At 67.6% G+C, this 56784-nt stretch carries 55 protein-coding genes and 1 tRNA gene (1 of these 56 only partly in view); 34 read left to right on the top strand and 22 right to left on the bottom strand.

Annotation, left to right across the window (positions count from 1 at the left end; translation table 11 throughout):
* Positions 1–93, top strand: the final stretch of a protein-coding gene (locus tag NMP03_RS12640; protein ID WP_256505793.1) for a ribose-phosphate pyrophosphokinase. The gene continues 843 nt to the left of window position 1, outside the view; only the last 93 of its 936 coding nucleotides appear in the window; its start codon lies off the left edge, out of view; the stop codon is at positions 91–93.
* Between the two features lie 51 nt (positions 94–144).
* Here the strand turns inward: NMP03_RS12640 and NMP03_RS12635 are convergent, their stop codons facing one another.
* Complete coding sequence (locus NMP03_RS12635) at positions 145–894, bottom strand: sulfite exporter TauE/SafE family protein (RefSeq protein WP_256505792.1); 750 nt, start codon at positions 892–894, stop codon at positions 145–147.
* Positions 891–1250 (bottom strand): hypothetical protein, encoded by a 360-nt coding sequence (locus NMP03_RS12630; protein WP_256505791.1) that lies wholly within the window; start codon positions 1248–1250, stop codon positions 891–893. Before NMP03_RS12630 ends, NMP03_RS12635 begins: the two co-directional genes overlap by 4 nt.
* Positions 1251–1598: 348 nt before the next feature.
* On the opposite strand from NMP03_RS12630, the gene sucC reads away from it, so the two are divergent.
* From sucC to NMP03_RS12615, 3 genes are all read left to right on the top strand, one after another.
* Positions 1599–2798: an ADP-forming succinate--CoA ligase subunit beta gene (gene sucC, locus NMP03_RS12625; RefSeq protein ID WP_256505790.1), complete on the top strand. Its 1200-nt coding sequence runs from the start codon at positions 1599–1601 to the stop codon at positions 2796–2798.
* A 177-nt stretch (positions 2799–2975) separates the two neighbouring features.
* Positions 2976–3725 (top strand): electron transfer flavoprotein subunit beta/FixA family protein, encoded by a 750-nt coding sequence (locus NMP03_RS12620; protein WP_256505789.1) that lies wholly within the window; start codon positions 2976–2978, stop codon positions 3723–3725.
* Between the two features lie 158 nt (positions 3726–3883).
* Positions 3884–4813, top strand: a complete 930-nt coding sequence (locus NMP03_RS12615) for an electron transfer flavoprotein subunit alpha/FixB family protein (protein WP_256505788.1) — start codon at positions 3884–3886, stop codon at positions 4811–4813.
* Between the two features lie 50 nt (positions 4814–4863).
* On the opposite strand, the gene NMP03_RS12610 is transcribed toward NMP03_RS12615, so the two are convergent.
* Positions 4864–5091 carry a hypothetical protein gene (locus NMP03_RS12610; protein ID WP_256505787.1) on the bottom strand — a complete coding sequence of 76 codons (228 nt, stop codon included), beginning with the start codon at positions 5089–5091 and terminating at the stop codon, positions 4864–4866.
* Positions 5092–5206: 115 nt separating this feature from the next.
* Between NMP03_RS12610 and NMP03_RS12605 the strand changes: the two genes are divergently transcribed.
* The 4 genes from NMP03_RS12605 to NMP03_RS12590 all read left to right on the top strand — a co-directional run bounded on the left by NMP03_RS12605 (position 5207) and on the right by NMP03_RS12590 (position 10440).
* Positions 5207–7024, top strand: a complete 1818-nt coding sequence (locus NMP03_RS12605; RefSeq protein ID WP_256505786.1) for an ABCB family ABC transporter ATP-binding protein/permease — start codon at positions 5207–5209, stop codon at positions 7022–7024.
* Positions 7025–7035: 11 nt separating this feature from the next.
* Positions 7036–7989 carry an alpha/beta fold hydrolase gene (locus tag NMP03_RS12600; protein ID WP_256505785.1) on the top strand — a complete coding sequence of 318 codons (954 nt, stop codon included), beginning with the start codon at positions 7036–7038 and terminating at the stop codon, positions 7987–7989.
* Between the two features lie 76 nt (positions 7990–8065).
* Positions 8066–9838, top strand: coding sequence for a DNA helicase RecQ (recQ, locus tag NMP03_RS12595; RefSeq protein WP_256505784.1), 1773 nt, complete (start codon positions 8066–8068; stop codon positions 9836–9838).
* Positions 9839–10008: 170 nt separating this feature from the next.
* Positions 10009–10440: a TIGR01244 family sulfur transferase gene (locus NMP03_RS12590; protein WP_256505783.1), complete on the top strand. Its 432-nt coding sequence runs from the start codon at positions 10009–10011 to the stop codon at positions 10438–10440.
* A 124-nt stretch (positions 10441–10564) separates the two neighbouring features.
* Here the strand turns inward: NMP03_RS12590 and NMP03_RS12585 are convergent, their stop codons facing one another.
* The 4 genes from NMP03_RS12585 to NMP03_RS12570 form a co-directional block, all read right to left on the bottom strand.
* A complete protein-coding gene (locus NMP03_RS12585; RefSeq protein ID WP_256505782.1) occupies positions 10565–11989 on the bottom strand; it encodes an ammonium transporter in 1425 nt (474 codons plus the stop codon).
* A 23-nt stretch (positions 11990–12012) separates the two neighbouring features.
* The gene (locus NMP03_RS12580) at positions 12013–12351 is read right to left on the bottom strand and encodes a P-II family nitrogen regulator (protein WP_256505780.1); all 339 of its coding nucleotides are present in this window, start codon (positions 12349–12351) and stop codon (positions 12013–12015) included.
* Between the two features lie 149 nt (positions 12352–12500).
* On the bottom strand, positions 12501–12692 hold the full coding sequence (locus tag NMP03_RS12575; RefSeq protein WP_256505779.1) for a hypothetical protein: 192 nt from the start codon (positions 12690–12692) through the stop codon (positions 12501–12503).
* Positions 12693–12778: 86 nt separating this feature from the next.
* Positions 12779–12994 carry a putative signal transducing protein gene (locus NMP03_RS12570; protein WP_256505778.1) on the bottom strand — a complete coding sequence of 72 codons (216 nt, stop codon included), beginning with the start codon at positions 12992–12994 and terminating at the stop codon, positions 12779–12781.
* 51 nt (positions 12995–13045) lie between these two features.
* On the opposite strand from NMP03_RS12570, the gene NMP03_RS12565 reads away from it, so the two are divergent.
* The gene (locus tag NMP03_RS12565; RefSeq protein ID WP_256505777.1) at positions 13046–13291 is read left to right on the top strand and encodes a type II toxin-antitoxin system CcdA family antitoxin; all 246 of its coding nucleotides are present in this window, start codon (positions 13046–13048) and stop codon (positions 13289–13291) included.
* Positions 13291–13587 (top strand): CcdB family protein, encoded by a 297-nt coding sequence (locus tag NMP03_RS12560; RefSeq protein WP_256505776.1) that lies wholly within the window; start codon positions 13291–13293, stop codon positions 13585–13587. The genes NMP03_RS12565 and NMP03_RS12560 overlap by 1 nt, the downstream gene beginning before the upstream one ends.
* A gap of 3 nt (positions 13588–13590) precedes the next feature.
* Here NMP03_RS12560 and tldD read toward each other — a convergent pair whose 3' ends face one another.
* Together tldD and NMP03_RS12550 are read right to left on the bottom strand one after the other, a co-directional pair.
* On the bottom strand, positions 13591–15018 hold the full coding sequence (tldD, locus tag NMP03_RS12555) for a metalloprotease TldD (protein WP_256505775.1): 1428 nt from the start codon (positions 15016–15018) through the stop codon (positions 13591–13593).
* A gap of 18 nt (positions 15019–15036) precedes the next feature.
* Positions 15037–15264: a zinc-finger domain-containing protein gene (locus NMP03_RS12550; RefSeq protein ID WP_256505774.1), complete on the bottom strand. Its 228-nt coding sequence runs from the start codon at positions 15262–15264 to the stop codon at positions 15037–15039.
* A gap of 204 nt (positions 15265–15468) precedes the next feature.
* On the opposite strand from NMP03_RS12550, the gene NMP03_RS12545 reads away from it, so the two are divergent.
* The 7 genes from NMP03_RS12545 to NMP03_RS12515 all read left to right on the top strand — a co-directional run bounded on the left by NMP03_RS12545 (position 15469) and on the right by NMP03_RS12515 (position 25659).
* The gene (locus tag NMP03_RS12545) at positions 15469–16392 is read left to right on the top strand and encodes an ABC transporter ATP-binding protein (protein ID WP_256505773.1); all 924 of its coding nucleotides are present in this window, start codon (positions 15469–15471) and stop codon (positions 16390–16392) included.
* Positions 16274–16912, top strand: a complete 639-nt coding sequence (locus tag NMP03_RS12540; protein WP_319937595.1) for an endonuclease domain-containing protein — start codon at positions 16274–16276, stop codon at positions 16910–16912. The genes NMP03_RS12545 and NMP03_RS12540 overlap by 119 nt, the downstream gene beginning before the upstream one ends.
* Complete coding sequence (gene nadB / locus NMP03_RS12535; protein WP_256505771.1) at positions 16912–18498, top strand: L-aspartate oxidase; 1587 nt, start codon at positions 16912–16914, stop codon at positions 18496–18498. The genes NMP03_RS12540 and nadB overlap by 1 nt, the downstream gene beginning before the upstream one ends.
* A gap of 172 nt (positions 18499–18670) precedes the next feature.
* A complete protein-coding gene (locus NMP03_RS12530) occupies positions 18671–19774 on the top strand; it encodes a serine hydrolase (protein ID WP_256505770.1) in 1104 nt (367 codons plus the stop codon).
* Between the two features lie 58 nt (positions 19775–19832).
* A complete protein-coding gene (polA, locus tag NMP03_RS12525; protein ID WP_256505769.1) occupies positions 19833–22589 on the top strand; it encodes a DNA polymerase I in 2757 nt (918 codons plus the stop codon).
* Between the two features lie 294 nt (positions 22590–22883).
* The gene (locus NMP03_RS12520) at positions 22884–24149 is read left to right on the top strand and encodes a cation:proton antiporter (protein ID WP_256505768.1); all 1266 of its coding nucleotides are present in this window, start codon (positions 22884–22886) and stop codon (positions 24147–24149) included.
* Positions 24150–24156: 7 nt separating this feature from the next.
* The gene (locus NMP03_RS12515) at positions 24157–25659 is read left to right on the top strand and encodes a lipopolysaccharide biosynthesis protein (protein WP_256505767.1); all 1503 of its coding nucleotides are present in this window, start codon (positions 24157–24159) and stop codon (positions 25657–25659) included.
* A gap of 165 nt (positions 25660–25824) precedes the next feature.
* On the opposite strand, the gene purH is transcribed toward NMP03_RS12515, so the two are convergent.
* The 5 genes from purH to htpX form a co-directional block, all read right to left on the bottom strand.
* On the bottom strand, positions 25825–27390 hold the full coding sequence (gene purH / locus NMP03_RS12510; RefSeq protein ID WP_256505765.1) for a bifunctional phosphoribosylaminoimidazolecarboxamide formyltransferase/IMP cyclohydrolase: 1566 nt from the start codon (positions 27388–27390) through the stop codon (positions 25825–25827).
* A 70-nt stretch (positions 27391–27460) separates the two neighbouring features.
* Positions 27461–29197, bottom strand: coding sequence for a heparinase II/III family protein (locus NMP03_RS12505; protein ID WP_256505763.1), 1737 nt, complete (start codon positions 29195–29197; stop codon positions 27461–27463).
* Positions 29194–29856, bottom strand: coding sequence for a ribulose-phosphate 3-epimerase (rpe, locus tag NMP03_RS12500; RefSeq protein WP_256505761.1), 663 nt, complete (start codon positions 29854–29856; stop codon positions 29194–29196). Before rpe ends, NMP03_RS12505 begins: the two co-directional genes overlap by 4 nt.
* A gap of 46 nt (positions 29857–29902) precedes the next feature.
* Entirely contained in the window at positions 29903–31189 is a 1287-nt protein-coding gene (locus NMP03_RS12495; protein WP_256505759.1) for an RsmB/NOP family class I SAM-dependent RNA methyltransferase, read from the bottom strand.
* 81 nt (positions 31190–31270) lie between these two features.
* Complete coding sequence (htpX, locus tag NMP03_RS12490; protein ID WP_256505756.1) at positions 31271–32197, bottom strand: zinc metalloprotease HtpX; 927 nt, start codon at positions 32195–32197, stop codon at positions 31271–31273.
* Between the two features lie 68 nt (positions 32198–32265).
* Between htpX and NMP03_RS12485 the strand changes: the two genes are divergently transcribed.
* Positions 32266–32427, top strand: a complete 162-nt coding sequence (locus tag NMP03_RS12485; RefSeq protein WP_256505755.1) for a DUF1674 domain-containing protein — start codon at positions 32266–32268, stop codon at positions 32425–32427.
* A gap of 179 nt (positions 32428–32606) precedes the next feature.
* Here NMP03_RS12485 and NMP03_RS12480 read toward each other — a convergent pair whose 3' ends face one another.
* Positions 32607–33581, bottom strand: coding sequence for an NAD(P)H-dependent glycerol-3-phosphate dehydrogenase (locus NMP03_RS12480; protein WP_256505752.1), 975 nt, complete (start codon positions 33579–33581; stop codon positions 32607–32609).
* Entirely contained in the window at positions 33578–34612 is a 1035-nt protein-coding gene (tsaD, locus tag NMP03_RS12475) for a tRNA (adenosine(37)-N6)-threonylcarbamoyltransferase complex transferase subunit TsaD (RefSeq protein WP_256505751.1), read from the bottom strand. Before tsaD ends, NMP03_RS12480 begins: the two co-directional genes overlap by 4 nt.
* Before the next feature lie 40 nt (positions 34613–34652).
* On the opposite strand from tsaD, the gene hemC reads away from it, so the two are divergent.
* The 7 genes from hemC (at position 34653) to NMP03_RS12440 (ending at position 41165) form a co-directional block, all read left to right on the top strand.
* Complete coding sequence (gene hemC, locus NMP03_RS12470; protein WP_256505750.1) at positions 34653–35564, top strand: hydroxymethylbilane synthase; 912 nt, start codon at positions 34653–34655, stop codon at positions 35562–35564.
* 13 nt (positions 35565–35577) lie between these two features.
* A complete protein-coding gene (locus tag NMP03_RS12465) occupies positions 35578–36222 on the top strand; it encodes a uroporphyrinogen-III synthase (protein ID WP_256505749.1) in 645 nt (214 codons plus the stop codon).
* Between the two features lie 32 nt (positions 36223–36254).
* Positions 36255–37163, top strand: a complete 909-nt coding sequence (locus NMP03_RS12460) for a hypothetical protein (protein ID WP_256505748.1) — start codon at positions 36255–36257, stop codon at positions 37161–37163.
* 13 nt (positions 37164–37176) lie between these two features.
* Positions 37177–38364: an acyl-CoA dehydrogenase gene (locus NMP03_RS12455; protein ID WP_256505746.1), complete on the top strand. Its 1188-nt coding sequence runs from the start codon at positions 37177–37179 to the stop codon at positions 38362–38364.
* 121 nt (positions 38365–38485) lie between these two features.
* Entirely contained in the window at positions 38486–38995 is a 510-nt protein-coding gene (locus NMP03_RS12450; RefSeq protein ID WP_256505745.1) for a GNAT family N-acetyltransferase, read from the top strand.
* Complete coding sequence (locus NMP03_RS12445) at positions 38992–40110, top strand: CaiB/BaiF CoA transferase family protein (RefSeq protein ID WP_256505744.1); 1119 nt, start codon at positions 38992–38994, stop codon at positions 40108–40110. Before NMP03_RS12450 ends, NMP03_RS12445 begins: the two co-directional genes overlap by 4 nt.
* A gap of 128 nt (positions 40111–40238) precedes the next feature.
* Entirely contained in the window at positions 40239–41165 is a 927-nt protein-coding gene (locus NMP03_RS12440) for a hypothetical protein (protein ID WP_256505743.1), read from the top strand.
* A gap of 58 nt (positions 41166–41223) precedes the next feature.
* Here NMP03_RS12440 and glsA read toward each other — a convergent pair whose 3' ends face one another.
* From glsA to NMP03_RS12420, 4 genes are all read right to left on the bottom strand, one after another.
* Positions 41224–42165 carry a glutaminase A gene (glsA, locus tag NMP03_RS12435; protein WP_256505741.1) on the bottom strand — a complete coding sequence of 314 codons (942 nt, stop codon included), beginning with the start codon at positions 42163–42165 and terminating at the stop codon, positions 41224–41226.
* A 55-nt stretch (positions 42166–42220) separates the two neighbouring features.
* Positions 42221–43024: a DUF72 domain-containing protein gene (locus NMP03_RS12430; RefSeq protein ID WP_256505740.1), complete on the bottom strand. Its 804-nt coding sequence runs from the start codon at positions 43022–43024 to the stop codon at positions 42221–42223.
* A 55-nt stretch (positions 43025–43079) separates the two neighbouring features.
* Entirely contained in the window at positions 43080–44312 is a 1233-nt protein-coding gene (locus tag NMP03_RS12425; protein ID WP_256505739.1) for an NAD(P)/FAD-dependent oxidoreductase, read from the bottom strand.
* 303 nt (positions 44313–44615) lie between these two features.
* Positions 44616–44690, bottom strand: a tRNA-Gly gene (locus NMP03_RS12420).
* Positions 44691–44880: 190 nt separating this feature from the next.
* Here NMP03_RS12420 and NMP03_RS12415 point away from each other — a divergent pair.
* The 9 genes from NMP03_RS12415 to NMP03_RS12375 all read left to right on the top strand — a co-directional run bounded on the left by NMP03_RS12415 (position 44881) and on the right by NMP03_RS12375 (position 54357).
* Complete coding sequence (locus NMP03_RS12415) at positions 44881–45777, top strand: tetratricopeptide repeat protein (RefSeq protein ID WP_256508122.1); 897 nt, start codon at positions 44881–44883, stop codon at positions 45775–45777.
* Positions 45774–46382 carry an LON peptidase substrate-binding domain-containing protein gene (locus NMP03_RS12410; protein WP_256505737.1) on the top strand — a complete coding sequence of 203 codons (609 nt, stop codon included), beginning with the start codon at positions 45774–45776 and terminating at the stop codon, positions 46380–46382. Before NMP03_RS12415 ends, NMP03_RS12410 begins: the two co-directional genes overlap by 4 nt.
* A gap of 10 nt (positions 46383–46392) precedes the next feature.
* Positions 46393–46566 (top strand): Trm112 family protein, encoded by a 174-nt coding sequence (locus NMP03_RS12405; protein ID WP_256505736.1) that lies wholly within the window; start codon positions 46393–46395, stop codon positions 46564–46566.
* A 165-nt stretch (positions 46567–46731) separates the two neighbouring features.
* Positions 46732–47904 (top strand): BaiN/RdsA family NAD(P)/FAD-dependent oxidoreductase, encoded by a 1173-nt coding sequence (locus tag NMP03_RS12400; protein WP_406697742.1) that lies wholly within the window; start codon positions 46732–46734, stop codon positions 47902–47904.
* A gap of 55 nt (positions 47905–47959) precedes the next feature.
* On the top strand, positions 47960–49693 hold the full coding sequence (locus NMP03_RS12395) for a DEAD/DEAH box helicase (RefSeq protein ID WP_256505734.1): 1734 nt from the start codon (positions 47960–47962) through the stop codon (positions 49691–49693).
* A gap of 234 nt (positions 49694–49927) precedes the next feature.
* Positions 49928–51088, top strand: a complete 1161-nt coding sequence (gene crtY, locus NMP03_RS12390) for a lycopene beta-cyclase CrtY (RefSeq protein ID WP_256505733.1) — start codon at positions 49928–49930, stop codon at positions 51086–51088.
* Positions 51088–52566, top strand: a complete 1479-nt coding sequence (locus tag NMP03_RS12385) for a phytoene desaturase (protein WP_256505732.1) — start codon at positions 51088–51090, stop codon at positions 52564–52566. Before crtY ends, NMP03_RS12385 begins: the two co-directional genes overlap by 1 nt.
* Before the next feature lie 142 nt (positions 52567–52708).
* Complete coding sequence (locus NMP03_RS12380) at positions 52709–53290, top strand: LOG family protein (RefSeq protein ID WP_256505731.1); 582 nt, start codon at positions 52709–52711, stop codon at positions 53288–53290.
* 122 nt (positions 53291–53412) lie between these two features.
* Complete coding sequence (locus NMP03_RS12375) at positions 53413–54357, top strand: phytoene/squalene synthase family protein (RefSeq protein WP_256505730.1); 945 nt, start codon at positions 53413–53415, stop codon at positions 54355–54357.
* 97 nt (positions 54358–54454) lie between these two features.
* On the opposite strand, the gene NMP03_RS12370 is transcribed toward NMP03_RS12375, so the two are convergent.
* Both NMP03_RS12370 and NMP03_RS12365 read right to left on the bottom strand, forming a co-directional pair.
* Entirely contained in the window at positions 54455–55945 is a 1491-nt protein-coding gene (locus NMP03_RS12370; protein WP_256505729.1) for a PH domain-containing protein, read from the bottom strand.
* A gap of 5 nt (positions 55946–55950) precedes the next feature.
* Positions 55951–56433, bottom strand: coding sequence for a PH domain-containing protein (locus NMP03_RS12365; RefSeq protein ID WP_256505728.1), 483 nt, complete (start codon positions 56431–56433; stop codon positions 55951–55953).
* Positions 56434–56784: the final 351 nt, after the last annotated feature.

Below are 56784 nucleotides of genomic sequence, written 5' to 3'. Positions count from 1 at the left end.
CGCCGCATCCGCCACCTGACGATCGCACCTTTGCTCGCCGAAGCGGTGAAACGGATCGCCGAGGAAGCCTCGGTTTCGAGCCTGTTCGACTGAGGCTGAGACTTCCTCCCCTCCCTGGAAGGGAGGGGAGTCAGACGTGCGCGATCACGCCACCCCGTCCCACAGCAATTTCGCGCCCACCAGCATCATCAGCACATAGATCGCGGTGTAGAATCGCTCGGCCGCCACGCGGCGGACCAGCCAGACGCCGGCCAGCGTCGATGCGATCGCCACCGGCAGCAGCACGCCGGCGGTCGCCATGTTCTCCGCCGTGAACTGCCCCAGCGCCCAGTATGCCGGCACCTTCGCCCAATTGACCACCGCGAAGAAGATCGCGGTCGTGCCCACCAGCACGTCGCGGTCGAGCCGGCGCGGCAGCACCCACAGCTGGAACGGCGGCTGGCCGGCATGCGCGACCTGGCTGGTGAAGCCCGACGCCACCCCCGCCACCAGCCCCATATATCCCGGCGACCGGCTCGCCACCGGGATCGCGCCGCGCCGCTCGATCCACAGCCGGTACGCGCCGAACCCGAGCGAAATCGCCCCCACCGCACCGAGCACAGCGCTCGGTGCGACGCTCGCCGCGAACCCCCAGCCGAGCAATATCCCCAGCCCCGCCCCCGGCAGCGTCCAGGCGAGGACATAGCGATCCCAGGTCCGGCGAAACGCCCAGACCCCGACGACATCCTGCACGATCAGGATCGGCAACAGGATCGCCGCGGCCTGCACCGGCGACACGACGAACGCCATCGCGGGCAGCGACAGCGCACCCACCCCCGAAAACCCGCCCTTGGCGAGCCCGACCATCACCACTGCGGGCACCGCAACCGCGTAGAAAATCGGATCGGTGATCAACGATCGGCGATCCGCGAAAGCGTCGCGGTCAGCCGCAACAGCACCACGACCCCCGCCGCAACAAACAACGCCAGCGCGGTGACGGCATAGGTCAACGCCTCGGCCCAGCGCAGCAGCTCGCGCTGGTCCTGCGGAGTTGGTATCGGCAATGGAGTTGGCGTGGCTCGTGGCGGCACCGATCGCGGCGGCGCGGCGTCGACCGGCCTGGCCTGCGGCGAGGACATCACCCGCTCGCCCGGCGGCGGCCCCGGCGTGCCGGTGTTCGACACCTGCACCATCGCCCCGATCAGGAACAACGTCGCAAAGCTGCTGAGGCCCAGCAGCAGCAGCCGCCCGAACCAGTCGATCGTTTTCATGGGGGCAAGCTATAGGCGAGCAAGCCCCGGCGCGGAACCGCCCCCGCCGCCAGCCATTAAGACAGGAACGAGTCCCCACCTCCGTTCGCACTGAGCTTGTCGAAGTGCCGGTCTTCTTCACGCCGGGCGGAGGGGAAAAAGAACGGTGCTTCGACAAGCTCAGCACGAACGGGATTTGGGATATCCGTTATCGTTCCCGCAAAACGACGCATCTTGCAATTCAGACGCAACAACAATTGGCCGGCGGTTAGTTCGCCATGCCCCTGCCGCCAGGGGTGGATTCACCCGCCCGCCTGTGCTTAAGCCGTCTGCAAAATCCCGAGCCCTCGATCAAAGGACGGCGCACCAATGAACATCCATGAATATCAGGCCAAGGAGCTTCTCGCGAAGTTCGGCGTCCCCGTTCCCGCCGGCTTTGCCGCGCTGACCGTCGAGGAAGCCGTCGAGGCGAGCAAGAAGCTCCCCGGACCGCTCTACGTCGTAAAGGCGCAGATCCATGCCGGCGGCCGTGGCAAGGGCAAGTTCGTCGAGCTCGGCCCCGATGCCAAGGGCGGCGTCCGCCTCGCCAAGACCGAGGACGAGGTTCGCGCCGCGGCGACCGACATGCTCGGCAACACGCTGGTGACGATCCAGACCGGCGACGCCGGCAAGCAGGTCAACCGCCTGTACGTCACCGACGGCGTCGACATCGCCAAGGAATTCTACCTCGCTTTGCTCGTCAACCGCGCCACCGGCCGCGTGTCGATGGTGGCGTCGACCGAGGGCGGGATGGACATCGAAACCGTCGCGCACGACACGCCCGAGAAGATTCATTCGATCGACATCGACCAGGCGACCGGCTTCATGGCGCATCATGGCCGTGCGATCGCCTCGGCGCTCGAGCTCAAGGGCGATCTCGCCAAGCAGGCCGCCAACACCGCGTCGAAGCTGTACGACGCCTTCATCGGCACCGATGCTGAGCAGATCGAGATCAACCCGCTCGCGGTGACCGAAGACGGCAAGCTGATGGTGCTCGACGCCAAGGTCGCCTTCGACGGCAACGCGCTGTTCCGTCACAAGGACCTGCTCGAGCTGCGCGACGAGACCGAAGAGGACGCGATGGAGCTCGAGGCGTCGAAATACGACCTCGCTTACATCAAGCTCGACGGCGACATCGGCTGCATGGTCAATGGCGCAGGGCTCGCGATGGCGACGATGGACATCATCAAGCTCAACGGCATGTTCCCCGCAAACTTCCTCGACGTCGGCGGCGGCGCGAACAAGGAGAAGGTGACCGCGGCGTTCAAGATCATCCTGAGCGACCCCGCGGTCAAGGGCATACTGGTCAACATCTTCGGCGGCATTATGAAGTGCGACATCATCGCCGAGGGCATCGTTGCCGCGGCCAAGGAAGTGAACCTTTCGGTACCGCTGGTCGTTCGGCTCGAGGGTACCAATGTCGACAAGGGCAAGGAAATCCTCGCCAATTCGGGGCTCGCGATCGTACCGGCCAACGACCTGGGCGACGCGGCCCGCAAGATCGTGGCAGAGGTGCAAAAGGCCGCCTGATCGGGCGCTCGGTCGATTCGACAGGGGCTCGGGCGGCAACGTCCGGGCCCCTTTGCGTTTCGCCGTTACGGAACGCGGGCAAAACCATACCGGACTTGCGAAAGTTCGGTACAAACGCCTAAAAGCCGCAGATATCGCGGCCGTGACAAGAAACTGGTTCGTGGAAAGGAGCCTTTTGTGAAGGTAGTCGTCCCGGTCAAGCGCGTGCTTGACTATAACGTGAAGCCCCGGGTCAAAGCCGATGGCACCGGCGTCGACCTGGCCAACGTCAAGATGTCGATGAACCCGTTCGACGAGATCGCGGTCGAGGAAGCCCTGCGGCTGCGCGAAAAGGGTGCCGCGACCGAGGTGATCGTCGTCTCGATCGGCGAGCCCAAATCGCAGGACACGCTGCGCACCGCGCTCGCGATGGGCGCCGACCGCGCGATCCTGATCACGCACGAGGGCGGCGTCGAGCCGCTGGGCGTTGCCAAATTGCTCGCCAAGGTGGTCGAGGAGGAACAGCCCGGCCTGGTGATCCTGGGCAAGCAGGCGATCGACGACGACAACAACCAGACCGGCCAGATGCTCGCGGCGCTGCTCGGCTGGGCGCAGGGCACGTTCGCCTCGAAGGTCGAGATCGACGGCGAGCGCGTAAAGGTGACGCGCGAGGTCGATGGCGGGCTCGAGACGCTCGATCTCAAGATGCCCGCGATCGTCACCACCGATCTCCGCCTCAACGAACCGCGCTACGCCTCGCTGCCCAACATCATGAAGGCGAAGTCGAAGCCGCTCGCGAACAAGACCCCCGCCGATTACGGCGTCGACGTCACCGCGCGGCTGAGCGTCGTGTCGGTCGAAGAACCGCCCAAGCGCCAGGCCGGCGCCAAGGTCGCCGACGTCGACGAACTGGTCATGAAGCTCAAGGCGATGGGCGTGGCGAAGTAAGCCATTTCCCCGCCGTTCGTCCTGAGTAGGGGCTGAGCGAAGCCGAAGACCCGTATCGAAGGACCGCCCCTAAGCGCAGATCCTTCGATACCCGCTTCGACAGGCTCAGCGGCCACTCAGGACAAGCGGTTCTTTTTCACCCGAAACGGGAGCTCGATATGAAGACGTTGGTCTGGGTCGAACACGACAACACGAACATGAAGGACGCGACGCTCGCGGCCGTCACCGCTGCGTCCAAGCTGGGCGAAGTCCATGTGCTCGTCGCCGGCGAAGGCTGCGCGGCGGTCGGCGAACAGGCAGCCAAGATCGCTGGCGTCGCCAAGGTGCACGTCGCCGATGACGCGGCGTACGGCCACGGCCTTGCCGAAAACGTCGCGCCGCTGATCGTCGACCTGATGGGGCACCACGACGCCTTCATCGCCTCGGCCACGACCACCGGCAAGAACATCGCCCCGCGCGTCGCGGCGTTGCTCGACGTGATGCAGATCAGCGAAGTCCTCTCGGTGATCGACGAGAACACCTTCACTCGGCCGATCTACGCCGGCGCGGCGATCGCCACGGTCAAGACGTCGGACGCCAAGAAGGTGCTGACGATCCGCGGCACCGCGTTCGAAAAGGCAGAAGCCGAGGGTGGCAGTGCCGAGATCGAGGCGATCGGGTCGAGCGGCGACAAGGGGCTGTCGTCCTTCGTCGGCGCCGAGATCGCGACCTCGGCACGGCCCGAGCTCACCAGCGCCAAGATCATCGTCTCGGGCGGACGCGCGCTCGCCAATGGCGAGAATTTCCATGCGCTGATCGAACCGCTCGCCGACAAGCTTGGCGCTGCGGTGGGCGCCTCGCGCGCCGCGGTCGATGCGGGATATGCCCCCAACGACTATCAGGTCGGCCAGACCGGCAAGATCGTCGCCCCCGAAGTCTATATCGCGGTCGGCATCTCGGGCGCGATCCAGCATCTGGCGGGGATGAAGGATTCGAAAGTGATCGTCGCGATCAACAAGGACGAAGACGCGCCAATCTTCCAGGTCGCCGACATCGGCCTGGTCGGCGATCTGTTCAAAGTCGTGCCCGAGCTGACCGAAAAACTCTGATATACCGGGCGGGGTGGCGACAGGCCGTCCCGCCTGGAATTCAGGCTGGTTCAGCCGGCCTTGCGGCTATTGGCCTGCGCCATGCGCTGGCCGTTGGTCTGGCACGCGGCGCTGACCACCGGGAACGACAGGTCCGAATTGCGGACCAGCGCATCGCCCATCGCCGCCTGGCATTGCGCGGCGCTTTCGTAGCGTGCCGGTTCGACGCGTGCTTCCTGGCAGCTATTGCCGACATCGCCGCAGCCCATGATCGCGATTACGTAAAAAAGCGGGTCCATTCGATTTCTCCAGGTCAAGAGTGAAATCGACGAACCGCCAAGAAGTTGCAGAAAATGCGACGAACCGTCGCCGGCGTTGCATCGTCGGCGCTCTGGCCCCAATTAGGCTGCACCCATGCCACCCACCGATTTCACCAGCTCGAGCGCCGAACGCCCGCTGATCCCGACGATGCGGCGTTTCTTGCCCTATTTGTGGCCCAAGGACGCGCCGGGGCTGAAGCTGCGCATCATCATCGCGATGGTCTTCGTGCTCTGCTCGAAGATCGTCCAGGTCTATGGTGCGCCCTTCGCGCTGCAGGGCGCGGTCGACGGCATGGCGACCGGGCCGCGCAGCGGGATCACGCTGATCGTGCTGCTGGTGATCGGCTATGCCGCCGCGCGCTTCGGCACCGTGGTGTTCGACAATCTGCGCAACGCGGTCTTCGAAAAGGTCGGGCAGGAAGCGACCCGCCGCCTCGCCGCCACCGTCTTCCGCCACCTCCACCAATTGTCGCTGCGCTTCCACCTTCAGCGGCGCACCGGCGCGGTCACCAAGGTGGTCGAGCGCGGCACCAAGAGCATCGACACGATGCTCTATTTCCTGCTGTTCAACATCGCGCCGACGATCCTCGAACTCGGCATGGTGCTGCAGATCTTCGGCTCGCGCTTCGGCGCGTGGCTGGTGATTTCGACGCTGGTGATGGTGGTCGTCTACATCGCCTTCACGCGGATCGTCACCGATTGGCGGCAGAAACTGCGCGAGAAGATGAACGATCTCGATACCGGCGCGGTCGCGCACGCGGTCGATTCGCTGCTGAATTTCGAGACGGTGAAGTATTTCAACGCCGAGGCACGCGAATCGCAACGCTATGACCGTGCGATCCACGCCTATGCCGCCGCCGCGACCAAGAGCGAGAACAGCCTCGCCTGGCTCAATGTCGGCCAGTCGCTCATCACCAACGCGATGCTGGGCCTGGGCATGGCGGTGGTCGCCTGGGGCTGGGCGACCGGGCGCTTCTCGGCGGGCGATGTGGTGCTGGTGTCGACGCTGCTCAGCCAGCTCTTCCGCCCGCTCGACATGCTCGGCTGGGTCTATCGCACGATCCGCCAGGGGGTGATCGACATGGGCGCGATGTTCGACTTGATCGACACCGATGCCGAGATCGTCGACGTGCCCGGCGCGCCGCCGCTCGCGGTCACCCAGGGGTCGGTGCGCTTCGAGAATGTCCGCTTCGGCTACGAAGACGATCGTAAGATCCTCAAGGGGATCGACATCGAAGTGCCCGCCGGCGCCACCGTCGCGGTCGTCGGCCCTTCGGGCGCGGGAAAATCGACGCTCGCCCGATTGTTGTTCCGCTTCTACGACCTCAAATCGGGGCGGATCACGATCGATGGCCAGGACATCTCACAGGTCACGCAGGACAGCCTGCGCGCCGCGATCGGCATCGTTCCCCAGGATACCGTGCTGTTCAACGACACCGTCGGCTACAACATCGCCTATGGCCGCGAGGGTTCGACCCATGACGACATCCGCGCCGCGGCCCAGGGCGCGGCGATCGGCGACTTCATCGAAAGCCTGCCCGATGGGTATGAGACCCGCGTCGGCGAGCGCGGTCTGAAATTGTCGGGCGGCGAGAAGCAGCGCGTCGCGATCGCGCGTACCTTGCTCAAGAACCCGCCGATCCTGATCCTCGACGAAGCGACCTCGGCGCTCGACAGCCGCACCGAAAGCGAGATCCAGGCGACGCTCGAACAGATCGAGCGCGGCCGCACGACGATCGTCATCGCGCACCGGCTCTCGACCGTGGTAAACGCCGACCAGATCATCGTGCTCGAAGCCGGCGAAGTCGCCGAACGCGGCACCCATGCCGAACTGCTGCGCAAGAACGGGCTGTACGCCGAGATGTGGACGCGCCAGGCCAACGAGGCCGAAGAAGCGCTCGCCGCCGAATGAGGAGAGAGACGATGGAGTCCAAACAGGCCAATTGGATCGGCGGATCGGTCGCCGCCGTGGGCGCGGTCGGTGGCGGGCTGGCCTTGTGGTCGGCGCTCGCCGCGCGATCGGCCGAGCGGATGGTACCGCCCGAGGGCAGCTTCATCGAGGTCGAGGGCGCGCGGCTGCATTATGTCGATCGCGGATCGGGGCCGGTGCTGCTGCTGGTCCACGGCCTGCTCGGCAATCTGCGCCACTTCACTTACGCAATCGTCGATGACCTGGCGAAGGACTTCCGCGTCATCGCGGTCGACCGCCCCGGCTCGGGCTATTCGGTTGCGCGCGGCAACCCCAAGCCAGATAGCGTCGAGCAAGCCGCGATCATGGTCGCGTTCGCCGACGCGCTCGGGCTCGAAAAGCCCTTGCTGGTCGGCCATTCGCTCGGCGGCGCGGTCGCGCTGGCAGCGGGACTTGCCCGCCCCGACCGCTTCGCCGGCCTCGCGCTGATCGCGCCGCTCACCCAGCCGACGGACCAGGTGCCGCCGGTATTCGCCGGGCTGATGGCACCCCCGGGGGTCCGCGAATTGCTGTCGTGGACGCTCGCGGTGCCGATGGGCATCCTCAATGGGCCGGCCGCTGCGCGCGCGGTCTTCGCCCCCGATCCGGTCCCCGCCGATTTCCCCGTCCGCGGCGGCGGCGCGCTGTCGCTTCGCCCCGCGACCTTCCGCGCCGCCTCGGCCGATCTGCGCGCCGCGGGCGCCAACATGGCGGCGCTGGCGCCGCGCTATGCCGAACTGGCGCTCCCGGTCGCGATCCTCTACGGGCGCGGCGACAATATCCTCGACCCCGCGCTGCAGGGCGAAGCCACCGCAGCGATCATCCCGGGCGCGCATCTCGAACAGATCGACGGCGGCCACATGCTGCCGCTGGTCCACCCGCAGGCCACGATCGCCTTCCTGCGCGGCGCGCACGCACGCTCGCGCTAGGCCAGTCGCCCTCGCGCTTGCCGGAGGGGGGAAACACGCCTTGCTCCGGGCGCCCCCACCGCCGATAGACGCGGCGATGCCCCCCGCCGTCCTCGACGCCCTTCGCACCACCTTCGGCTTCCCCGCCTTTCGCGGGGTGCAGGCCGATGTCGTCGCGCGCGTGCTCGCGGGCGAGCGGACGCTCGCGGTCATGCCCACCGGCGCGGGCAAGTCGCTGACGTACCAGCTGCCCAGCGTCATGCTCGACGGTACCTGCCTCGTCGTTTCGCCGCTGATCGCGCTGATGCACGACCAGCTCCGCGCCGCCGAGGCGGTCGGCATCCGCGCCGCGACGCTCACTTCGGCGGACGATAACCGCGACGAGACGATTGCGCGCTTCCGCGCCGGCGCGCTCGACCTGCTCTATGTCGCCCCCGAGCGTGCCTCGTCCGAGGGCTTCCGCAACCTGCTGGGTCAAGCACCGCTCAGCCTGTTCGCGATCGACGAGGCGCATTGCGTCAGCGAATGGGGGCATGACTTTCGCCCCGATTACCGCCTGCTGCGCCCGCTGCTCGATCGCTTCCCCGACGTGCCACGGCTCGCGCTCACCGCCACCGCCGATGCGCATACCCGCGCCGACATCCTCGAACAGCTCGGCATTCCGCATGACGGGATGATCGTCGCGGGCTTCGACCGCCCCAATATCCGCTACCACATCGCCCCGCGCGCCAGCACGACGCAGCAGATCGCCGATGTCGTAGCCGACAATCCGGGCGCGGGCATCGTCTATGTCCAGTCGCGCGCCGGCACCGAGCGATTGGCCGAATCGCTGCAGAAGACCGGTCGCCCGGTACGCGCCTATCATGCCGGCCTCGATCCCGCGATCCGCCGCGCCAACCAGGCCGCCTTCGTCGCATCCGAAGACATGGTGATGTGCGCGACGGTCGCGTTCGGGATGGGGATCGACAAGCCCGATGTCCGCTTCGTCGCGCATGCCGGGCTGCCCAAGTCGATCGAGGGCTATTACCAGGAAACCGGGCGCGCCGGGCGCGACGGCGATCCCGCGGTCGCGCATCTGTTCTGGGGTGCCGACGACTTCGCCAAGGCGCGCCAGCGGATCGGCGAGGTCGAACCAGCCCGCCAGCTGGGCGAGCGAGTCCGCCTCAACGCACTGGGGGCCTTGGTCGAAACCGCAGGCTGCCGCCGCGCGATTTTGCTCCGTCATTTCGGCGAGAACCCGGCCGACCAATGCGGCAATTGCGACAATTGCCTCAACCCGCCCGCCGCCACCGACGCCACGCAAGTGGCGCGCAAATTCCTCTCCGCGGTATTCCGCACCGGCCAGATGTTCGGCACCGGCTATGTCGAGCAGGTGTTGCTCGGCCAGTCGACCGAGCGGAGCATGACCAACGGGCACGAGAATCTGTCGGTTTGGGGAATCGTCGAGGGCGAGGAGGCGGCGTTGCTCAAGCCAGTCGCGCGCGCGCTGCTGCTGCGCGATGCGCTGCGTGCCAATGCGCATGGCGGGCTCGAATTCGGCCCCGGCGCGCGCGCGCTGCTCAAGGGCGAGGCGACGCTGTCGATGATCGTCCCCCCCAAGCGCGAACGCCGCCGCCGCGGCGACGCATCGGGCGGCAGCGAGGCGAACCCCGTCGGCGATCCGCTGTTCGAGGCACTGCGCGTGAAACGCCGCGAGCTCGCACAGGCGGCGCAGGTCCCGCCCTATGTGATCTTCCACGATTCGGTGCTGCGCGAAATGGCAAGCAACCGTCCCGCGACGCTAGCCGCGCTCGGCCGGGTGGCAGGGGTCGGCTCGAAGAAACTCGACGCCTATGGCCAGGCGTTCCTGGCAGTCATCAAGGACCACTAATCCTCCCCGAGCTCGCTCGGGGAGGGGGACCGCGCCCGAAGGGCGTGGTGGAGGGGAAGCGCCGCGAACGCACCGCCTGCGGCCTGCCCCTCCACCGGCTGCGCCGGTCCCCCTCCCCATCTGCGATGGGGAGGAATAGAAGGCGCTCAGCAACAGCCGAAGGACACCCCATGCACCTGCGCCATATCGACGACACCATCGCGGTCGCCCCGCAAATCGCCCCCGAAGACATGACCGAGCTTGCCGCGCAGGGCTTCGTCGCGGTGGTCAACAACCGCCCCGATGACGAGGAACCCGGCCAGCCGAGCGACGCCGAGATGCATGCCGCCGCCACCGCCGCGGGCCTTGCCTATACCGCGATCCCGATCACCCATGCGGGTTTCAGCCATCCGCAGATCGATGCGATGGCGCAGGCGATCGCCGCCGCCGATGGCCCGCTGCTCGCTTACTGCCGCTCGGGCACGCGCTCGTGCAACCTCTGGGCGCTCGCTGCGGCCAAGGCCGGCGGCGATCCTGCCGACCTCACCGCCAAGGCCGCGCAAGCCGGCTACGACCTGTCGGGCCTGCGCCCATTGCTCGACGCGCTCTCGGGCCGCGCCTGACCCAGCCGCCTGCCGCGCACAAAAAATGGCCGGTGTGTTGCCACACCGGCCTAAGGCGTCCGCAGGAGGAACCCCGTGACGGGATCGGCGGGGGATTGGCGCCGATCCCGAAGCTCATGAAAACTCAGTAATTATAGGCGCGCTCGCCATGTTCGTTGATGTCGAGACCCTCGACTTCGACGTCGGCCGAAGGGCGCAGGCCCATGGTGTATTTCAGCCCGAGGAACAGCACCGCCGAGACGATGCCCGTCCACAGCACGGTGGTGCCGACCGCCCAAAGCTGGGTGATCACCTGCGCGCTCATGACATATTCGCCGGCCTTGGCGATGGGCGCGGTATAGTCGATCCAGCCCTGGCCCCCCAGCGCGGGGTCGGCAACGATGCCGGTGCCGATCGCGCCGACGATGCCGCCGACGCAGTGGATGCCGAACACGTCGAGCGTGTCGTCATAGTTCAGCGCGTTCTTCACCTTGGTCACGAACACGAAGCAGATCGCCGAGGCGACCGCGCCCAGGATGATCGCGGTGCCCGGATGGGCGAAGCCCGCCGCCGGGGTGATCGCCACCAGACCGGCGACGACACCCGATGCAGCGCCCAGCAGCGACGGCTTCTTGTGGACGAACTGCTCGATCACCGCCCAGGTCACGCCCGCCGCCGCCGTCGCGGTGAAGGTGTTGATGAACGCCAGCGCGCCGAACGCATTCGCTTCGAGCCCCGATCCGGCGTTGAACCCGAACCAGCCGATCCACAGCAGCGACGCGCCGATCATCGTCATCACCAGGCTGTGCGGCGGCATCGGCTCGGTCTTGAAGCCGATCCGCGGGCCCAGCACCAGGCAGCCGACCAGTCCGGCGATGCCTGCATTGATGTGCACCACGGTGCCACCGGCGAAGTCGAGCGCACCCCAGCCCCACAGCAGCCCCGAATCGTCGGGCGCAGCGTATAGGAAGTCGGGACCTGCAAAATACCAGACCATGTGCGCAATCGGGAAATAGGCGAGCGTCAGCCACAGCACGGTGAAGATGATGAGCGGGGTGAACTTCACCCGTTCGGCGAACGCGCCGACGATCAGCGCCGGGGTGATGCACGCGAACGTCATCTGGAAGATCACGAACACATATTCGGGTAGATAGACGCCGTTGGAGAAGGTGGCGGCGAAGGTCGATGGCGAGACGCCAGCCAGAAACGCCTTGTCCAGCCCGCCGAACAGCTTGGGGAAGGGCGTACCGGTCGAGGTGAAGGCCATCGAATAGCCCCAGCAGAACCACACCAAAGCCGCGACGCAGACGATCGTCAGCACCTGCATCAGCACCGACAGCATGTTCTTGGTGCGCACCAGGCCGCCATAGAACAGCGCGAGCGCCGGCACCGACATCATCAGCACGAGGGCCGAGGCGACCAGCATCCAGGCGACGTCGCCCTTGTTGACCATCTCGGCGGTCGGCACGAACGCCGTGGGTGCCGCCTCCGCCGCGTCCTGCGCCCAGGCGGGCATCGCCGCAAACAGGCCTGCCCCGGCGGCTGCCAGTGGCATCGTCAATCGCTTCATCGCATCCCCCATCACAGCCCCCTTCACAGCGCGGTCACGTCGGTTTCGCCGGTGCGGATCCGCACCGCCTGGCCGACATCGAGCACGAAGATCTTGCCATCGCCGATCGCGCCGGTGTACGCCGCGGCCTGCACCGCCTCGACCACGCGCGGCGCGAGACCGGTGTCACACACGACCTCGATCTTGATCTTGGGCACCATGTTCGTGCTGTATTCGGCCCCGCGATAGATTTCGGTCTGGCCCTTCTGCCGGCCGAAACCCTTGACCTCGCTGACCGTCATCCCCGTGACACCGACTTCGGTCAGCGCTTCGCGGACCTCGTCGAGCTTGAACGGTTTGATGATGGCGATGATTAGCTTCATGTCGCCCCCTCGGCTGTTTCCCGAGGACTGCTTCGCAAGGCGCGTGCCAATCGGCGAAACGCGCCAAAGCGCACGGATTCGCGGCGCCAAACCTTACCGACAGGTAAATATTTGTGCAGTTGCGAAGAGCTGCCGCTTTTTAAGGCAGTTTAACGGCGCTTGGGCGACCCTTCGAGCGCGCAGCGCGCCCATGCCATGATCGGCCGGTCGGCGGCGGCGCGGGCACTGCCGCATTCGACGTCTTCGGCAAGGATCGCAGCGAACGCGGCAAGCGCGTCGCGGTCGGGCACGGTCGCATCGCGAACGCACGCGACCAGGATCGGATGAACCATGGTACGCATTTTCTGTTTACTCCGGGGCCTCTCCACCCGGTCTTATGAACGCCCAACGTGAAGCGCATGTTGCAACGATCTATCGCAAAGCCGATTCAGTCGTAACTCGCCTGCGCCGCCGCGACGATTGCCCGCGCTTCGGCCAGGTCGTCCTCGTCGACCATCACCCGCACCGGGATCAGCAATGCGCTCCCCTCGCCCAGGCTCATCTCGCCATCGAAGCTGATCGCCGGAATGCCCTCCGCCTCGAGCCGCCCGATCAGGATATGCGCTTCGATCCGATTGAAACGGCCGACTTCGGCGAGTGCCATGAACTATTCCCTACGATTGACGCGCCCAATCGATGCGCATAATTTATACGCATGAAATATGATTCGATTGCTTCGGGCAAGCGCAAACCGATCAACCTGTCGATGGATACCGGCGTGGTCGAAGCCGCACGCGCGGTCGGCATCAATCTTTCGCAGGTCAGCGAGGCCGCGATCCGCGACGCCGCGCGCACTGAACGCGACCGCCAATGGAAGGATGAAAACCGCGCCTGGATCGACGCGCATCGCAACTGGGTCGAATCGAACCCGCTGCCGCTCGAGAAATACCGGCTGTTTTGATGGCGCGGTTCGACGTCCACCGATTGAGCGATGGCGGGCTTGTGCTGGATTGCCAGGCCGATTTCCTCGACGACATCGCCACGCGTTTTGTCGTGCCGCTGGTGCCTTTGGGTGAAGGCCCGCCGACCAACTCCCGGCTAAACCCCCAACTCCCGGTAAACGGCGAAACACTCGTCATGGTGACCCAGTTCGCGACCACGATTCGCACCGCCGAACTGCGCGCCAAGGTGGCATCGCTAGACCACGCCCATCTGCAGATCATCGGCGCGATCGACGTGCTTACCGGATCGGGTTAGCCCTCAAACCGCAGTCCCGCCCACCGTCAGCGCATCGATCAGCAGCGACGGCTGCCCTACGCCCGCGGGCACACTCTGCCCGCCCTTGCCGCACATGCCGACGCCCTCGTCGAGCGCGAAGTCGTTGCCGATGCCGCTCACCCGCGTCAGCACGCTCGGGCCATCGCCGATCAGCGTCGCGCCCTTGATCGGTGCGCCCAGCTTACCGTCCTCGATCATATACGCCTCGGTACAGCTGAACACGAACTTGCCCGATACGATATCCACCTGCCCGCCGCCAAAGCTCTTGGCGTAAATACCGCGCTTCACCCGGGTCATCAGCTCGGCAGGATCGTCGCGCCCGCCGCGCATGAAGGTGTTGGTCATCCGCGGCATCGGCGCGTGCGCGAAGCTCTCGCGGCGGCCATTGCCCGTGGGCGCGACCCCCATCAGCCGCGCGTTCAGCCGGTCGTGGATATAGCCCTTCAGGATGCCGTCCTCGATCAGGATATTCTCCTGCGTCGGCGTGCCCTCGTCGTCGATCGACAGCGATCCGCGGCGCTCGCCCAGCGACCCGTCGTCGACGACGGTCACGCCGGGTGCCGCGACCCGCTCGCCGATCCGCCCCGAAAATGCCGATGTGCCCTTGCGGTTGAAGTCGCCCTCGAGCCCGTGGCCGATCGCTTCGTGCAGCAGGATCCCGCACCAGCCCGGCCCCAGCAGCACCGGCATCTCGCCCGCCGGCGCGGCGATCGATTCGAGGTTCACCAGCGCCTGCGCCAGCGCGCTGTCGATCGCGCGGTTCCAGGTGTCGGGGTGCATCACCCGATCGTACAGCTCGCGCCCGCCGATGCCGAAGCTGCCGGTCTCGCGCCGCCCGTTCTTTTCCACCACCACCGATACGTTCAGCCGCACCAGCGGCCGCACATCGGTCGCGACGAAGCCGTCGGGCCGCACGATCTCTACCACGCTCCACGACCCTAGCAGGCTTACCGATGCTTGAACGATCCGCGGATCGCGCGCGCGCGCCGCGGCGTCGATCGCCTGGCACAAGGCCACCTTGTCGGCGAAGGGCACCGCGTCGAGCGGATCGGCGGCGGTATAGAGATGCCGGTTGTTGCCGCGGGGCGGCGCTGCCTTGGCCTGGGTCGCCGGATCGATCAGCGCCATCGTTTGCGCGGCGCGGCGGATCGCATCGACCGACAGGCTGTTGCCTTGCGCGAACGCCGTCGCCTCACCCGCCACCGCGCGCAACCCGAAGCCGCCATCGGTGCTGTACGACGCGGTCTTCAGCCGCCCGTCATCGAAGCCGAACGCCTCGTTCTTGCGATATTGCAGATAGAGTTCGCCATCCTCGGCGGCGGCCAGCGCCTCGCGAGTCAGGGTGAGCGCCATGTCGGGGTCGAGCGCGTCGCCATATAGGAACGCACGGGGATCGGTCATATCGGTCATTCGACCGATATAGGTCCCTCAGCGGCCCGCACCATCCCCATGGTCGCGAAGCTGGCTCTGGTCGGCGCCATCGGCAGGCCCGCCGGTCAGCACGAAGCGGCGGTCGCAATAGCCGCAATCGACATAGCCGGTATCGTCGATCTGCAGCCACACGCGCGGGTGGCCAAGCGCTGGCGCAATCTCGCCCGCACCGTCGCAGGCGACGCGCGGGGTGGTGACGCGGATGATTTCGGGCGGCGGGATCATGGGGGCGCGGGTAGCAGGGCGAACCGACCGCCGCAATTCCCTTCCTTCGCCTCCCCTCCCTGCCAAGGGAGGGGCCGGGGGTGGGTTGGCCAATAGGCAAGCGAGACGGTTCCCCGCCAGCCGACCCACCCCCAACCCCTCCCTTCCAGGGAAGGAGCTAGAGATTGCCTTGCCGCCCCCCCGGCACCCGCCTATCCCGGCGGCATGACCGAAGCCGCCATCGCGATCGAGCACCTCTCCAAAACCTATGCCGGCGGAAAGCAGGCGCTCGACGATGTCACGTTCGTCGTCCCGCGCGGGCAGATCTTCGGGCTGCTCGGCCCCAATGGCGCGGGCAAGTCGACGCTGATCAACATCCTGGCGGGGCTGGTCAACAAGACCGCGGGCACCGCCTCGATCTGGGGCTTCGACATCGATGCGCATCCGCGCAACGCCAAGGCGTCGATCGGCATCGTCAACCAGGAGATCACCTTCGATCCCTTTTTCAGCCCCGCCGAAACGCTCGACATCGCCGCCGGCCTCTACGGCGTGAAGAAGGCCGATCGCCGGACGATGGAATTGCTGCGCGCGATGGCGCTCGAGGACAAGGCGCACGCCTATGCCCGCACGCTGTCGGGGGGCATGAAGCGCCGGCTGATGGTCGCCAAGGCGATGGTCCATTCGCCCCCCGTGCTGGTGCTCGACGAACCCACCGCGGGCGTCGATATCGAGCTTCGCCAGCAGCTGTGGGCCTATGTCCGCCACCTCAACGATCAGGGCGTCACCGTGGTGCTGACGACGCATTATCTCGAGGAAGCCGAACAGCTTTGCGACCGGATCGCGATCATCAACCACGGCCGGCTGATTGCCAACGAACCCACCCGCGCATTGGTCGGCATGGCGCAGGAAAAACAGGTGATCGTGACGGTCGACCGCGACGTCGCCGCTGCTCCGAGCGCCGCGTGCTTCCAGAAGATCGAGCTGATCGGTGACCGCGTGCTGGCGATCACCTATCGCAAGGACCAAGTGAATGCCGGCGAAGTGCTCGCCGCGATCGCGGGCAGCGGGCTCGGCGTGGTCGATGTCTCGACCAAGGAAGCCGATCTCGAGGACGTGTTCCTCAACCTCACCCGCGCCTCGAATGGGTGATCCGGCCTCCACTGGAAGCCCCTCCCCTTTAGGGGAGGGGTTGGGGTGGGGCAGTGCCGACAGTACCGGATCACGTTTGCAATCCCGTGCTAGGGAAATGCGCAATAACCCCACCGAATGGGAGAACCGGCTCTGGCGCTGCCTATCAAATCGGCAGCTAGGCGACTTCAAGTTTCGCAGGCAGGCAGTGATCGGCAATAGGGTCGTCGATTTTTTCTGCCCCTCCGTCGGGCTTGTGATCGAAGTAGATGGCGATACGCACGATCTTGATCGAGACGCGCAAAGGGACGAAATGTTGAAGGCTAATGGGCTATCCGTGTTGCGTGTTAGCAACCGAGACGTTGCCGAAAATCAGAGCGGGGTCCTCGAAGCGGTTTTGGCGCTCGCACAATCCTTGCCGCCGCGCAGCGCTTGGCGACTGCCCCACCCCAACCCAGTGTCAGGTCGGTCAGGCCCCCGGCCTGACCTAAACCGTGCGGGGCACGGCTTGCCTGACACTCCTGAAGGGGAGGGGCTTTGATGACCACCGACGTCCTCGTCATCGGCTCGGGCGCCGCGGGCCTCACCGCCGCGCTTAACCTCGCCGATCGCTTCCGCGTCACCGTGCTCGCCAAGGGCGGGCTCGACGAGGGATCGACCGCCTGGGCGCAGGGTGGAATCGCCGCGGTGCTCGAACCCGGCGACACCTTCGAAAACCATGTCGAGGACACGATGGTGGCAGGCGCGGGCCTCAACGACCGTTCCACCGTCGAGTTCGTCGTCGAAGGCGCGCCCGCGGCGATCGCGCGGCTCGCCGAACTCGGCGTGCCCTTCAACGTCGCGTCGGACGGCGCCGATGGCTGGCACCTGACGCGCGAGGGCGGGCACAGCCACCGCCGGATCGTCCATGTCGACGACGCCACCGGCTGGGCGGTGCAGGAAGCGCTGATCCGCGCGGCGCGCGCCAACCCCAACATCACCCTGCTGCCCGACATGGTCGCGGTCGATCTGGCGACCAGCCGGCACGAGGAACGCTATTCGGGCGCGGGCAATGTGTGGGGCGTCTATGCGATGAACCGCGCATCGGGCAGCGTCGAGCTCTACACCGCGCGCGCGACGATCCTCGCGACCGGCGGAGCGGGGCGGACCTACCAATTTTCGACCGCCCCGCGCGGCGCGACCGGCGACGGCATCGCGATGGCGTGGCGCGCGGGCTGCCGCGTGTCGAACATGGAATTCATGCAGTTCCACCCGACCTGCCTGTTCAACCTCGAGGTCAAGAATTTCCTGATCACCGAGGCGGTGCGCGGCGAGGGTGGCCATCTGATCAACCCGACGACGGGCAAGCGCTTCATGCCCTATTACGACGCCGAGCGGCTTGAACTAGCCCCGCGCGACATCGTCGCGCGCGCGATCGACGCCGAGATCAAGCGCTTCGGACTTGATTATGTGCATCTCGACATCAGCCATCGCGGCGCCGATTTCGTGAAGACGCATTTCCCGACGATCCACGCCAAGCTGCTGACGCTCGGCATCGACATGACTTGCCAGCCGATCCCGGTGGTCCCCGCGCAGCATTACACCTGCGGCGGTGTCATCGTCGATCGCGACGGTCGCACCGACCTGCCCAACCTTTACGCCGCGGGCGAAGTCACCCAATCGGGGTTGCACGGTGCCAACCGGCTCGCGTCGAACTCACTGCTCGAATGCTTCGTCTATGGCGAGGCCGCCGCGCGCCATATCGCCGCGCATTGGGACGAGCTCGCGCCGCCCCCCGCGATCCGTCCCTGGGACGAAAGCCGGGTCACCGACAGCGACGAAGAAGTCATCATCAAGCAGAACTGGACCGAAATCCGCCGCTTCATGTGGAATTATGTCGGCATCGTCCGCACCACCAAGCGGCTCGAGCGCGCGCAGCACCGCATCCGCATGCTGTCCGACGAGGTGAACGACTACTACGGCCATTTCCGCGTGACCCCGGACCTGATCGAATTGCGCAACCTGCTCCAATCGGCCGAGCTGATCGTTCGCAGCGCGCTGCACCGGCAGGAGAGTCGCGGGCTGCACTTCACGCTCGATCATCCGCAGCTCGACGATGTCCCGATCGACACCATTCTCATCCCCTGACCCCACCGCCTGAGCCGCAGCCGCCCGAAATGCCACAGCAGCACTATCGTTCGGCTGTTGTTCACCATTCATCGCTATCAATGAAGCGTTCATCGCAGGTGTTGACGGGGCGGCTTGCCCGAGCGGTCGCGCCGACGTCATGGTCTTGCCGACAAGGGGCGCCAGAAGAACGATGCAATTCGAGTATTTTTCCGTGTTCGAGCGCGTGTTGACGCTCTCTGGGCTTGCCCCGCTGGCGCTGGTCGGCTGCGTCGGCGGCGCCTCGCCCGAGCTGGTCGCCAGCCTGCCCGCGCCGACCTATCGCGTCGCCGCGCCGGTCCCGCCGCCCCCGCCACCGCCGCCGCGCGTCTTCGCTCCCACTCCGCTGGTGACCGCGATCGATGCGATGGTCGAACGCTTCGGCGGCAAGGTCGGCGTCGCGGTCAAGAGCATCGACGACGACTGGATGATCTCGAAGAACGGCGACGTGCCGATGCCGCAGCAAAGCGTGAGCAAATTGTGGGTCGCGATGACCGCGCTTGACCTGGTCGACCAGGGCAAATTGCGCCTCGACGAGCAACTCACCATCACCCGCGCCGACCTGACGTTGTTCCACCAGCCGATCGCCGGGCTGCTCAAGAACGGCAGCTACACCGCCACCGCGGGCGAATTGATGCGCCGCGCGATGACGATGAGCGACAATACCGCCAACGACCGGCTGCTGCGCCGCGTCGGCGGCCCCGCCGCGGTCAACGCCTTCATCAAGCGCAAGGCATTGGGCGCGATCAAGTTCGGCCCCGGCGAGCGGCTGCTGCAGAGCCGTACCGCGGGTCTCAACTGGAAACAGGACATGGCGATGGGCCGCGCCTTCCAGGCCGCGCGCGCCAAGCTGCCCGAAGGGGTTCGCCGCGCGGCGTTCAACAATTATGTCGCCGATCCGATCGACGGCGCCGCCGCCGCCGCGATCGCCAACGCGCTGGCGCGGCTGAAGCAGGGCGATCTGTTCTCGCGCGCCTCGACCAGCCATCTGGTCACGCTGATGGAAAGCTCGCGTACCGGCGCCGCCCGGCTGCGCGCGAGGGTGCCCGCCGGCTGGCGGCTCGGTCACAAGACCGGCACCGGCCAGGATTTCTCTGGGCGAACCGCGGGCTTCAACGATGTCGGCTTCCTCACCGCCCCCAATGGCCGCAGCTACACGATCGCGGTGCTGATCGGCGACACCTCGCGCCCGGTGCGCGAACGGCAGCAGCTGATGCAGTCGGTGGTCGAAAGCGTGGTGGCGAACCACCGGGGGTAATCCCTGCACGGTGCAGGATAGTCTCGCCCCGGCCCGCCCACGCTGCTATTCCGCCCCGATGCCCCATCTCTACCTTGTCGACGGCTCCGGCTATATCTTCCGCGCCTATCACCGGCTGCCGCCGCTCACCAACGTGCATGGCGAGCCGGTCGGCGCGGTCTATGGCTATACGACGATGCTGTGGAAGCTGGCCGACGAGGTCCACAAGGCCGATGGCCCGACGCATATGGCGGTGATCCTCGACAAATCGTCGAAGACCTTCCGCAACGACCTGTACGACCAGTACAAGGCGCAGCGCCCGCCGCCGCCTGAGGATCTGGTCCCCCAGTTCCCGATGATCCGCGACGCCACCCGCGCCTTTTCGCTGCCCTGCATCGAGGAGGAGGGATGGGAGGCCGACGACCTGATCGCGAGCTATGCCAAGGCGGCGCTCGCGCAGGGCTGGGAAGTGACGATCGTCAGCTCGGACAAGGATCTGATGCAGCTGATCGAGCCCGGGCTCGACCTCTACGACACGATGAACAACCGTCGCCTGTCCGACGAGCATGTCGTCGAGAAATTCGGCGTGCCCCCCAAGCTGCTCGGCGACGTACTCGCGCTGATGGGCGACAGCGTCGACAATGTCCCCGGCGTCCCCGGCGTCGGCCCCAAGACCGCCGCCAAGCTGATCCACGAGCATGGCTCGCTCGAAGCCGTGCTCGCCGCCGCGCCCGAGATGAAGAAGGGTAAGCTGCGCGACAATCTGATCGAGCACGCGCCGATGGCGCGACTGTCGCGCGAGCTGGTGACGCTCGCCTGCGACGTCCCGCTGCCCGATCCGCTCGACTCGCTCGAGCTCCAGGGCATCCCCGACGCGCCGCTGCGCGCGTTCCTCGAGCATCACGGTTTCCGCTCGCTGCTCAACAAGCTGTCGGCGGTCGCCGATGCCCCCGTCGCCGAGGCCGCCGCCCCGGTCGCCGCGCAGGACGATCCGCCCTGCGACCATGACGGCTATGAAACCGTGGTCACCGAAGACGCGCTCGAACGCTGGATGATCGCCGCGCGCCACCAGGGCTGGGTCGCGATCGACACCGAGACGACCGGGCTCGACGCGATGACGGCCGATCTCGTTGGGGTCAGCCTGGCGCTGCACCCCAATCTCGCCTGCTACGTTCCGATCGCGCATGGCGGCAGCGACATGTTTGCCGAAAAGCCGCTCCAGCTCGATCGCGCGCTGGTGATCGCACAGCTCAAGGCGCTGCTTGAGGACGCCAGCGTCCTCAAGATCGGCCACAACCTCAAATACGACATGATCATGCTCCAGCGCGCGGGCATCACGCTCGCGCCCTATGACGACACGATCGTGATGTCGTTCGATCTCGATGCCGGGCTACACGGCCATGGCATGGACGAGCTCGCCGCGACGCATCTGGCGCACAGCTGCATCGCCTACAAGGACGTCGTCGGCACCGGCAAGAAGCAGCTCGGCTTCGCTGAGATCGATCTGAAGGCCGCGACCCGCTACGCCGCCGAGGATGCCGACGTCACGCTTCGCTTATGGCGGCGGCTCAAGCCGCGCCTGGCGTACGAAGGCGCGACGCGGGTGTACGAGATGGTCGATCGCGCGCTGGTGCGCGTCATCGCCGATATGGAGATCGCCGGGGTCAAGGTCGACGCCGCGCGCCTCGCGCAGCTGTCGGAGGAATTCTCAGGGCGTATCGCCGCGCTCGAAACCGAGATCCACGGCCTGGTCGGCACGAAATTCACGATCGGCAGCCCCAAGCAATTGGGCGACATCCTGTTCGAGCAATTGAAGATCAAGGGTGGGCGCAAGGGCAAGTCGGGGGTCTATTCGACCGACGTCAACGAGCTCGAGCGGATCGCCGCCGACAAGGATTCGCCCGGCGCCGCGATCGCCGCCAAGGTGCTCGACTGGCGCCAGCTCTCGAAGCTCAAATCGACCTATACCGACGCGCTCCAGGCACAGATCAATCCCGTAACGGGCCGAGTCCACACCAGCTATTCGCTCACCGGCGCGCAGACCGGGCGCTTGTCGTCGACCGACCCCAACCTGCAGAACATCCCGATCCGCACCGAAGTCGGCCGCCAGATCCGCGACGCCTTCGTCGCCGAGCCGGGCAACGTCATCCTCGCCGCCGATTATTCGCAGATCGAGCTGCGGCTGGCCGCCCACATCGCCGAAGTGCCGCAGCTTCGCGAGGCGTTCGAGCGCGGCGACGACATCCATTCGATGACCGCCAATGAATTGTTCGGCGAGGTCAATCGCGACACCCGCGGGCGCGCCAAGACGATCAACTTCGCGATCCTCTACGGCATCTCGCGCTGGGGGCTGGCGGGCCGGCTCGACGTCACCGCCGACGAGGCGCAGGCGATGATCGATCGCTATTTCGAACGCTTCCCCGGCATCAACCGCTACATCGCCGAGACGACCGAAAGCGTGCGCGAGCGTGGCTTCACGACGACCCTGTTCGGCCGGAAAACCCATTTCCCGCGCATCCGCAGCAAGGTCCAGCACGAGCGCCAGGGTGCCGAACGCGCGGCGATCAACGCGCCGATCCAGGGCACCAGCGCCGACATCATCAAGCGCGCGATGGCGCGGATGGGACCGGCGCTGCTCGACGCGGGGCTGCCCAACGTGCGCATGCTCATGCAGGTCCACGACGAACTCGTCTTCGAACTGCCCGAAGGCGATGTCGAAGCCGCGCGACCGGTGATCGAGCGCGTGATGGCGACCGCCGCCGAACCCGCGGTGCGCTTGAGCGTCCCGCTCGGCGTCGAAATCGGCGTCGGCAAGAGCTGGGGCGCCGCGCATTAGATTATCGCAGGGGGAACCTATGCCGTGCAGCGAACATATGCAGCTGTGGGTCCAAGAAGCATCGGCAACGCCGGGCGGTGAAGGATCGGCTATCGACGCCGCGCGATAGCTCGGTGCCGTCGATCGCGCCGCCGATCGCACCGGTGGGTGCGATCATTCCATCGATTGCAGTACGCCACGTGCCGGGTGGCGCAGCGGCTACGCCAGACAGGCCGGTCGGCCTTCGCAACCAGGGCTCGTAACGCATATGGCATATATCCAGACACCCGTTCGCTGCGGCCTCGCGCATTGACCGTGCCGCCGCCGCCCCCGGGGCTGCTCGATCTCTATGTGCCGATGCTGCTCGGCCTGGGGCTGCTGACCTTGCTCGTCGCCTGGGCGCCGCTGTTCATCAAAAGGGCGCCGCTATCGCTGCCGATCCTGTGCGTCGGGATCGGCGCCGCGGTGTTCTCGTTCGACCGGATCGCCCCCTATGCGCTCCACCCGCTCGAAGGCCCCGAACTGGTCGAGCATGCCGCCGAACTGATCGTCATCGTCTCGCTGATGGGCGCTGGGCTGAAAATCGATCGCGCGCTGAAATGGCAAAACTGGGCGATCACCACCCGGCTGATGGTGATCGCGATGCCGCTGAGCATCGCCGCATTCTGGTGGGCGGGGCTGTCGCTGCTCGGGCTTGGCGCAGCCACCGCGTTGCTGCTCGCGGCCTCGCTCGCACCGACCGATCCGGTGCTCGCCTCGGACGTCCAGATCGAGGATCCGCAATCGGCGCAGGATGACGAGGCACGGTTCGCGCTGACCTCCGAAGCCGGGCTCAACGACTCGTTCGCCTTTCCCTTCGTCCACCTCGCGATCCTGGCCGCGGCGGGCGGCTGGGGCGCGCAGATGTGGCAGGAATGGGCGCTCGATCCGGTGCTGACCCGCCTGTCGGTCGGCGCCGCGGCGGGGATCGCGGGCGGATGGCTGGTCGGTCACGTCATCTATGGGTTGCGCGACGAGAACCGGCTGGCGCGCACCGGCGACGGCTTCGTCGCTCTGGGGGTGACGCTCGCAATCTACGCGCTCACCGAATTGCTCCACGGCTATGGCTTCTTCGCGGTGTTCCTGGCCGGGCTGATGATCCGCCGCGCCGCGCGCGACCATGATTTCAACGACCGGATGCACAATTTCGCCGACGAGAGCGAACGACTGCTGATGATGGTGCTGTTGTTCATGTTCGGCGGGATGTTGACCGCGGGCGGGCTGTTCACGCTCGTCGGCTGGCCCGAAGTGGCGTTCGCGGCGCTCGCGATCTTCGTTATCCGCCCGCTGGCGGGGTGGATCGCGCTGCTGGGTGTTGCCCGTCCGCCACTCGAACGCTTCGTCGTCGCGTTCTTCGGCATTCGTGGGCTGGGGTCGATCTATTATCTGGCCTATGGACTCAATCATGCGCGGTTCGAAGAGCCCAACCGCGTCTGGGGGGCTGCCGGCTTGGTTATTCTCGTGTCGATCCTGTTGCACGGCGTGTCGGTCACGCCGCTGATGCGCCGGCTCGATCGCCAGCGCGGCGTTCCGCTGGCGTGACGCCGCGATGACCGACAATCTACTGCCCGCCGACGAGAATATCGCGGCGCTGGCGAAGGGCGGGCGCACCAACATCCTGGGCTTCGCGCTTCGCCTCGCCGCGCGGCTACCCTTCCTGTTCATCGCGGGCCGTGTCTATGGCCCCGAGATCGTCGGTCGCTTCGCGATCGCGGTGCTGGTGGTCGAGCTTGCCGCGTTGCTCGCCACCCTGGGGCTCAAGCGCGGGCTCGCCCAGGCATTGTCGTCGACCGACCGGCCGCACGCGCATGTCGTGTGGGACGCGCTGGTGGTCGCGTTCATCGCGTCGATGATCGGATCGGCGGTACTGATCGCCTTCCCGCAGGTGATGTACCCCAACAGCGCGGTGATCGGCTTCGAGCGGCTGTTGCCCTTCGTCGTCGTCGCGATCGCCTGGTCCGACGTGATGTTGGCGGCGCTCGCCTATCGCCACAACGTCAAGGCGGCAGTCACCGCGCGCGCGGTGATCGAGCCCTGGACGATCAGCATCGCCGCCTGGGCCTTGTCCTACATCTCGTCGCGCGACGGGTTGATCCTTGCCTATGTGCTGTCGATGGTAGCGGCGCTTGCCGCATCGATGGTGCCGTTCGTCAAAAGCTATGGCTTGCCGCAAGGGTGGCAGCCGCGGCTGGGGCCGATGTTCGCGCTCGCGCGCCGCAACGCGCCGCTCGCGGGCGCCGACGCGATCGAATGGGGGTCGCGCAACGTCGATCGCTTCATCCTGGGGCTGCTCTTCGCGCCGAGCATCGTCGGCATCTACTACATGGCGCAGCAGGTCGCCTCGCTGCCGCAGAAATTAAAAACCAGCTTCGATCCGATCCTGGGGCCGGTGATCACCCATTCGCTCGCGGTCGGCGACAAGGGCGCGGTGGCGCGGCAGATCCGCCAGGTCGGCTTCTGGATCATGGCGGCGCAAGCCGGGCTCGCGCTGGTCGGCAGCATCCCCGCCGAAGGGGTGATGGGCGTCGTCGGCCCCGAATTCGTCGCGGGCGCGGGAGCGCTCTGCTTCCTGCTCGTCGCCGAAGTGCTCGCGGCGAATGGATCGGTATCCGAAGCCGGGCTCGTCTATATCGCGCGCCACCGCAACCTCATGATCTCGGGAGCGCTGTTGGGGTTCCAGGTGGCGCTGAGCTTCGCGCTGATCTTCGTCGCGCGCAACATGGGGCTGACGCCGGCCTCCCAGGCCGCCGCACCCGCGCTCGCGCTGGCATTATCGCTCGGGCTGGGGTCTATCGTGAAGTCGCGGCTGCTCGCGCGGCTGCTCGGCGCGTCGGTATCGGCGTGGCGCTGGCCCTTCACCTGGGCAGTACTCGCGACCGCGATCGTCGGCTGGGCCTTCGTCCAGCTGCCCGACCGGCTCGAATGGGCCGAGATGCTGATCGGCATCCCGGTGATGCTGCTGGTCTATTGCTTCGTCATCTGGCGCTGGGCGTTCGGCCCCGAAGACCGGACGTTGTTCCAGAAGGCGCCGCCGCCGGCGGCCCCCCTGTAACCCCAACCCGTTCGTCCTGAGTAGCCGCTGAGTAGCTGCGCAGCAGCGTATCGAAGCGGCGTATCGAAGGACCGTGGTCGCGCGGCTGTTTCGATACGCGCCCTCGATACGGCTTCGCCTACTCGGTCGCTACTCAGCACGAACGGCGAGTTGGGCCCCCCAGCCTCAATGCCGGAAGTGCCGCATCCCGGTAAACACCATCGCCAGCCCGGCCTCGTCCGCAGCGGCGATCACCTCGTCGTCGCGGATCGACCCGCCCGGCTGGATCACCGCAGTGGCCCCGGCCTCGACCGCCGCGAGCAACCCGTCGGCAAACGGGAAGAACGCATCCGACGCCACCGCCGAGCCGATCGTCCGCGGCTGCGCCCAGCCCGCCTTCTCGGCGGCGTCGCGTGCCTTCCACGCGGCGATCCGCGCGCTCTCCAGCCGGTTCATCTGCCCCGCGCCGATCCCTGCGGTCGCGCCGCCGCTGGCATAGACGATCGCGTTCGATTTCACATGCTTGGCCACCGTCCAGGCAAAGCGGCAATCGGCAAGTTCCTGCACCGTCGGCTGGCGCTTGGTCACCACCTTCAGTTCACCCAGACGCCCGTCGTCGCGCGACTGCACCAGCAGCCCCCCCGCGATCGACTTGATCGCCAGCCCCGCCCGCGCCGGATCGGGCAGCTCGCCGGTCAGCAACAGCCGCAGATTCTTCTTGGCGGCAAAGATCGCGCGCGCCTCGTCATCGGCATCGGGCGCGGCAACGACTTCGGTGAAGATCCCCGCAATCGCGCGCGCGGTCGCGCCATCGAGCGGTCGGTTGACCGCGACGATCCCGCCGAATGCCGACACCGTGTCGCTCGCGAACGCAGCTTCATAGGCCTCGAGCAGCGTGTCGGCGCTCGCCACCCCGCAAGGATTGGCGTGCTTGACGATCACCACCGTCGGCGGCCCGTCGCGGAATTCGCTCACCAGCTCGAGCGCCGCATCGGCGTCGTTATAGTTATTGTAGCTCAGGGCCTTGCCTTGCAACTGGCTCGCCTGCGCGATCCCGCGCGCTGCCGGCCCCTTTGGCAGATACAGCGCCGCCGACTGGTGCGGGTTCTCGCCATAGCGAAGTTCGTCGGCGCGGGTGAAGGCCAGCGGCAGCGTCGCCGGAAACGTCTCGCCCTGATCGGCGAAGGCGAACCACTGCGCGATCGCCGAATCATAGGCGGCAGTGGCGGCGAAGGCCTTGGCCGCCAGCATCCGCCGCTGCTCGAGCGTCGTGCCGCCCTCGGCGAGCAGCGCGTAGTCGGCGGGATCGGTGACGATCGCGACGTGCGCGTGGTTCTTGGCTGCCGACCGCACCATGCTCGGGCCGCCGATGTCGATATTCTCGATCACCTCGTCGCGCTCGGCGCCGCGCGCGACGGTCGCCTCGAACGGATAGAGATTGACCACCACCAGGTCGATCGCGCCGATGCCATGCTCGGTCATCGCCGCGACATGCGCAGGATCGTCGCGCACCGCGAGCAGCCCGCCATGCACCATCGGGTGCAGCGTCTTGACGCGCCCGTCCATCATCTCGGGAAAGCCGGTCAGTTCGGACACGTCGCGCACCGCAAGCCCTGCGTCGCGCAGCGCCTTGGCGGTTCCCCCAGTCGACACCAGTTCGACCCCGCGATCGGCGAGCGTGCGAGCGAGATCGACGATGCCGGTCTTGTCGGACACCGACAGTAGGGCGCGGGTGATGGCGATGCTGTTCATGCGCGCGGCTATTTCAGCAGAATGGTGGCAGGCGCAACCTCATTCTCCGGCATTGTTCAGGCGAGAGAGGCTAGCGCGCCTTGTGCAGCAGCCAGCTCACCGTAGCGCCGCCGGGCGCGGCCTCGCCCGACAGCACGATCTGTTCGGTCGAAACCGGGCGGCCATATGGGTTCACCCAGACGCTGTCCTCGACGGTCAGGGCCGCGCCGCGCGCGCGGAACTGCCACATCGCGCCGCCGGGCAGCCGCAGGATCGCCGCCTGCCCGTCGCTGGTCGCGGCGATCTCGACATCGGGGGCAAGGTGGAAGCGCACCGCGAAGGGCGTCGCATCGCGCTGGCGGCGCTTTCCCGCAGGCAGCAGCATATCCTCGCCGCGCAGGTCGCGCCCGTCGTTCGACAGCGCGAGCAGCCGGCGGTGGAGAAAGCCGAATCGCCGCGCATAGCCGTCATGGCTCGCCTCGATCCGGCTGGCATTGTCGGCCTCGTGCCGGCTCAATTCGACCTCGGTCACCCCCTTGCCCAGCGTACCGTCGGCGAGGATCGCAGTCGAGTTGCTGTCGTCCACCACCAGCGTCGAATGCGCCGCGGTGGTGCGTAGCCCTTCGGCGAGCGCGGTCGGCACCGCCGCCATCGACGCGCGCGCGCCGCCGCAATTGACGATGATCCGGTTCGGCCCATCGGACATTTCGAACGCCAGCGTCGAAGCGCAGCCGCCCTCGGCGATCCGCGCGATCGGCGGCGGCGCGGCGTCGACGATCAGCACCGACGCCTGGGCGCTCATCCGCTGATAGCCCCATTCGCGCGCCTGGCGCAGCGGACGCGTGCGCACGCCCGTCGCTTCGATCACCTGCGCCATCACATCGGGATGCACCGGCGCGCCGCCCTGCCAGCTCGAAAGCGCACGGTCGCCATGGCTGACACCTAACAACGCGCTAACCATGCGCGGCAGCGCAGCGGTCGCGGCATCGGGCATCTCCATCCGCCGCGCGGCATAGGTCGAACGCAACATCGTCAGCAGCATGATCGCGTCGAGCAGCCCGAGCGGCGAGCGGCCGACGGTACCGCCATCGCCGAACACCGACTGGTCGAGCGCACGGGTCAGCCCCGCCTCGCCGAACACCCGCCGCGGGTCGCCGCCGGGGATGATCAGCCCCGCCGCGAGCACGCCGCACCACGCCGCGATCCGCGGTACCCCGAGCGGCACCCTGTCGGCGGTGCGATCGAGATGCCGCGCGCCGCGCGCCAGGGCGTGGAGCACGTTCGATCGATAGACCAGATCGCCGCTCGACAGGATCAGCGGCGCATGCGCGACCCAGAACAACAGCCGCCGGCCCCACATATCGGCGCGCCACGCCGGGTCGGAGACGACATCGCCATGCGCGGCGATCCATTCGCGCATCAACGCCTCGGCGATTGGCGCGCCCTTGGTACGCGTCGTCACCGTCGACAGGTCGCGCAGCCAGGCGAAGCTGTGCAGATATTCGCCGAATGGCTTGGAGAAGGTCGGCCGCGACAGCGCGAGCTCGTGCAGATTGCGCGTCTCGCCGCGAAACGCCAGCATCCCGTCGAGCAGCGCCTGGCCGCGATCGGGGTCGCCCAGGAACGGATCGTCGGCGACGGTCAGCAGCTTGAGCGGATGGCGCCCCTTCAGCCGCATCGTGTGCAGCGGGGTGCGCCACGTCAGCCGGGTCAGCTGCTCGGCGATCCGCTCGGACAGCGACAATCCCTTGTCGCTGTCCTGGCGGATCAGCCGCTTTCCCTGTTCGATCCCGTCGGCGCCGGGCTCGATCGGTGGCAGCTCGCTCACCCGCCCCTCAACGCACGTATATTGTCGGCATAGGCGCTCGGCCCGCCCTTGAAGGTCGCGGTGCCCGCGACCAGCGCGTCGGCCCCCGCCGCGATCACCTCGCGGCAGTTCGACAGATCGACCCCGCCATCGACCTGCAGGTCGATCGCCTTGCCCAATTTGTCGATCATGCTGCGGATCGCGGCGATCTTGCGCAGCTGGCTCGGGATGAAGCTCTGGCCGCCGAACCCGGGGTTCACCCCCATCACCAGCACCAGATCGACCTCCTCGAGCACATAATCGAGCATCTTGGCGGGGGTCGCCGGGTTGAGCACCACCCCCGCGCGCAGCCCCAGCCCCTTGATCCGCTGGATCGTGCGATGCAGATGCGGCCCCGCCTCGGGATGCACGGTGATCGTGTCGGCGCCCGCTTCGGCGAAAGCGTCGAGATAGGCGTCGATCGGCGAGATCATCAGATGGACGTCGAACGGCTTGGCGGTGTGCGGGCGCAGCGCCTTCACCACCGCGGGGCCGATCGTGATGTTGGGCACGAAATGCCCGTCCATCACATCGACATGGATCCAGTCAGCGCCCGCCGCATCGATCGCGCGCACCTCTTCGCCCAGCCGCGCAAAGTCGGCGGACAGGATCGATGGCGCGATACGGACAGGTTGCTGCATGGCGACCATGTAGCAGCAACGCCACCCCCGGCAAGCCGCCAAAAAGTCAAGCGGTTCGGATCATCCGCGCGATGAAGAACCCGTCGAGCCCGCCTTGTTCGATGAGCATCCCGGGCAAGGTGCGGACGGTGCCGTCGGGATTGGGCGCGACGCCCGCCGGCAGCTCGGCCTGGTTCACGGGATCGATCGCGAAATGGCGATGCCGGCTCAGGAAATCGGCGATCTGCTCCTCGCCCTCGGGGCGTTCGAGCGAACACACCGCATAGACCAGCCGCCCGCCGACGCGCACCCATTCGGCGGCGCGCCCCAGCAGTTCGCGCTGCAACCCTGCAGTCTCGGCGATCACGCTGGGACGCACGCGGTGCAGCACATCGGGGTGGCGGCGGAAGATTCCGGTCGCGCTGCACGGCGCATCGAGCAGCACCGCATCCACGGGTGCCGCGGGCTTCCATTCGCGCAGATCGGCGCAGACGATCTCGGCATCGATCCGCGTCCGGCCCAGATTATCGCGAAGTCGCGCCAGACGACTTTCGCTCATATCGACCGCAATCGTGCGCCAACCTTGGCTCGCGAGCTGCAAGGTCTTGCCCCCGGGCGCGGCGCACAGATCGAGCGCATCGCCCGCGCCTTGCCCCAAAAGTCGTGCCGGAAGTGACGCCGCGAGATCCTGCACCCACCACGCGCCGGCATCGAACCCGGGCAGCGCGGTGATCTGCTTGCCCGCGGGCAGACGAACGTGACCGGGAAACAGGCTGACGCCTTCCAGCTTGGCGACCCATTCGTCGGTCGCCGCGGGATCGGCGAGCGTCAGGTCGGTCGCCGGCGGCTGCGCGATCGCCGCCATCGCCGCCTCGACCATCGCGCTGCCATGCTGCGCTTCCCAGCGCAGCGCCGCCACATCGGGCAGCGCGGGGGTATCGGGCAAGCTCACCCCCTGCCGCATCAGCGCCCCGAATACGCCATGCACCAGCTTGCGCGGCCCGCCATCGACCAACGGCAGCACCGTCGAGATCGCGGCATGCGGCGGGGTGCCCAGCCGCAGCACCTGCGCCAGCGCGATCCGCAGCGCGAACCGCGCCTTGGCATCGTCGGGAATCCGGTTGCGCGTCGCCGAATCGATCAGCGCGTCGAGATCGGAGAGGAAGCGCAGCACTTCGGCGGCGATCGCATGCGCCAGCCCACGGTCATTGGCGGGCAGGTTCGCCGCCGCGCGATCGAGCGCCGCCTCGAGCGCCTTGCCCTGCCGCAACACCGCGTCGAGCAGTTTCAGCGCAGCACGGCGTGCGGGGACGCCGGGGGCATCGGCGGGGAGTTCGAGTTGGGGACGCGCCATGTATTTCCAGTCGGATGGGGATGCGCACGCCTATAGGACAGAACCCCGCTTCGACAAGCGCACCCCGCCTTACCGCCCGCCTTACCGCCTGTGCGGGTTCAGCGCACTCGTCCGTGGCCGTGTCCGCGTCGGCGGCACCGACGCCGCCCGGCGCGCCGCCGGCATTTCAAAAGCCGGCGGCGGATCGAACTGGCCTGCCATCGCCTGCAGCGCGGCGATCCGCTTGCCGGTATCGGGATGCGTCGAGAACATCTCGCGCGCGATCGGCGGGACGATGTAGAGCTGCGCCGCCGCGGGATTCTGCTCGCTCACCCGGTTGCGTGTCCGCGCCGCGCCGCCCGCCAGCTTGGCCAGCGCCGAGGCAAGTGCCTGCGGATTGCCCGAAATCTCGGCCCCGCCGCGATCGGCGCCATATTCGCGCGTCCGGCTGATCGTCATCTGGACGATCATCGCGGCGAACGGCGCGACGATCACCGCTGCGATCGTCGCGACGAACGACGATCGGCCATCGCCCGAGCGGAAGAACAGTCCGAAATTGGCGAGCATCGAGATCGCCCCCGCGATCGTCGCGACCATCGTCATGATCAGCGTGTCGCGGTTCTTCACATGCGCCAGCTCGTGCGCCATCACCCCGGCGATCTCGTCGCGATCGAGCAGCGACAGCAGCCCGCTGGTCGCAGCGACCGCGGCATTGGCAGGGTTGCGCCCGGTGGCGAAGGCATTGGGGTGCGGATCGTCGACGATATAGACGCGCGGCATCGGCAGCTGCGCGCGCGTCGCCAGCTCGCGCACCAGCCCGACGAATTCGGGCGCGCTGCGATCATCGACCTCGCGCGCATTATGCATCCGCAGCACGATCTTGTCGGCGTTCCAATAGGCGAAGAAGTTCATCCCCGCCGCCACCACCAGCGCGATCATCGCCCCGCCGCGCCCGCCGATCGCGAACCCCAGCCCCATGAACAAGGCGGTCAGCGCCGCCAGCAACATGCCCGTCTTCAGATGGTTCACTTGAACCGTCTCCTTCCGGGCACGATGTGGGGAATCGAGACCCCGCCTTCAATCATCGGAGACCCGCGATGGGCACCCGCCCCGCACATGTGAAGCCCCCCGCCTATCTGTCGAAAAGCCCCCCGGTGCCGCAGCCCGAACCCGTCGAGCCGCCGCGCGACGATCCGATGGGCAAGAACCCGGTGCGCTATGGCGACTGGGAACTCAAAGGCATCGCGATCGACTTTTGAGGCTACGGATTGGATCTAATTCCGGCCCTCCCCCAAACCCGTTCGTGCTGAGCTTGTCGAAGCACCGTTCTTACTTCTTCGACCGGCGCGAAAGAGAAGGACAGTGCTTCGACAAGCTCACCACGAACGGTGGAGGGACAGGCTAGCCTGAAGCCTTACCGTCTGAGGCCCGAACCGGCCTACGCCTCGACCTTCAACGGTCGCGCCAGCAGGCGTTCGACGATCGCCGTCACATGCGCGCCCTCGAGCAGCGCACACACCGCTTCGGTCACCGGCATGTCGACCCCCGCCGCCGCCGCGGCCGCGCGCAGCACCGGCGCGGTGAAGGCGCCCTCGGCCACCGTCCGCCGGTCGGCGAGCAAATCGGCGGCGCTTCGCCCCGATCCGATCCCCACCCCGAGCGAGAAGTTGCGCGAATTGGTCGACGAGCAGGTCAGCACCAGATCGCCCAGCCCCGACAGCCCGGCCAGCGTCTCGGCGCGGCCCCCGCGCGCCAGCCCGAACCGCGTCATCTCGGCAAAGCCGCGCGCGATCAGCGCCGCGCGCGCGTTGAGCCCCAATCCCGCGCCCTCGACCACGCCGCACGCGATCGCCAGCACGTTCTTCACCGCGCCGCCGATCTCGGCACCGATCACGTCGTCCGACAGATAGGGCCGAAGCGCCGGACCCGAGAGCCGATCGGCGAGCGCCTCGCGCAATGCCTTGTCCCCGCACGCCAGCGTCACCGCGGTCGGCTTTCCCGCCGCCACTTCGTGCGCGAAGGTCGGCCCCGACAGCACCGCGATCGGCGAATCGGGGCAGGCGTCGGCGGCGATCTCGCTCACCAGCCGCTGCGTCCCTGCCTCGATCCCCTTGGCGCACAGCACCAGGGGCCGCCCGGCAACCTCGATCTGCGCGAGCACGCCAGCGACATGCTGCGTCGGTACGACCACCAGCAGCGCATCGCACGCGGCGAGGTCGCCCAGATCCTCGGTCGCGCGGATCGCCGCCGACAGCCGCACGCGATCGAGAAACATCGCGTTCACCCGGTCGGCGTTGATGCTCGCCACCACCGGGGCCTCGCGCGCCCATAGCAGCACCGGCTCGCCGCCCTGCGCCGCGACCTGCGCCAGCGCGGTCCCCCACGCGCCTCCACCGATGACCCCGATCTTCATGCTTTCACCCCTGCGCCGCGGACCGGTTCGGCCAGCGGATCGAGCGGCCAGCGCGGGCGCGCGGCCACGTCCAATGGATCGGTCAGCCCTGCGGCGAAGCGCTCGGCCCCCGCCCAGGCGATCATCGCGGCATTGTCGGTGCACAGCCACAAGGGCGGCGCGACGAAGCGCATGCCATGCTCGCCCGCCAATTGCTCGAGCGCCGCGCGCACCCCGCGATTCGCCGCGACCCCGCCCGCGACCACCAAGGCGGTTGCCTCTCCCGCCTGCGCCAGCGCCCGCCGGGTGCGATCGATCAGGCAATCGATCACCGCCTGGCTGAATGACGCGGCGATGTCCTCGGCGCGATATTGCCCCGAATCGGCGGCCCGCGCGACCGCGCTCTTGAGGCCCGCGAACGAGAAATGCGGCTCGGCCGATCCCAGCAGCGGGCGCGGCAACGGCACCGCGCGCGCATCGCCCGAAGCCGCCGCGCGCTCGACCGCGGGGCCACCGGGAAAGCCCAGCCCGAGCAATTTGGCGGTCTTGTCGAACGCCTCGCCCGCGGCATCGTCGATCGTCGTTGCCAGCCGCGCATAGCTGCCGACGCCCTTGACCAGCAGCAATTGGCAGTGCCCGCCCGACACCAGCAGCAGCAGATACGGAAAGGCCAGATCGGCATCGACCAGCCGCGGGCTCAGCGCATGGCCTTCGAGATGGTTCACCGCCACCAACGGCTTGCCCGCCGCCAGCGCGAGCGCCTTGCCCGTCACCAGCCCCACCATCACCCCGCCGATCAGCCCCGGCCCCGCGGTCGCGGCGATCGCGTCGACGTCGCGCAGCGCCACGCCTGCATCGGCCAGCGCCGCCTCGATCAGCGGCGGCAGCGCATCGGCGTGCGCGCGCGCGGCGATTTCGGGGACGACGCCGCCATAGGGCGCGTGCGCGGCTTCCTGCCCCGCCAATTGGTGCGAAAGGATCGTGCGGTCGCTCGACACCAGCGCAACCGCGGTCTCGTCGCAACTCGATTCGATGCCGAGGATGAGCGCCATGGCCTTTCCTCTAGCCGCGCGGGCGGCTAGCACAAGCGACATGAAGACGCCCTTCCGCATCGGCACGCGCGGTTCGCCGCTGGCTCTCACCCAGGCGAACATGGTCCGCGCGCTGCTCGCCGCCGCGCACGACCGCGATCCGCTCGACTTCGAAATCGTCCCGATCCGCACCACCGGCGATCGGGTGCAGGACCGCCCGCTCGCCGAAATCGGCGGCAAGGCGTTGTGGACCAAGGAGCTCGATCGCGCGCTGCTCGACGGCGAGATCGATTGCGCGGTGCATTCGCTCAAGGATGTCGAGACGATCCGCCCCGATGCGATTGCCCTTCGCGCGATCCTGCCGCGCGCCGATGTCCGCGACCGGCTCGTCGGCGCAGCCTCGATCGACGATCTGCCGCATGGCGCGCGGATCGGCACCAGCAGCCCGCGCCGCGCCGCGCAGATGCGCAAGCTCCGCCCCGACCTGGTGATCGTGCCGTTTCGCGGCAATGTCGACACGCGGATCGGCAAGCTCGCCGCCGACGAAGCCGATGCGACGCTGCTCGCCGCCGCGGGGCTCGAACGGCTCGGCCGCGACGATGTCGGGGTGGCGATCCCGCTCGACCAGATGCTGCCCGCTCCCAGCCAGGGCGCGATCGGCATCGAGGTGCGCGCCGCCGACGCCGACGCGATCGCGACCGTCGCGGCGATCGACGACCCTGACACCCACGCCTGCGTGATGGTCGAACGCGCGCTGCTCGCGGCGTTGCAGGCCGATTGCCACTCACCCGTCGCCGCGCTCGCGCGGATCGAGGGCGGCCGGATCACGCTGTCGGCCGAGTTGCTGTCCGAGGATGGCGGCGCGCATGTCGCGGGCCGGATCGAGGGCACCGGCCCCGCCATCGCCGCCGATCTGGCGCGCGACCTGCTCGCACGCGCCCCCGAACCCGTCCGTCAGCGCTTCGGCGGCTAGGCAGCGCGAGCCGGTGCGGATCGTCGTCCTGCGACCCGAACCGGGCAATGCCGCGACCCGCGCGCGGATCGCCGAAGCGGGCATGGCGGCGGTGGCGATGCCGCTGTTCGCGGTTACCCCGCTAGCCTGGGAAGCACCCGATCCGGCGCGCTTCGATTCGCTGCTACTCACCAGCGCCAACGCGGTACGCCACGCCCGCGCCGCGCTGCCCACGCTCGCCGCGCTGCCGACCGTCGTCGTCGGCGAAGCCACCGCCGAAGCCGCACGCGCTGCCGGGCTGAACGTCGTCGCAGTCGGCGGAAGCGACGCCGATGCGGCGCGGCGCGAACTCGACCGCCTCGGCTTGGCGCGCGCGCTGCATCTGTGCGGGCGCGATCACCTGCTCGACCCCGGCGGCCCGATCGCGGCGGTGATCCCGGTCTATGCCAGCATCGAAACCACCGACCGGATCGACCTGTCGCCCGGCGACCTCGTGCTGGTCCACTCGCCCCGCGCCGCGCGCCGCCTCGCCGCGCTCGTCGCCGACCGCGCCGCGATCGGCGTCGTCGCGATCAGCCCGCGTGCCGCGCACGCCGCAGGCAGCGGCTGGCGGCAGGTGTCGATCGCCGCCACCCCCGATGACCCGGCGCTCATCGCCGCCGCCCTCGCCGCGCATTGACCCTGGCTGCGGCGCACGGGATAAGGCGCGCCATGAACCATGACGAAGTGTCGTTCGACGCGCCGCCCCGCCGGCGCAGTCGCGTGCAATTGGTCGCGTTGATCGGGGTGCTGGCGTTCGTCGCGGGGATCGCCGCGACCTATTGGTACGTCGCGCCGATGCTCGATCGGCTCGGCTATCGCTCGGGCACCGCCGCGCCGCAGCCGATCGTCGTCCAGCCGCAAGTCGTCGCCAACCAGCCCGCGCCGCCGGGCACCGACCTCGCCTCGCTCTACGCGCGCGAGATCACGCTGGCGGGCCGGATCCAGAGCCTCGAAACGCGGCTCGCCAATATCGACAGCGATTCGCGCGTCGCCTCGTCGTTCGCGACGCGTGCCGAGGCGCTGCTGGTCGCCTTCGCCGCGCGCCGTGCGCTCGATCGCGGGCTGCCGCTCGGCTATCTCGAGGGCCAGCTGCGCCAGCGCTTCACCCCGTCCGAACCACGCGCGACCAATTACGTCATCGAAGCCGCCCGATCGCCGGTGACGCTCGAAGACCTGCGGCTCGCGCTCGACACGCTGGCGCCCGAGCTGGTGTCGGGCAGCGACGGCGCGAACTGGTGGCAGAATTTCCGCCGCGAGATGGGCGGGCTCGTCGTGCTGCGCGAAGACGGCACCCCCAGCGGCCGCCCGACCGACCGGCTGATCCGCGCGCGCCGGATGCTCGATGCCGGCCATGTCGAAGGCGCGCTCGCCGAAATCGGGCGGATGCCCGGTGCGACGCAGGCCAGCAGTTGGATCGAGGCCGCGCGTCGCTATATCAATGCCAGGCGCGCGCTCGACATCATCGAGGCGGCAGCATTGCAGGGCGTAGAACCCCCCGCGCCGGCGCTCGGCGTCATCCCGACGCCGACACCGCCGCCGATGGTCGTGCCCGACGCCACGCCCGCCGAAACCACCTAGGAAGGACGACGCAATGGCCGAAATGGGCAGGTTCGATTGGCAGGACCCCTTCCAGCTTGAAGCACAGCTGACCGACGACGAACGCATGGTGCGCGACACCGCGCATGAATATTCGCGCGAAAAGCTCTTGCCCCGCGTCACCCGCGCTTTTCTCGACGAGCATTTTCACCGCGAGATCATGGACGAGATGGGCCAGCTCGGCCTGCTCGGGCCGACCATCCCCGAAACCTATGGCGGTGCGGGCCTCGGCTATGTCTCCTACGGCCTGGTCGCGCGCGAGGTCGAGGCAGTCGACAGCGGCTATCGCTCGGCGATGAGCGTCCAGTCGAGCCTCGTGATGCACCCGATCAACGCCTATGGGTCGGAGGCGCAGAAGCGCAAATATCTGCCCAAGCTGGCAAGCGGCGAATGGATCGGCTGTTTCGGCCTCACCGAACCCGATGCCGGGTCTGACCCCTCGGGCATGCGCACCCGCGCCCAGGCGATCGACGGCGGCGGCTATCGGCTGACCGGGTCCAAAATGTGGATCACCAATTCGCCGATCGCCGACGTTTTCGTCGTCTGGGCGAAATCCGACGCGCATGGCGGCGCGATCCGCGGCTTCGTCCTCGAAAAGGGCATGCAGGGGCTGACCGCACCCAAAATCGAGGGCAAATTGAGCCTGCGCGCCTCGATCACTGGTGAGATCGTGATGGACAATGTCGAAGTCGGCGAAGACGCGCTGCTGCCCGACGTCCAGGGGCTCAAAGGCCCGTTCGGCTGCCTCAACCGCGCGCGCTACGGCATCGCCTGGGGTACGATGGGCGCCGCCGAATTCTGCCTAGATGCCGCGCGCCAATATACGCTCGATCGCCAGCAATTCGGCCGCCCGCTCGCCGCGACGCAATTGGTACAGATCAAGCTCGCCGACATGCTCACCGAGATTTCACTCGGCCTCAACGCCTGCCTGCACGCTGGCCGGATGTTCGACGCGCACGAGCTCGCCCCCGACGCGATCTCGATCCTCAAACGCAACAATTGTGGCAAGGCGCTCGCGATCGCCCGCGTCGCGCGCGACATGCACGGCGGCAACGGCATCTCCGCCGATTTCCATGTGATGCGCCACGCGATCAACCTCGAAACGGTCAACACGTACGAGGGCACGCACGACGTCCACGGGCTGATCCTCGGCCGCGCAATCACCGGGATCGCGGCGTTCTGAGGAACGCCCCCCGCCCCCCTAGCCGTCACCCCAGCGAAAGCTGGGGTCTCCCTCCACCCAGCGCACGCTCGCGGCTCGAGACCCCAGCGTTCGCTGGGGTGACGGTAGAGGGGCAACAACCATGAACCTCTCCCCCACCCTCACCGGCTCCAATATCGAGCTGCGCCCCACCATCGCCGCCGACTGGCCCGCGCTCTACGCCGTCGCTGCCGACCCCCAGCTCTGGGCGATTCATCCCGCGCATGATCGCTGGCAGGAACCCGTCTTCCGCGCCTATTTCGACGATGCGCTCGCCCAGCCCGGCGCGCTCACCGTCCGCGAACGCGCCACCGACCGGGTGATCGGCGCCAGCCGCTTCCGCTCCGCCCCCGCCTATGACGGCATCGAGATCGGCTGGACCTTCATCGCGCGCGATCATTGGGGCGGCGCCACCAATGCCGAGATGAAGCGGCTGATGCTCGACCATTTGTTCGGCTTCGCCCCCCGGGCGGTCTTCATCGTCGGCGAAGGCAATCTGCGCTCGCGCCGCGCACTCGAAAAGATCGGCGCGCGCGCCACCGGCGAGGTCGAGACGCGCCGCATGGCAGGTGCCGATGTCGTCCACCTGATCTATGCGATCGACCGCGCATGAAGCCGCTCGAAGGCATCCGCGTGATCGAGCTGGCGCGAATCCTCGCCGGCCCCTGGTGTGGCCAGTTGCTCGCCGATCTGGGTGCCGACGTCATCAAGATCGAGCGCCCCGGCGCGGGCGACGACACCCGCCATTGGGGGCCGCCCTTCCTCCACGCGCCCGACGGCACCAATCTCGACGCCGCCTATTTCCACTCGACCAACCGCGGCAAGACGTCGCGCGCGATCGACATCGCGACGGCTGAGGGCCAGGCCGAGGTCCGCGCGCTGATCGCCGATGCCGATGTCATGATCGAAAATTACAAGGTCGGCGGGCTGGTCAAATACGGCCTCGATCACGCCAGCTTGAGCGCGCTCAACCCGCGCCTCATCACCTGTTCGATCACCGGCTTCGGTCAGACCGGACCCTATGCGCCGCGCGCGGGCTATGACTTCGTGATCCAGGCGATGGGGGGCTTCATGTCGCTCACGGGCGAGCCCGACGGCCCGCCGCAAAAGGCCGGCATCGCCTATGCCGACATCTTCACCGGGGTCTATTCGGCGGTCGCGATCCTCGCCGCGCTACGCCAGCGCGACATGACCGGCAGGGGCGCGCAGATCGACATGGCGCTGCTCGATACCCAGGTCGCGGTGCTCGCGAACCAGGCGCTCAACTGGATGGCATTGGGCAAGGTGCCGCACCGGATGGGCAATGGCCACGCCAACCTCGCCCCCTATCAGGCGTTCGAGACGAAAGACGATCCGCTAGTGATCGCGGTCGGCAATGACGGCCAGTTCGCCAGGCTCTGCGCGGTCCTCGGCCTCGACATCGCCGTCGACCCGCGCTTTGCGACCAACCCCGCGCGCGTCGCGAACCGTGCCGCGCTGATCCCGGTGATCGAATCCGCCACCCGCACCCGGCCACGCGACCAGCTCGCCGCCGCGCTCGAAGCCGCCGGCGTCCCCGCCGGCCCGATCAACACGCTCGACCAGATCTTCGCCGACCCACAGGTGGTCGCCCGCGGGATGCGCATCGCCCCGGGCGGCGTGCCCGGCGTTGCGAGCCCGATCGTGATCGACGGCGAGCGGATGGTGTCGGCAACCCCCAGCCCGAGGCGCGCGGCCAACGACGCCTGATTGGCCGCTAGGTCGCGCCACTTAAGCATAAGGCCTCAATCGCGCTATACTCTGCCAATTCTCTCGCAATACGCGCTTAGCCTGAATATCGATTTGCTCAGCCTATTCGCTTTGGCTAACTAATATTGATGAGGTTCGCGCTCTGGCCTTTGCTGCTATTCGGCTCCGATCAAGTACCATTGACGGCGGCCCCCGAGCTGCTGCGCCCGTGGACGAAGGAGCTGAGAGATCGGCAGCCCGACGACGCCTTTGCGGTCGTCTATCAGGTTGGATCAAATCGCCTGGTTTTTGTTGCTGCGCAGCATGAGAACAGGCGCGACAGCCTGACGTTCCGCATGATTAATGCTGCCTACGCGATAACGACGTTCGACACCGTGATCGCAGAGGGGTTCCCCACATCGTGGGGGCCAAACCCGTCTCGCATTCTTGATTATGTCACGAAGAACCCCGTGCGAAACGGCTTCACTGAGGGAGGTGAGACCGTACCAACGGCGCTGGGTGCCCGCCAGCAAGGTGCGATGCTCGTCGGCGGCGAAGCAGATGATGCCCAGATCGAGCGGCAAGTGATCGAAGCGGGAGCTTCCGGCGAAGATTTGCTCGGATTTTACACCTTGCGCGCTATCCCGCAGTGGATCGGTGAACGCAAAATCGCCGACGCGGGTGATCCGTCCCTCGCCGCGCTGGTGGAAAAGTCGCTTGATAGCAACCGTGCGGCGCTAGGGCTCCCGGCAGACACCCTTCCTCGCTACTTGGATTGGGCAGCTTGGTATGAAGCAAAAAACGGCAAGCCGATTGGCGCTGATTTTGTCACCGAGGAGGTTGGTCCTCTGTCAGACGGCGATTACAAAACAAATAGAATTGCAGTTTTAGTGGCGCGGGCGCGGGACGCATACTTGCATAACTTGATCATCAGCCACTTGAATAAGCACGAAAACGTGTTGGTAGTATTTGGCGCCAGCCACCTTATGATTCATCGCCCGGCCCTTGATCGGGTGCTTGGACATCCTTGTTTTGCTGGCACGGACCTGCGTGAAGCAAATTCTTTGTGCCACTAGGGCCCAAGCGGCGTTTCGGTCACTCCGCGCTATTTCAGATATAGCACCCTGTCGCCCCCTACTCGATCGGCGGCCCGAACACCGACCATCCCGTCCGATACGCCAGCATCTCGAGCCCGCGCACCCCCAGCATCGAATTGCCATGCTGATCCAGGTTCGGCGACCATACCGCGACCGATGCGATCTCGGGCACCACCGCCAGTATCCCGCCGCCGACGCCGCTCTTGGCGGGCAGGCCGACACGCAGCGCGAAGTCGCCCGATCCGTCATAATGGCCGCAGGTCATCATCAGCGCGAGCACCTTGCGCATCCGCTGCGCCTTGGCATCGGCCTTCTCGTCGTCGGGCGAGCGGCGGGTATGCGCCAGGAACAGCCCGGCGCGCGCCAGCCCCGCGCAATCGATCAGGAACGCGCATTGCTTCACATAGGCTTCCATCACCTCGTCGATCGGCGAGTGGAAATTGCCGTGATGCCGCATGAAGCTCATGATCGCGCGGTTGAGGTCGCCGCCCTCATGCTCCGACGCCATCACCTCGTCATTGAGTTCGACGCTATCGAGCCCCGCCTGGCGCCGCACGAATTCGACGACGGCTTCGGACTGTTTCTTGGCCGAAAGCTCCTCGACCAGGATATCGACCACCGCCAGCGCGCCGGCGTTGACGAACGGATTGCGCGGCAGCCCCGAGGTCTTTTCGAGATCAATGATCGAGTTGAACGGATCGCCCGAAGGCTCGCGCCCCACACGCTCGAACACCTTGTCGCCCAGCGCGCACAGCGCCAGTTCGAGCGCGAACACCTTCGATATGCTCTGCAGCGGGAACTGGGTCGCCGCCTCGCCCGCCGATACGACCTCGCCGTCGATCGTCGCCACCGCGATGCCGAACCCGCCCGGCGCCTCGCCCTCGACCTTGGCATCGGCTGCGCCTTCGATCTCGGCGGCCTTGTCGGCAATTTCCTCGGCGATTTCGATGACGATCTGCTGCAGCCTAAGGATCTTCATTCTCCTGCTATTCGGAGCCGCGACAACCGCCGACCCCGCCAAAGGGTCCGGTCGGCTAGCCGTCCAGCCGCTCGAGCAACGCCATCGCCGCGGCGGGGGCGCGCTCCTTGGCACCGTTGATCATGAAGACGAAGGTGTCGCGCGGCTGCTTCGGCGCCGCCACGTCGCTCGCATAGGGAAGCCCCTTGGGCTGCCGGCCCGACGCCCATTCGCGCGCCACCTCGGCCCAGCGATCGAGCGCGGTCGGCGCATAGCCGGCCACAAACCGCTCCTCGGCATTTTCGAGCCGCGCATAGACGAAATCGCCGGTCACATCGGCGATCGCCGGATACTCCGCCGAATCGGCATAGACGATCGCTACCCCCGCCGCGCGCGCCATCGCGACGAATTCGGCGACGTGGAAGCTTTCGTGCCGCACCTGCACCGCATGGCGCAGCGCCACCCCGTCGTGCGCGGCGGGCAGCAGCTTGAGGAACGCGCCGAAATCATCGGCATCGAACTTCTTGGTCGCCATGAACTGCCACAGGATCGGCCCCAGCCGGTCGCCGAGCTCGGTCAGCCCCTGCCCCAGGAACTTGCCGATCGATTCGCCCGCCTCGGCCAAGACCTTGCGATTGGTGGTGTAGCGCGACGCCTTCACCGCAAACACGAAGCCGTCTGGCACCGCCTTGGCCCAGCCCGCGAACGAGGCGGGCTTGAAGCTCGAATAATAGGTGCCGTTGATCTCGATCGCGGTCAGCTTCGACGCGGCATAGTCGAGCTCGCGCTTCTGGACGAGCCCCTCGGGATAAAAGACTCCGCCGCGCCAGGGTTCATAGGTCCAGCCGCCGATGCCGGCGCGAATCAGGGCGTTGGTCATCGCGCAGGATTAGCATGGCCCGGCGGCCGGACGACCCGAAGATTGCGCCCGAAGCTCAGGCGGCGAGCGCCTTGAGCGGCACCGCGGCATCGGCAAGCTGCTCGCGCGGCGGACGCGCCTGCTCGACCACCAATTTGCGCCCCTGGACATAGTCGCGCACCGCATTGACGCAATCGAGCGCGATCACCCGGCCTTCGCGCAGATACACCACCGAAAAACTCCGGCTCGCAGGATCGCCGCGCAGGATCGCTTCGTCATGCCCCGCCGAAATCCCGACGGTCTGCAATTTCAGGTCGTACTGGTTCGACCAGAACCAGGGCACCGAATCATAGGCGGCGGGGATGCCCAGGATCGTCCGCGCAACCACCGTCGCCTGGTCGTTGGCGTTCTGCACCGATTCGAGCCGCACTTCGCCGCCGGCAAAGCCGTTGGGATGCAGCGCGCAATCGCCCAGCGCGAAGATGTCGGGCAGCGAGGTCCGCCCCTGCGAATCGATCGCCACCCCGTTGCCGCCCGCCGCGCCCGCCGCCAGCAACGGCTCGACCGCGGGGACGATGCCGATGCCTACCACCACCAGATTGGCGGGCAGCACTTCGCCATCGGCAAGCCGCACCCCGGTGACCCGATCCTCGCCGACGATGCAGTCGACCGCACTGTTCAGTCGGATGTCGACGCCATGCGCGCGATGCTCGGCCTCGAAGAATCGCGACAGCGGCTCGCCCGCCACCCGCGCGAGCACGCGATCGAGCGCCTCGACCAACACCACCTGCTTGCCCGCCTTGGCGAGCACCGCCGCGGCCTCGAGCCCGATATAGCCGCCCCCCACGACCACCGCGCGCGCGACGTGCGGCAGCTCGGCCATCATTCGGTCGGCATCGGCGCGCGTGCGAACGGTGTGGACGCCGGCGAGATCGCCGCCTGCGCAGCTCAACCGCCGCGGCGCGCCGCCGGTCGCCCAGATCAGCTGGCGATAGCCGATCGTCTCGCCCGCCTGCGTCGTCAGCCGATGCGCCGCCGGATCGACCGCGACGACCCGGGTCGACAAGCGAAACGCGACGTCGCGCTCGGCCCAGAACGCCGCCGGGCGAATCAGCAACCGCTCGAACGCGCGCTCGCCGCTCAGATAGTCCTTCGACAAGGGCGGGCGCTCATAGGGAAGCTCGGCCTCGTCGCCGACCATCACGATCGATCCCGCAAACCCGCCTTGCCGCAGCGCGATCGCGCACGCCGCCCCACCATGCCCGGTCCCCACGATCACAATGTCCGCCGTGTCGCCTTCGAGTCGCATCGATCCTCCTGAAGGAGGAGACGTCTAAAGGCGCGGAGACCGCAGCGATAGGGAGGGGCGAACCACTTTCCTCCCCCGCCAGGGGGAGGGGAACCATGCGCAGCATGGTGGAGGGGGAGGACTCCCAACGACTCGCTCGGGTCCTCCCCCTCCACCGCTGCGCGGTCCCCCTCCCCCTGGCGGGGGAGGATTGAAGAAGAAGAAGAAGAAGAAGGAGCATTTCCCGAAAAAACCCGCACGCCTCGGCGGCGACCGTCATCCCGACGGTCGGCAGCAACCCTATCGATGTATCGATCAAGTCGCTGGAGCGGGCGAAGGGATTCGAACCCTCGACCCCAACCTTGGCAAGGTTGTGCTCTACCCCTGAGCTACGCCCGCTCTGGCGCTTCGACCCGACAGCGGCAAGCCCGCGTGTCTGGTCAAGGCGGCGGCCACTAGCACCCTGTTTCGGATGCGGCAACCCCCCGGCTGCGGCTTTTCGACGGGGGTTGGCCTGCCGCCGCAAAACGCCCACATGAGGGATCGACCCGAAACATCCGCAAGGAAGCCCGACTTGGCCACGCTTGGAATGACCGCCGCCGACAAGGAAGCCGTCGAAACCTTCCGCCGCGACGTCGTCGAACCCTCGATGAACGCGCTGGTGATCGTCTATTTCACCGCATCCTGGTGCGGGCCGTGCAAGGCGCTCGGCCCGGTGATCGACAAGGTGTCGACCGCCTATGCCGACAAGGGCGTGGTGCTCGCCAAGCTCGACATCGACGAGAACAAGTTCATCGCCGCGCAATTCCAGGTGCGATCGGTGCCGACGGTCTATGCGATGTTCCAGGGCCAGCCGATCGCCGATCTGACGCCTGCGCGCACCGAATCGCAGCTGAAGGCGATGCTCGACCAGCTGCTCGCGCAATTGCCGATCCAGAGCGAGAGCGCCGACCAGGAAGCCGAACTCGAACCGCTGATCGCGATGGGCGAGGAAGCGCTCGCCGCGGGCGATGCCGACCGCGCATTGTCGCTGTTCGACCAATTGGCGCAGATGGTCCCCGATCATCCCGCGGTCGCCTCGGGCCAGGTCCGCGCGCTGGTCGCCGCAGGGCGCCATGACGAGGCCGAGGCGGCGATCGCCGCGCTGCCCGAGGAAGCCGCCAAGGCGCCCGCGATCGCCCGCGCCAGATCGGCGCTGGCGCTGGCGCGCGAGGCGACCCCGGTCGACGATCTTTCGGGGCTCGAGGCGCAGGTCGCGGCCAATCCCGACGATCACGCACTGCGCTACGAACTCGCGGGCGGGCAGATGGCGGCGGGCGAACGCGACGCCGCCGCCGATCACCTGCTCCACATCGTCGCCGCCGATCGCGAATGGAGCGACGGCGCGGCGCGCCAGCGTTTGCTCAAATTGTTCGAGGTCGTCGGGCTCGAGGACCCCTGGGTCTCGTCGCAGCGCCGCCGCCTGTCGGCGATCCTGTTCGGATGAGCAACCGCCTGTCGGTCTTCCCGCTCGGCGGGGCGCTGCTGTTTCCGCGGATGCATCTGCCGCTGCACATCTTCGAGCCGCGCTATCGCGCGATGATCAGCGATTCGCTCGCGCGCGACCGGCGGATCGGCATGGTCCAGCCGCGCGGCCCCGGCGATCCGCCGCCCTTGTTCGAGGTCGGCTGCGTCGGCCGGATCATCGATGTCGAAGCGCTCGAGGACGGGCGCTACGACGTGGTGCTCGAAGGCGTCGCGCGCTTCCGCATCATCCGCGAGCTCGACGTCACCACGTCGTTCCGCCAGGTCGAGGCCGAGATCGAAACCGCGCGCGAGGGCGAAACATTGTCGCTCGGCAGCCGCGCCTCGATCGAGATGGAGGCACGGCGATTCGCCGAGGTCCAGGGCTATGCGGTCGATTGGGAAGCCGTCAGCCGACTCGACGACGAAAGCCTGGTCAACGGCATCGCCCAGATCGCACCGTTCGACGTCGCCTCGAAACAGGCGCTGCTCGAAAGCGACCGATTGGACGACCGCGCCGAGCTGATCGTCCAGCTGATGCAATTCTTCGGGCGCGCAGGCGATGACGGCGCGGGCACGCTGCAGTGATGTCGCCGCAATGAGCCTCGATCCGTGGCTGTTGTCAGTGCTGGTCTGTCCGGCGACGCGGACGCCGCTGCGCTACGACGAGGCGGCGGGGGAATTGGTGTCCGAGGCGGCGGGGCTTGCCTATCCGATCCGCGATGGGGTGCCGGTGATGCTGGCCGAGGAAGCAAGAGTGATCGCGAAATAGCTTCTTCCCCCCTCCCGCTTGCGGGAGGGGTCGGGGGAGGGCGTGTCACGAACGCCGCGCTGCCCCCTCGAACAAGCCCTCCCCCAGCCCCTCCCGCAAAGCGGGAGGGGAGCTCATTCGCCAACCCCGCCGATTTCCGCTACCCGCCCCCCCATGCCCTCGACCATGCCTTCCCATGACGCGATCATCCTCGGTGCCGGTGCCGCAGGCCTCATGTGCGCTGCCGTCGCCGGCCAGCGCGGCAAGCGCGTGCTGCTGGTCGATCACGCCGATCGCCCAGGCAAGAAGATCCTGATCTCGGGCGGTGGGCGCTGCAATTTCACCAATCTGCACACCGCGCCCGACCGGTTTCTCTCGGCCAATCCGCATTTCGCCAAGTCGGCGCTCGCGCGCTACAGCCCGCAGGATTTTCTCAGCTTAGTCGAGCGGCACGGCATCGGCTGGCACGAAAAGACGCTCGGCCAGCTCTTCTGCGATGGCTCGGCCAAGGCGATCGTCGAGATGCTGCTCGGCGAATGCGAGCGCGGCGGCGTCGCCCTGCACCTCGGCCATGCGGCGAGCGCGATCGACCATGCCGATGGCCGCTTCCGCGTGACGCTGGGCGGCGTCGTCCACGACGCGCCCGCGCTGGTGATCGCCACCGGCGGGCCTTCGATCCCCAAGATGGGTGCCACCGGCTTCGCCTATGACCTCGCCCGCCGCTTCGGCCTCAAGGTCGTCGAGCCGCGCCCCGCGCTCGTCCCGCTCACCCTCGGCGGCGACGATGTGCTGTTCCGCGAACTCTCGGGCGTCGCCGCCGACGTCGTCGCACGCACCGGCAAGACCGCATTTCGCGAGGCGGCGCTGTTCACCCATCGCGGCCTCTCGGGCCCCGCGATCCTGCAAATCTCGTCCTATTGGAAGCATGGTACCCCCGTCGGCATCGATTTTCTCCCCGGGCGCGCGCAGGGCTGGCTGCGCGAGGCCAAGCGCGCGCAACCGCGCTCGACGCTCCGGCGCCAACTCGCCGAGGCATTGCCCGAACGACTCGCGGTGACACTCGCCGAACGCCTGGGCCATGCGGATGAACTCTCGGCGCTCACCGACCGCCGCCTCGACGAGGCCGAACGCACGCTTTCGGCCTGGTCCTTCACCCCCAACGGCACCGAAGGCTATGCCAAGGCCGAGGTCACCGCGGGCGGAATCGCCACCGCCGAGCTCTCATCGCAAACAATGCAAGCCAAACGCGTCCAAGGTCTGTATGGGGTCGGTGAGGCCGTGGACGTCACCGGGTGGCTGGGCGGCTATAATTTTCAGTGGGCATGGGCCAGCGGCGTCGCCGCCGGCCAATCCCTCTGAGCCCCCAAACCATGGCTTGACGGGTGCATGATGCGCCCCAACATTCGGACATTGCATGACTTTCCAGAACATTCCGCCGCTTCTTGGTGAAGCGCTCGCAGCGCGTGGCTATACCGCGCTGACCCCCGTCCAGGCTTCGGTGATCGAGCCCGAAGCGCTCGGCCGCGACATGGTCGTCTCGGCGCAGACCGGCTCGGGCAAAACCGTCGCCTTCGGTCTCGCGATGGCCGAACAGCTGATGGAAGAGGGCCAGCTGCCCCAGCCGCGCGCGCCGCTCGCGCTGATCATCGCGCCGACCCGCGAGCTGGCGCTCCAGGTCAGCCGCGAGCTCGAATGGCTGTTCGCCGGCGCGCATGCCCGCATCGCCACCTGCGTCGGCGGCATGGACGCGTCGAAGGAGCGGCGGATGCTCAGCCACGGCACGCATATCGTCGTCGGCACCCCCGGCCGGTTGCGCGACCATCTCGAACGCGGCGCGCTCGACCTGTCGGCGCTGCGAGTCGCGGTGCTCGATGAAGCCGACGAGATGCTCGACATGGGCTTTCGCGAAGATCTCGAGGAAATCCTCGACGCGACGCCGAACGAGCGCCGCACGTTGCTGTTCTCGGCGACGATGCCCAAGCCGATCGTCGCGCTCGCCAAGCGCTACCAGCGCGACGCGCTGCGCATCTCGACCGTCGGCGAGGATCGCGGCCATGGCGACATCGTCTATCAGGCAGTTGCGGTCGCGCCTGCCGATATCGAAGCGGTGGTGGTGAACCTCCTGCGCCTGCACGAAGCCGAAACCGCGATGCTGTTCTGCGCCACCCGTGACGCGGTGCGCCGGCTCCACGCCAGCCTGGTCGAGCGTGGCTTCGCGGCGGTCGCGCTGTCGGGCGAGCATAGCCAGAACGAGCGCAACCACGCGCTGCAGGCGCTGCGCGATCAGCGCGCGCGCGTCTGCGTCGCCACCGACGTCGCCGCGCGCGGCATCGATCTGCCGACGCTCAGCCTAGTCGTCCATGTCGAGCTGCCGCGCGATGCCGAGACGCTCCAGCATCGCTCGGGCCGCACCGGGCGCGCGGGACGCAAGGGTACCGCGATCCTGATCGTCCCCTATCCGCGCCGCAAGCGAGTCGAAGGCGTGCTGCGCGGCGCCAAGATCAACGCCGAATGGATCGAAGCGCCGACGCTCGAGGACATTCAGAAGCAGGACCGCGAACGCCTGCTCGTTGCGCTGACCGCGCCGATCGAGATCGACGACGAGGATCGCGCGCTCGGCGCGCGGCTGCTCGAACAGTCGACGCCCGAGGATATCGCCGCACGGCTGGTACGCGCGCATCGCGCAACGATGCCGCGCCCCGAGGAAATGCTCGACCAGAGCCAGGGCGGCTCGAACGACCGCCAGGAACGCGATCGCGGCCCGCGCGCCGGGTTCGAGGATACCGTCTGGTATCGCATGGACATCGGCCGCCGCCAGAACGCCGATCCGCGCTGGCTGCTGCCCTTGCTGTGCCGCCGCGGTCACATCACCAAGAACGAGGTCGGCGCGATCCGCATCGCCGACAATGAAACGCTGTTCGAAATCCCGCGCGCGATCGCCCAGAAGTTCAACGTCGCGGTCCAGCGCAGCGAGGCCGAGGATTCGAGCGGCATCGGCATCCAGGCGATCGACGGCCCGCCCTCGCCCGGCGGCCGCGAACGCGGCGGCCCCCCGCGCAACCGCCTCAGCGCGCGCCCGGTAACCCGCCACAAGGCAACCCCGCATCGCGGCAGCGGCGGCGGCGGCGGTCGCCCACCGCGCGGGTAACTTAACTGCTCTAAGGAAGAGGGTAGGCGCCAACCTTCTCCCCTCCCTGTAAGGGAGGGGTTGGGGGTGGGTAGGCCAGTTGCCGGGCGCGCCGTTCCCCAACAAGCCGACCCACCCCCGGCCCCTCCCTTGACCAGGGAGGGGAGCAAAAGGAGGGATGGTGGCTTCCCCCACCCCACCCCACCACCTTTCGTCCCCTTTCGCCCCGCCACGATCCCGGCTAGGCCTGAGCGCATGTCGTCGATCATCCGCTGCAACGTCGCCATTGTCGGGGCAGGTCTGGCTGGCGGCCTCATCGCGCTGGCGCTGCGCGAGATGCGCCCGGGCTGCGACGTCCGGCTGATCGACGCCGCCGGCGTCATCGGCGGCAACCATGTGTGGTCGTTCTTCGCCTCCGACGTTGCACCCGAACATCGCTGGATCCTCAGCCCCCTGATCACCTACGGCTGGGACAGCTACGACATCGCCTTTCCGGCGCATGGCCGGACGATCCGCGAACCCTATTTCAGCATCGAATCCGACCGGCTCGACAAGGTCGTGCGCGAAAAGCTGCCACCGCAGGCGCTGATGCTTCGCCGCAAGGTGGCCGAGGTCACCCCCACCGCCGTCGTGCTCGCCGATGGCGACCGGGTCGAGGCCGATGGCGTCATCGATTGCCGCGGCGCGGGCGACCTGTCGCATCTCGACATGGGCTGGCAGAAATTCGTCGGCGAGGAGCTCGAGCTCGCCGCACCGCACGAAGCCCCGCGCCCGATGGTGATGGACGCGACGGTCGAGCAGATCGACGGCTATCGCTTCGTCTATTGCCTGCCCTTCGGTCGCAAAAGGATGTTCGTCGAGGACACCTATTACAGCGACACCCCCGAGATCGCCGTGACCGACAACAAATCGCGAATCGCCGAATACGCCGCCGCGCGCGGCTGGCAGGTCGAGCGGGTCGCCCGCCAGGAAAGCGGCGCGCTGCCCGTGGCGTTCGGCGGCGATTTCGCGGGCTATTGGAATTCGGGCGGCAAACAGGTGGCCAAGGCCGGCATGCGCGCGGGCCAATTCCACCCGCTCACCGGCTATTCGCTGCCCGATGCGGTCCGCACGGCCGCCGCGGTCGCGCGGATGACCGATTATTCGGGTGCCGCGCTCCACGAAGCCTTGCACGGCATGGCCGCCTCGACCTGGGGCAGCCGTCGCTTCTACCGCATGCTTTCGGCGATGCTGTTCAAGGCCGCCGAACCCGAGGAACGCTATCGCGTCCTCGAACGCTTTTACCGCCTCGACGCGCGGCTGGTCAGCCGCTTCTACGCGGGCCATTCCACGGCATTCGACAAGCTGAGGGTATTAACCGGCAAGCCGCCGGTGCCCATCGGCCGCGCGATCGCCGCCATCCGGGAGACGAATTAGTGAAGACCGCAGCGGTGATCGGCGCAGGCTTTGGTGGCCTTGCCCTCGCCATCCGCCTCCAGGCGGCCGGCGTCCAGACGACGATTTTCGAAGGCCGCGACAAGCCCGGCGGCCGCGCTTATTATTGGGAGAAGGACGGCTTCGTCTTCGATGGCGGCCCCACCGTCATCACCGCGCCCGAAGCGCTGCAGGAGCTGTGGGCGCTGTCGGGCCACGACATGGCCGACGACGTCACGCTCGCGCCGGTGCTGCCCTTCTATCGGCTCAACTGGGTCGACGGCACGAATTTCGACTATACCAACGACGATGCGGTGCTGAAGGCCGAGATCGCCAAGCTCGATCCCGCCGACATCGCAGGCTATGCCAAGTTCCTCGAATATTCGGCCGGCGTGTATGAGGAGGGCTATCTCAAGCTCGGCTCGACCGCGTTCCTCGACTTCGGCTCGATGCTCAAGGCCGCGCCCGCGCTCGCCAAATACCAGGCGTGGCGCTCGGTCTATTCGATCGTTTCGGGCTTCGTGAAGAACGAGAAACTGCGCCAGGCGCTGTCGTTCCACACCCTGCTGGTCGGCGGCGATCCGATGAAGACGTCGAGCATCTACGCACTGATCCACAAGCTCGAGCGCGACGGCGGCGTGTGGTTCGCGATGGGCGGCACCAACAAGCTGGTCGCTGGCATGGTTCGCCATTTCGAGCGGCTCGGCGGCGAAGTGCGCCTCGACGATCCGGTCGCCGCGATCGAAACGCTCGGCGACCGAGTCACCGGCGTGACGACGCAGAAGGGCTATCATCTCGACGTCGATGCCTGCGCGTCGAACGGCGATATCGTCCACAGCTATCGCGAACTGCTCAAGGGTTCGCGCAGCGCGCAGCGCACCGCGCAGAAGCTCGAGAAGAAGAAATATTCACCGTCGCTGTTCGTCGTCCATTTCGGCATCAAGGGCACCTGGCCCGGCATCCCGCACCACATGATCCTGTTCGGCCCGCGCTATAAGGAGCTGCTCGCCGACATCTATGATCATGGCGTGCTGTCCGAGGATTTCTCGCTCTACCTCCACCACCCGACCGTCACCGATCCGTCGATGGCGCCCGAGGGGCATTCGACCTTCTACGCGCTAGCCCCGGTCCCGCATCGCGGCAAATTCCCCGCCGACTGGGACGAGATCGCGCCGATCCTCGAAAAGCGCATCCTCGACGAGATCGGTCGCCGGCTGATCCCCGACATCCACGAACGGATCGTCACCAAGTTCAGCTATACGCCAAAGGACTTCAGCGACGATTTGAACGCGCACCAGGGCAGCGCCTTCTCGCTCGAACCGTTGCTGACCCAGAGCGCCTATTTCCGCGCGCACAATCGCGACGACAACATCCCCAACATGTATTTCGTCGGGGCGGGCACGCATCCGGGCGCGGGCATCCCGGGGGTCGTGGGTAGCGCGAAGGCTACCGCCAAGCTGATGCTGGAGAGCGCGCGATGAACCCTAGCGCAATCCTCCCCCGCAGGGGGAGGGGGACCGCGAAGCGGTGGAGGGGGATCGCCCCACGCGGTATCGCCCTTGGCAGCCCCCCTCCACCATGCTGCGCATGGTCCCCCTCCCCCTGCGGGGGAGGTTCGGCAGCATGAAACGGCTCGCAGTGTATTGCGGCTCGGCGACCCCCGCCGACCCGGTGTATATCGAATGCGCGCGGCACGTGGGCCGCACCCTCGCCGAGCGCGGCATCGGCGTCGTCTATGGCGGCGGGCGGCTCGGCCTGATGGGGGCGGTCGCCGACGCCGCGCTCGAAGCCGGCGGCGAAGTCATCGGCGTGATCCCCGAAGCGCTGGTCAATGCCGAGGTCGCGCATCGCGGGCTCACGTCGCTCGAAACCGTCGCGACGATGCACGAGCGCAAGGCGCGATTCACCGAATTGTCCGACGGCTTCGTCACCATCCCCGGCGGCACCGGCACGATGGACGAATTATGGGAAGCGATGAGCTGGTCGCAATTGGGCTATCATTCGGACCCGGTCGGGTTGCTCAACGTGGCGGGCTATTACGACCATCTGATCGCCTTCGTCGACCAGATGGCCGCCACCGGCTTCCTGCGCCCGCAGCACCGCGACATCCTGATCGTCGAGGACGACCTCTCGCGGCTGCTGGGCAAGATGGCGGCGTACGAGCCCCACACCCCGATCTTCCGGATGTCGCGCGAAGAGCTTTGACGCATATTTGATCCCTTACTCCCTCCCCGTTCGTGCTGAGCTTGTCGAAGCACCGTTCTTCTCTATCCCGGCAAAAGAAGTACGGCACTTCAACAAGCTCAGTGCGAACGGAATGTAAGCCAGTGACCCACCCCCTGCCCGCGCGCGCCGCGATCGTCGCCACCGCGCAGCAATCGATCGCGCGTGGATCGAAGAGCTTCGCCGCCGCCTCGCGGCTGTTCGATCGCGCCACCCGCGAGCGCGCCTGGCTGCTCTACGCCTGGTGCCGCGCGTGCGACGACCTCGCCGACGGGCAGGACCATGGCCATGGCATGCAGATCGTCGCCGATCCGCAGGCGCGAATCGCTGAAATCCGCGCCAAGACCGACGCCGCCTTTGCCGGCCAATGGGTCGGCGATCCCGCCTTCGACGCGCTGCGGATCGTCGCTGCCGAAACGCGCATGCCCAAGCGCTTCGCCGACGATGTCGTCGCGGGCTTCCAGCTCGACGCCGATGACTGGCGCCCGCGCAGCGAGGCCGATCTCTATCGCTATTGCTATCATGTCGCCGGCGTCGTCGGCTGCATGATGGCGGTGGTGATGGGGGTCGACCCCGCCGACGAGGCAACGCTCGACCGCGCCTGCGACCTCGGCCTCGCCTTCCAGCTCGCCAATATCGCGCGCGATATCGAGGAGGATGACCGCGTCGGCCGCTGCTACCTCCCCGTCGAATGGCTGGTCGAGATGGACATCCCGCCGGGCCAGCACATGAAGCCCCCCTTCCGCCAGCGGCTAGCGGTGCTCTCGAAGCGCCTGGCCGACCGCGCCGAACTCCACGAGGCAAGCGCGCGCGTCGGCACCAAGGCGTTGTCCTTCCGCTCGGCCTGGGCGGTGCTCGCGGCCGCGGGGATCTACGGCGACATCGCACGCCGCGTCGGCGAGCGCGGCGAACATGCCTGGGACCACCGCGTCACCACCTCGGGCGGCGAAAAGCTCGGCTGGATCGTGCGGAGCTTCAGCCAAGCGCGGGCGCGCGAGGGCTACCCCGACACCCCGCGCGATCCGTTGCTATGGACCCGCCCGCGCTAGACTTCTCCCCTCCCTGGACAGGGAGGGGCCGGGGGTGGGTAGGCCGGTTGGCGGGCGCAGCGGTTCCCAAAGAACCGACCCACCCCCAACCCCTCCCTTAACCAGGGAGGGGAGCAGAAATGGGAAGCTCGCCCAACCCCAGCCGCCGCTCGCGCAACGCCCCCGCCAGCGCCCACGCATCCCCCACCCGGATATCGCGCACCGACGCCCCGTCGAGCACCGCGCCGCCCGCGGTATCGGGGTGCAGCGTCGCCACCCCCAGCCGGCGCTGCAGCCAGCTGCGGCGGATCGTCACCACCTGGACGTTGCGCACCGGGACGATCCACTGCTTGCGCGTCAGCACCCCGCGCTGGACATAGAGCGCATCCCCCGGCAACACCTCCCCCGTGAGGCCGTAGCGATGATAACGCCGCCGCAGCAGCGCCACCGCCAGCACCGGCAGCAGCAAGGGCAACGCGAACAGGATCGGCAGCGCGAAGAATGCGCCGATCACGATCGCGACCGCGGGCACCCCGACATGGCGAAGCACCGCGCGCCACACATGCCCGCTCGACACCCGCGTCAACGCTTCGGGATCGGCGCGCACCATCGCCAGCGGCGCGAGCAGCCGATCGACCTCGGCATCGCGCGCGAACGGCGCGACCTCGGGCGTCCCCGTCTCGCCTTCGCCGCCCATCGTCTGCAGCTTCAGCCGTGACCAACCCAGCCGCCGCCGCACCCAGCCGGTATCGATCACCGCCAGCTGCACCCGGCGCAGCGCAATCACCACTTCGCTATGCGTCAGCAGCCCGCGCGAGCGGCGATAGCGCCCGTCCTCGTCGCGCAGCGTAAAGCCGAAATCGCGCAGCAGCGTCCGCACGAGCCCCGCGACCACCCCCAGCGACGCGATCGCAATTCCCGCGATCAGCCACGCCACCATCGTCCAGTCGGCGGCTAGCTCGGTGCGCGCGAACAGTTGCTGCCAGAATGCACGCCCCCAGATATTGTAACCCAGCCAATCCTCGAAATATTGCAGCGTCCCGAACAGCACGCCTAGCCACACCAGCGAGAAGTTGAACAACCCCCACAGCACGACGCGCGGCACCCCCATCGCGAACACGATCGGTGACGCCTCAGCGCTCGCAGCCGGTGCCGAATCGACCGCAACCCCGCGCCGCCGGATCACCTCGCGCAGCCGATACGCTTCGGTCAGCGACACGCTGTCGAGATCGCCCTCATCCTCGCCCGATCCGCCGGTCTCGAGCTTCACCTTCGCCAGCCCGAACACCCGCGCGAGCAATTTGCGCTCGATATCGACGTCGAGCACGCGCTCGAACGGGATGATCCGCCGGTTGCGGCTGAGCATCCCGCTCTCGATCACCACCGAATCGGCGGTCAGCGCATAGGTGAAGCGCCGCCACGCCAGCCATTTGAACCCCGCCGCCACCAGCGTGATCGCCACCGCCCCCAGCGCGATATAGAGGAACGACGTCCGCGACATCACCGCGAACAGCGCCGGCAGCCCGAGCAAGGTCGACGGCGCCTGGCGCAGCACGCCCAGCAGCACCGTCGCCGGATGCAGCCGCCGCGGCGCGTCGAGGGTCGGCAAGCCGCTCACCAGGGTTCGGCGCGGATATGCTCGCGGATCCGGTCGCGCAGGTCTTCGGCGGTGGCGCGGGTGATCCCCGGCAGCACCACGGTCGCATGCGCGGTCCCCGCGGTATGCACGATCAGCCGCGCGACGCCGTTCGCGCGCTCGATCGGCCCCTGCGCGACGTCGAGATGCTGGACGCGGCTCAGCGGCACGATCGTATGCACCTGCGTCCACACCCCCCAGGCGACATGCAATTCGTCTTCGGCGAGCGCCCACCCCCACGCCTCGAATCGCCGCTTCGGCGCGATCGCGACGATCCAATAGGCCAGCGGCAGCGCGAGCAGCGGCAGCACCCAGCCGGGCCAGCCCAGTTGCACGAACAGCGCGGTGCCGATGCCGGCGCCGACGATCACCGGCACCAGCGCGGGGACGATGGCATGCAGGTGCATCACCCGGCGCTGGCCGGGTTCGAGCGGGGTCAGCGTGACGGGAGCAAGGTGCATTAGCCCACTATGCCACGCGCCGCGGCGCGCTCAACCGAAATCCCCCGCCCCCCTTCAACCGTCACCCCAGCGAAAGCTGGGGTCCAGTGCGGCAAGCGGCGGTCTTGCGGTCGCGAGAGACCCCAGCTGTCGCTGGGGTGACGAAGCTGGGCGTCGACCTATCAATGCGCCCTGTCGGCTTCCGCTCATTTGCCGCCGGGATTTCCATCGTCACCCCGGACTTGGTCCGGGGTCTGCCGTGCAGCAGGCAGTGCGGCGAGTCTCGTCGAGTTCGCTTTCCACTAGTACCGACAGCACCCGGCGGCTCGGTGGACCCCGGACCAAGTCCGGGGTGACGATCTGGGAACGGCA

It is taken from the genome of Sphingomonas qomolangmaensis (assembly GCF_024496245.1).
In the GTDB taxonomy this organism is placed as follows: domain Bacteria; phylum Pseudomonadota; class Alphaproteobacteria; order Sphingomonadales; family Sphingomonadaceae; genus Sphingomonas; species Sphingomonas qomolangmaensis.
This window is presented reverse-complemented; position numbering and strand designations above follow the sequence as displayed.

Bases quoted from the DNA above. Each gene is read 5' to 3' on its own strand.
- NMP03_RS12610 (WP_256505787.1), bottom strand. From the start codon at position 5,091: ATGGACCCGCTTTTTTACGTAATCGCGATCATGGGCTGCGGCGATGTC.
- NMP03_RS12495 (WP_256505759.1), bottom strand. From the start codon at position 31,189: ATGGCGCGTCCCCAACTCGAACTCCCCGCCGATGCCCCCGGCGTCCCC.
- NMP03_RS12615 (WP_256505788.1), top strand. From the start codon at position 3,884: ATGAAGACGTTGGTCTGGGTCGAACACGACAACACGAACATGAAGGAC.
- nadB (WP_256505771.1), top strand. From the start codon at position 16,912: ATGACCACCGACGTCCTCGTCATCGGCTCGGGCGCCGCGGGCCTCACC.
- NMP03_RS12605 (WP_256505786.1), top strand. From the start codon at position 5,207: ATGCCACCCACCGATTTCACCAGCTCGAGCGCCGAACGCCCGCTGATC.
- NMP03_RS12410 (WP_256505737.1), top strand. From the start codon at position 45,774: ATGAGCAACCGCCTGTCGGTCTTCCCGCTCGGCGGGGCGCTGCTGTTT.
- NMP03_RS12430 (WP_256505740.1), bottom strand. From the start codon at position 43,024: ATGACCAACGCCCTGATTCGCGCCGGCATCGGCGGCTGGACCTATGAA.
- NMP03_RS12365 (WP_256505728.1), bottom strand. From the start codon at position 56,433: ATGCACCTTGCTCCCGTCACGCTGACCCCGCTCGAACCCGGCCAGCGC.
- hemC (WP_256505750.1), top strand. From the start codon at position 34,653: ATGAAGACGCCCTTCCGCATCGGCACGCGCGGTTCGCCGCTGGCTCTC.
- NMP03_RS12590 (WP_256505783.1), top strand. From the start codon at position 10,009: ATGCACCTGCGCCATATCGACGACACCATCGCGGTCGCCCCGCAAATC.
- NMP03_RS12480 (WP_256505752.1), bottom strand. From the start codon at position 33,581: ATGAAGATCGGGGTCATCGGTGGAGGCGCGTGGGGGACCGCGCTGGCG.
- NMP03_RS12485 (WP_256505755.1), top strand. From the start codon at position 32,266: ATGGGCACCCGCCCCGCACATGTGAAGCCCCCCGCCTATCTGTCGAAA.
- rpe (WP_256505761.1), bottom strand. From the start codon at position 29,856: ATGCAGCAACCTGTCCGTATCGCGCCATCGATCCTGTCCGCCGACTTT.
- NMP03_RS12575 (WP_256505779.1), bottom strand. From the start codon at position 12,692: ATGCGTACCATGGTTCATCCGATCCTGGTCGCGTGCGTTCGCGATGCG.
- NMP03_RS12455 (WP_256505746.1), top strand. From the start codon at position 37,177: ATGGCCGAAATGGGCAGGTTCGATTGGCAGGACCCCTTCCAGCTTGAA.
- NMP03_RS12600 (WP_256505785.1), top strand. From the start codon at position 7,036: ATGGAGTCCAAACAGGCCAATTGGATCGGCGGATCGGTCGCCGCCGTG.
- NMP03_RS12515 (WP_256505767.1), top strand. From the start codon at position 24,157: ATGACCGACAATCTACTGCCCGCCGACGAGAATATCGCGGCGCTGGCG.
- tsaD (WP_256505751.1), bottom strand. From the start codon at position 34,612: ATGGCGCTCATCCTCGGCATCGAATCGAGTTGCGACGAGACCGCGGTT.
- sucC (WP_256505790.1), top strand. From the start codon at position 1,599: ATGAACATCCATGAATATCAGGCCAAGGAGCTTCTCGCGAAGTTCGGC.
- NMP03_RS12415 (WP_256508122.1), top strand. From the start codon at position 44,881: ATGACCGCCGCCGACAAGGAAGCCGTCGAAACCTTCCGCCGCGACGTC.
- NMP03_RS12560 (WP_256505776.1), top strand. From the start codon at position 13,291: ATGGCGCGGTTCGACGTCCACCGATTGAGCGATGGCGGGCTTGTGCTG.
- NMP03_RS12450 (WP_256505745.1), top strand. From the start codon at position 38,486: ATGAACCTCTCCCCCACCCTCACCGGCTCCAATATCGAGCTGCGCCCC.
- NMP03_RS12405 (WP_256505736.1), top strand. From the start codon at position 46,393: ATGAGCCTCGATCCGTGGCTGTTGTCAGTGCTGGTCTGTCCGGCGACG.
- NMP03_RS12380 (WP_256505731.1), top strand. From the start codon at position 52,709: ATGAAACGGCTCGCAGTGTATTGCGGCTCGGCGACCCCCGCCGACCCG.
- NMP03_RS12585 (WP_256505782.1), bottom strand. From the start codon at position 11,989: ATGAAGCGATTGACGATGCCACTGGCAGCCGCCGGGGCAGGCCTGTTT.
- NMP03_RS12445 (WP_256505744.1), top strand. From the start codon at position 38,992: ATGAAGCCGCTCGAAGGCATCCGCGTGATCGAGCTGGCGCGAATCCTC.
- NMP03_RS12545 (WP_256505773.1), top strand. From the start codon at position 15,469: ATGACCGAAGCCGCCATCGCGATCGAGCACCTCTCCAAAACCTATGCC.
- tldD (WP_256505775.1), bottom strand. From the start codon at position 15,018: ATGACCGATATGACCGATCCCCGTGCGTTCCTATATGGCGACGCGCTC.
- NMP03_RS12460 (WP_256505748.1), top strand. From the start codon at position 36,255: ATGAACCATGACGAAGTGTCGTTCGACGCGCCGCCCCGCCGGCGCAGT.
- polA (WP_256505769.1), top strand. From the start codon at position 19,833: ATGCCCCATCTCTACCTTGTCGACGGCTCCGGCTATATCTTCCGCGCC.
- NMP03_RS12530 (WP_256505770.1), top strand. From the start codon at position 18,671: ATGCAATTCGAGTATTTTTCCGTGTTCGAGCGCGTGTTGACGCTCTCT.
- NMP03_RS12550 (WP_256505774.1), bottom strand. From the start codon at position 15,264: ATGATCCCGCCGCCCGAAATCATCCGCGTCACCACCCCGCGCGTCGCC.
- purH (WP_256505765.1), bottom strand. From the start codon at position 27,390: ATGAACAGCATCGCCATCACCCGCGCCCTACTGTCGGTGTCCGACAAG.
- NMP03_RS12425 (WP_256505739.1), bottom strand. From the start codon at position 44,312: ATGCGACTCGAAGGCGACACGGCGGACATTGTGATCGTGGGGACCGGG.
- NMP03_RS12630 (WP_256505791.1), bottom strand. From the start codon at position 1,250: ATGAAAACGATCGACTGGTTCGGGCGGCTGCTGCTGCTGGGCCTCAGC.
- NMP03_RS12565 (WP_256505777.1), top strand. From the start codon at position 13,046: ATGAAATATGATTCGATTGCTTCGGGCAAGCGCAAACCGATCAACCTG.
- recQ (WP_256505784.1), top strand. From the start codon at position 8,066: ATGCCCCCCGCCGTCCTCGACGCCCTTCGCACCACCTTCGGCTTCCCC.
- NMP03_RS12400 (WP_406697742.1), top strand. From the start codon at position 46,732: ATGCCTTCCCATGACGCGATCATCCTCGGTGCCGGTGCCGCAGGCCTC.
- NMP03_RS12440 (WP_256505743.1), top strand. From the start codon at position 40,239: ATGAGGTTCGCGCTCTGGCCTTTGCTGCTATTCGGCTCCGATCAAGTA.
- NMP03_RS12580 (WP_256505780.1), bottom strand. From the start codon at position 12,351: ATGAAGCTAATCATCGCCATCATCAAACCGTTCAAGCTCGACGAGGTC.
- NMP03_RS12570 (WP_256505778.1), bottom strand. From the start codon at position 12,994: ATGGCACTCGCCGAAGTCGGCCGTTTCAATCGGATCGAAGCGCATATC.
- NMP03_RS12395 (WP_256505734.1), top strand. From the start codon at position 47,960: ATGACTTTCCAGAACATTCCGCCGCTTCTTGGTGAAGCGCTCGCAGCG.
- NMP03_RS12540 (WP_319937595.1), top strand. From the start codon at position 16,274: ATGCCGGCGAAGTGCTCGCCGCGATCGCGGGCAGCGGGCTCGGCGTGG.
- glsA (WP_256505741.1), bottom strand. From the start codon at position 42,165: ATGAAGATCCTTAGGCTGCAGCAGATCGTCATCGAAATCGCCGAGGAA.
- crtY (WP_256505733.1), top strand. From the start codon at position 49,928: ATGTCGTCGATCATCCGCTGCAACGTCGCCATTGTCGGGGCAGGTCTG.